Raw genomic sequence first — 48,093 nt, 5'->3', positions numbered from 1 at the left:
TCTCTATCACTGTAAGCAACATCTCCTGTGCATCCAGCAAAAGACCCTCCTCAAGCCCAAGCTGTTTGCCTCTGTGAAGCCCCTCCTCAAGCCCGAGTTGTTTGCCTTTGTGAAGTCCTTCCTCAAGCCCCAGACTGTAGAGAAGGTCTTTTCTGAGTTCACTCTCTGGCAGTTTTATGTCCTCTGGTCTGACCACTATGGGCATGTGCCTGACCTCCTCTGAGAGCTTTACCCTTAAGTTAGGTCTTAGCTCTGTCAGTGTCAAGACTTTCACCATAAAGTCCTTCCTCTCCTCATCCCTCATGCCTTCCATAGTCTCAAGGAGCTTCCTTATCAGATATTCCTCATCCTCCACTCTGCACAGGCATGCTATTATCCTGTCCCCAGGGTCTTGGCTCTCCAGAAGCTCCCTGCAGTCTATCTGCCTTATGTCAAGCATGTCATACCTGAAGGTGAGGTTCTCAAGCTCCAGAGTGTCCTTCATGCTTAGCCTTTCGTTGCCCACATAGACAAGTAGTTGTTTTATGTTCTTTGTTTTATACCTCTCTGCTATGGATGTGTAGTATCGTAGCATTCTCCATGGCATGTCTGGGTCATTAAAAGACTGAAACTCCATGTGGAAGATGGTCTGGTTTTGGAGTTTTGCGAGGAAGTCCAGTCTGAGTTCAGAGGAGGGCAGGGTGGTAGGGAGTAGCTCTGTGATGGGAGCAGGGGATAGTATGTGGCTCAGTCTGAGGGGGAGCTCGTCAAAGATGCTTCTTAGGGTTTTGTCTTTTGAGGACATGGGAGGATTATAGCACTGGATGGATTTGACGCTTACAACTCCCCGAGGGTCAGATAAAAATGCATACAGTTTAAAATATCAACCTATGCGGAATAGCTTTTTGAGCCTTCTACTTGCTCTCCTGTTCTTATTTTCCTGCGGTAAGAGCCAACCCTCTAAGCCTCCAGTGGAAAACACCACGCCCTGTAAGGTAGCTTATGTGGTGGATGGTGATACCTTTCACTGCACGCTGGGCTCTGGTGAGGAGGTTAAGGTGAGGCTCATAGGGGTGGACACGCCTGAAAGCAGGGAAAACCCAAAGGCAAGAAGGGATGCAGAAAGGACGGGTCAGAGCCTCGAGGAAATAGTCAAGATGGGTAAGCTGTCCGCAGAATTCACAAAGAAGATGCTCCCGAAGGGTGAAACCGTTTATCTCGAGTTTGATGTGCAGAAAACAGACCGCTACGGGAGGCTTTTAGCTTATGTGTGGCTGTCTGATGGCAGGATGCTCAATGAGGTTCTTGTAAAAGAGGGCTACGCCATGGTCTACACCATACCCCCCAACGTGAAGTATCAGGAGAGATTTCTGCAGGCGCAGAGGTATGCAAGGGAGAACAGGAAGGGTCTCTGGGGCATGTAAAACCCTACAGGGAAAGAAGAGACCTGACTATATCCTCTTCGAAGGCCCTAAAGCCTGAGTGCATCTGGATAAGTCTCTCAAGTAGCTCCGAGTTAAGCCTCACATCTTTACCTACCACTCTGAACAGGTCAAATTTCTGGGCGAAGGCATCAATCTCCTCGTAGTAGCCAGGATTTCTGTAGAGGTAAAACACCTCCGGAAAGTATTTGGAGAGCGCCAGGATAATATCTTCCACAGATACGACCCTTCCCTCTATCTGCACGTCTATGTAGCCTTTTTCCTCCTTTATTAGCACATTATTTCCTCTTTTTTCAACAAGCATGAGTGAGGCCATTATAATAGCCACAAGGGTTGTCAGGTCTATCTCCTGAAAGTTATCCCCCAGTAGGTCCTTCTTACCGCTATAACTGACAGTTCCATCTCTGTCAAGGAAATAAACATGGTTCAGCCCCTCGGCAAAGCTAATATAATGGGCATCCTCCACGTGGGCATACCTTTTGCCCGTCTTCCCGTAAACTCCAAAATTTCTGTCTGTAAGAAGGAGAGTGTGATAGGCTCCATGCTCAGCCTTTACAAACTCACCTTCAAAGCTTCCACTGGAGAGAACCTCAAGGTCCTCTGTAAAGTAGAGGAGCTCCCCCTTCCTTATGATCACACATCCATCGTAGTGGGGGAGGACCTTAAGACCATCTGTGAGCGTCCTCTGGAATAAGAGTTCTCCATCTATGCTTACTCTGCAGATGAAGTTTCCAGCAAGAATATAGAGGTTTTTCCCCGCAAGAGCAAGAGACCTGAGAGGTTTATCTAAAAGGTCTGACACAGGCATTCTCACAACTTCTGCATCCGCAAACCTCTCTGCAGACACCCTGTAGAGGCCTTCCGCCGTGAGGAAGAAGACATTTCTGAGGTTGCTGGCCACATCCTTTATCTCATTTCCTGCCTCCAGCTCCACGCTCTCCCCGCTTCTTCTGTCCATCCTGAACAGCTTTGAGCCACCTGCGCCTAAAAGATGGTATCTTGTGCTGGTGAGTATCTTAGGAGTTTCAGAAAGCTTATTTGACTGCCATACAACCTCATACCTGGAGCTTTCCAGCAGTTCCTTCTTTGAAAATCCTTCAACTCTGTAGTTTCTTGAAAGGTAGACCCTTTCTCCATCGCAGTAAAGCTCCATATTCCACCTCCCGCCTTTAAATTCTAACACACAGAATCATTGCTTTTCAAGCCATGGCCTTACCATATGGTCATAAACTATTGAACCCCCCAGGTTTCCCTGAAAGAAAAGAAGAGAAACCCCCAGAAGGAGCATAAGGGTAAAGAGGTTTCTCATTAAGGGCTTTTTTGAAAGGACCAGCCTCACAACAAAGAGAAAGATAAAGTAAACTGCCAGCAAAAGCCCCATATTCTTGTGGGTTGAGAAGATGTTTATCTCATAGAGCTTTTCCTCTATGGGCTCGTAGGCTATCATTCCACTCACCGCAGCAGAAAGCACGGAGAGGCTGGCTATAAAACTAAAGAGCATGTGAAGGCTGTCCGGTTCCTTTCTGTTTATCCGGTAATAGAGGTCAATAACCAGAAGGGCAAGGGGCATGGCTATGGCAAAATGCGTAAAGGGTGGATGCAGTTTAATGAGCTCCATCTTTCTTCCTCCCAGCCACCAGCTCATAGACCAGTGGCAGAACTATAAGGGTAAGCATAGTAGAAGTAAATATGCCCCCTATGACCACTACTGCAAGGGGCTTTTGAACCTCTGAGCCTATGTCTCTGCTCAGTAGCATGGGAAGGAGTCCAAGGGAAGCGGCGGTGGCGGTGATAAGTATGGGTCTTAGCCTTCTTGAACCTGCCTGAAGGAGGGCTTCTCGCACGGGCACACCCTCTTCTATGAGGCTCTTTGCATAGGATATAAGCACCACTCCGTTCAGGGTTGCAATGCCAAAGACTGCTATAAAGCCCACTGCCGAAGGCACAGAAAGACTGTAACCAGAAAAATAGAGAGCAAAGACACCCCCAACCACCGCAAAGGGCACGTTCAGCATCACCACGAGGGCATCTCTGATGGAAGCGTAGTTAACATAAAGAAGCAGGAATATGAGGCCTATTGCCAGAGGCACTGCCACCGCAAGCCTTTTCATTGCCCTTTCCTGGTTCTCAAACTGCCCTCCAAAGGCTATGTAGTAGCCCTCAGGGAGCTTTATGTTCTTTTCTATCTTTGTTCTTATATCCTGCACAAAGCCTCCGAGGTCTCTTCCAGACAGGTTGCTCTGCACAAGGGCATACCTCATGCCGTTCTCTCTTCTTATCTTGTTATAGCCCTCCGCAATGTAGACCTCTGTCACATCCGAGAGCTTAAGCAAACTCCCATCCTGCATAAGCACGGGCAGAGCCTTTACCTCCTCAAGGGTCTTTTCCTTCAGGCTAAGAACCACCGGGAAGAGTATAGTTTCCTCCTGGAGCTGTGCAACCTCTGCACCGCCAAGGTAGTAGGAAATTACCTTCATTATGTCCTGAGTTGTAAGGTCGTATTTCTGGAGCATATCCTTTCTGGGAACTATCCTGAGCTGTAGCTTTCCTGCCTGAGCCTCCGTTTCCACGTCCACCGCACCCATTGTATGCGCCACAAGCTCTTCTATCTTTCCAGCCAGCTCGTTTATCTTCTGGAGGTCCTCCCCAAATATCTTTATGGCAAGGGTTGCCTTTACTCCTGAAAGAAGCTCGTCAATTCTCATCTGTATGGGCTGGGTAAAGCTGAACTCCACGCCGGGCACATTCTTGAGTTCTTCACGGAGGAGCTCCTCAAACTCCTGCCTGCTTTTAAAGCTCTGCCACTGGCTGGCAGGCTTGAGGATTATAAAGGTCTCTATGTAGCTCACATCCTCTGGCTCTCCCACCTCAGCCCTTCCTATGTTGGAAAAGGTGTGAACTACCTCGGGGTATTTCAGGGCTGTGCTCTCCACAAGGCTTGCCACTCTCTTTGCCTCTTCAAGGGAAACGTTGGAGTCAAGGAAGGACTTTACCAGCAGCGCCCCCTCCTCAAGGGGTGGGGCAAATTCTTTGCCAGTTCTCCATAGGAGAAAAAGGGAAAAGATAAAGGAAGCCAGAGTAAGAAGTAGCACTGCAGGTCTCACTCTAAAAGCCAGGGAAAGAAGGGAAACATACTTTTTGCGTAAGAAAGCAAAGAGAGCATTTTCCTCTTTTCCCCCTCTCAGAAGCCAGTAAGAGAGCACGGGCATAAAGAGGAGAGCCACTGCAAGGGAGGAGAGCAAGGCAAGTATTATGGTAAGGGCTAAGGGCTTGTAGTATTTGCCTTCCACTGACTCAAAGGTAAAGATGGGTAGAAAGACCACAGCAATGATGAGAATGGCAAAGGTCAGGGGTTTTATTATCTCCTGCACAGACTCTATTACAAGAGTGGTCTTTGAAGCCTGCCTGTTTTCTGAAAGGTGCCTGTAAATGTTCTCCACCACCACCACGCTGGCATCTGCAAAGAGGCCAAGCCCTATGGCAAGCCCTCCCATAGTCATCAGGTTTGCGGAGATGCCAAGGTTTTTCAGGAGGGAAAAGGTTATAAGAAGGGTAAAGGGAATGGACAGGACCACAAGCAGTGCAACCCTGAGGTTCCACAGATAAAGGGCTATGGCTATGGTTATGAGCACCATACCTTCTATAAGCGCCCTCTCTACGGTTCCTACTGCCTTCTGCGTGAGATAGGCCTGGTCGTATATGACCCTTATGTCCACACCCTGCGGTAGCACCTTTTTTGCCTCTTCGATGGCTCCCTTGAGCCTTTCCACCAGTTCCATGGTGTTTGTGCTGACCCTTTTAAGCACTATGTTGCCCTGCACCTCCTGTCCGTTAAAGGTGAAAGCGCCCCTTCTGTTGGGAAGCTCTCCCGGCTCCACGTCTGCCACATCCCGCAGAAGCACATAAGTATTCTCTGTTTTCTTTACTGGCACCCTGAGGAGGTCCTCCACACTTCTGAACCTTCCAAGACCACGGACCACCAGGTCCCCCTCTGGAGACTGAAGGAAGCCACCACCAGCTATCTGCCCGTATTCCTCAAGGGCCTTAATTATGTCCTGCAGGCTTAGGTTGTGCTGAAGCAGTTTCTGTGTGTCCACCTTTACCAGATATACCTTATCCGGTCCCCACTGAGATATTTCTTCAACGCCGTCAACTGCTTTTATGATGGGTTTGACTCTCCATTCCTGAAGGGTTTTAAGGTCTTCTAAGCTGTATATGCCTGTGGTATCCTGCAGGATGTAGAACATGACGTTTCCAAGACCTGAGGTGTTGGGACCCATTCGTGGAGCCATACCCTGAGGCAAGAGCCCCTGAACCTCCGAGAGCTTTTGAGAAACCAGATTTCTGGCAAAGTATATATCTGTGCCATCTCTGAAAAAGACAGTCACGTAGGAAAGCCCTGGCAGGCTTATGCTACGCACCAGCTGTGCATCCTTTATGCCAGAAAGAGCGGACTCTATGGGTTTTGTGACCAGAACCTCTGTCTCCTCTGCAGACAGGCCCGGAGTTTCCGTGTATATTACCACCTGAGTGGGAGTTGGGTCTGGAAAGGTGTCTACGGGTATTTTTAGGAAGCTGTAAACTCCATACACTACCACCACAAGAGCAAGAAGAAGCACAAAAAGCCTGTATACCAGGAGCTGTCTAATCATTTTTCTGCCTGTGCTCTGAGGAATATGACTCCGCTCACCGCCACCTCCTCTCCGTCAGAAATACCCTCCACCAGCACCTTCTCACCGGAGGAGAGAATAACCCTCACCTTTCTGACCTCAAAGCCATCCTGAACCCTCACAAAGACCACATGCTCTCCTCTTACCTTCTGCAAGGCGCTGGCAGGAAGCCAGACACCTTTCTGCTCCTTTCCCCTCAGGATTATCTGTGCCTTGAGGCCTTCCTTTAGCTTCCCGTCTGTGTTTTCCACCACAAAGCGAAGAACCTGTTTTCCCGTAGCAGGGTCAAGCCTCGGAGAGACCCACTCAAGAACTGCAGGATAAAGCTTGCCCTCGTATTCTAAATAGCTCCTGCCCTCTACCCTGAGACCTGGCTCTGCGTAGGCGTAAGCCCAGAGCCTTGAAAAGTCCTGAACCTTAAACAGAGGGCTCCCGAGGCCTACAGAGGAGCCAAGCACTGCCTTCTGCTCCACCATCACGCCAGCCCCCGGACTTCTCACAAGCAGGTTATCCCCCCTTGTTTCTCCAAGTGAATCCCTGCTCTGCAAGAGAGCTCTGTATTCAGCAAGAGCTCTGTCGTATTCCACCTTTGCGGAGAAATACCTTGCGTATGGAATTACCTCCTCTTTGTAGAGAAGCTCCTCTCTCTTGAGGGCCTCTTCTGCGGTCTGAAGCCTTACCTGTGCCATACGAATCTGTGCACTAAGCTCTGCAATCCTCGGGGAGTAAACCTCTGCAAGAAGTTGACCCCTTCTGACCCTGTCTCCTTCCCTTACATAAAGCCTTTTAACCACACCCTCAAGGGGCGAGTATACCTCCACGCTCTTACCCATATCTGCCTTTAACTGTGCTGGTGCTCGTGTTTCCGGGCTGTGGCTTTCTACCCTTACCTTCTGCGTCCTTATTCCCAGCTTCTGCACCGTCGCCTGGTCTACCCTCATGACCTGAGCCAGCACCATAAAGGGAATCAATAACAACCACACCATTTTGACCCTCCGTAGGTAATTCCCTTTGCGTATTCTGTATGTGCCTGAAGCATGAGCTCAAGCCTTCTTTTGAGAAGCTCATAGTAGCTCCTTCTTGTCTGGGACAGCTCCAGAAGGGTAATAGTCCGGAGCTTGTAGCTTTTTATGGCAAGTTCCAGCTCCTTCTGAGCTTCTGGAAGCAGTTCTTTTTCTATCTTTTCTACCTCTCTTCTTATCTGCTCAAACTGGGTCTTTGCAGACCTGAGCTGAGCCAGGGCTTTCTGCTTTTGAGTTTCCGCCTCTGCAGAGAGAAGATTTTGCTGAGCCATAAGTTCAAGCATCTCACCCTGCCTTCTGTAAAGGAGGGGAAGGTTTACCACCAGACCTGCCCGAAGGCCGTATTCTCTGTCCGCCACTTTTTCTGCAGTAATGCTCACAGAATAAGAGGGTTTTGAAAGCACCCTCTCCACCTCCATCTGTTTTGACAGACTCTGAATACCTGCCCTGTAGTAGGCAAAAAGGGGCGTCTCTTCAAGGTCCATGTGCGCCCACTGGGGAAGGCTCAGTTCGCCTTCCACATCCATCACATCTCTGTCGGTTAGCGTAGAAAGCTCCCCGAGCAGGGCTCTGTATTTAGACTCTACAAGACGCCTATCGCCCTCAAGTAGCTCCAGTTCCCTCTGAGCACGAAGTAGTTCAAGCCTGGTGGTCTCTCCAAGCCTGAAGCTTCTCTCTACAAAATCCCTTATCTCCCTCTGAAGCCTTAGCTCCTCTTCTGCCACCTTTAAAAGCTCCTTTGTATACAGAGCCTGATAGAAGAGCAGGTATACATCCTGAGCGAGCCTGTTCTTCTCAGACTCTATGCGATGCTGTAGGGCTATGCTCTGAAGTCTGTAGACTTCACCAGCGCTTCTGAAGAGGGCTGGATAGGATAGAGGTTGCGTATAAGTTATGCCGTATATGGGTGCTTTTGAAAAGCCCTCCTTTGAGGTGCCAAAGTTACCAGCCTCCACGGAAAGACTGGGATTTAGCCCAGAGCGGTAGCTGAGCCTTTTTCCTTCGTAGATAAGCCCCTCTGAGGGAAGACCCTTTATGTAGGGGCTGTTTTCTATGGCGGAGTTTATGGCACTTTTCAGGTCAAGGGCAAGAGATACACCAGCGTAAAGCAACAAAAAGACAAGGAGCATCACAGCCAGATTATATCATGTCCTACCTTAACTGTAGATTAACCACATGTAAATGTTCCTTAAAAGGTGTTTTAATTCTTAAATAAAATCATGAACTTTTACTGCTACTGCAGAAGTTTATCATAAAAACTACTCTATAAAGGCTGCCTTCTTCCCTCTGTCTCAGGCTAATAGACCACCCCAGCACTTCACATAATCTTTTTGCAATGTATAGCCCCACACCACCGAGCCTTTTGCTCTCTGGCTTTTCAAGAAGGTTTTCGTCCACAGGCTTTGAGGATAGGTTTTCCACGCTCAGAGTGCATCCCTCAAGCCTTATAAAAACCTCCCCCTCTCCATGCCTTATGGCGTTGTCCACCAGCACATCAAAGACCTCCATGGCAAGCTCCGGGTCGCACTGCAGGATGACCTCCTGCATATCCATCCTTATCCTTTCTTGAGGGTAGAGGAGAAGAACCTTCTGCAAAAGCTCTCTCAGATTACACTGTTCAAAAGAAGGGCTGTAGAGCTGTGCCTCCAGCTTTGAAAGCCTCAGAAAAGCCTTAGAGCTCTTTTCTATCCTCTGGAGCTCTTTTCTAATATCGCTAAAGTCCACTTCCCTGTGTCTTCTCTGCAAAAGCTCCAGCCTCAGGTATAGCCTACCCAGCGGGGTTTTCAGAGAGTGGCTCAGAGCCATAAGAAGGTCTCTGTAGTGATGGGACTGCTCTTTTATCTCCCTGAGCCTTTCCCGGAGACTTTTTACGAGAGGTTCAATCTCCCTGTAAACCTTTACCTCTCTGCCCTCAAGGCTTTCTCTGACAGCACCCTCAAGCTCAACAAGGCTTCTTTTTACAAAAAGCCAGTAGAAAAACACAAGAAGCAACAGGAAAAAGAGCCATCCAGAGAGTAGTGCTGTCTTCAAAAGCCCGAAGAATTCCATCGCCTGACTTATATCAATGCCATACTGCAGGTAAAAGCCCCTTGAGCTTTTTGTGGTTATAAAGCGGTAGGTTTTTTCGCCAAAAGAGAGGTTCTCCGTGTAGGGCATTTCTCTGTTTTTGAGGGGAGGAATGAATTCAAGGTTGCTGGCGTCCACCACAAGTCCCTGGGGGTTTCTCAGCACGTAGGGCTCACTTCTCCCAAACTCTTCCCCCTCAGTGTAGAGCTTTTCAAGCTCAAGCACATCTTTCATGAGATGGCTGTCCAGCAGAAGATAATAGGACCTCTCTACGCTCCAGTAAATGCCCCCGAGAAATACACTGCTTGCAAGGGCAACCACCAGAAAAAAGAGAAAAAACTGCCTTCTGAGAGAGTTCATTCTATCCTGTAGCCAAGCCCTTTCTGTGTTCTTATTATATCCCTGCCCAGCTTTTTCCTGAGCCTGTGGATGAGCACCTCCACCGTGTTGCTTTCTGCCTCATAGCTCCCTAGAGCCTTTTCAAGCAGCTCCTCCCTGGAGACAGACCTGCCCCTGTTGAGGAGAAGATACTCAAGCAATGAAAACTCACCGACAGTGAGGCTCACATCTTTCCCCTCCACAGAGACCTTCTTCTGCTGCAGGTTTATATGCAGGGGTCCGAGCCTTATTTCAGAACTTTCAAGCCCTGCGTATCTCCTTCTCACTGCAACTATCCTTGCCATCAACTCTTCAAAGTGAAAGGGTTTGGTAATGTAGTCGTCTGCACCCATCTGGAAAAAGTCCACCTTACTCTTTACATCCGACACCACCGTGAGGGCTATAACTGGCACCTTTGAGCCTTCTTCTCTGAGCCTTTTTAAGAATTCCCTGCCGTCCAGACCCGGCAGAAAGTAATCCAGCAGTATAAGGTCAAAATCTTCAGAGAGGGCAAGGTCGAGCCCCCGCCTTCCGTCGAGGGCAAGCCTCACCCTGAAGCCCTCCTGCTCCAGGAGACCCTTGAGAGAGTTTGCAAGCTCCCTGTCATCTTCCACAAGAAGCAACCTCACTTGCCGGCACCCTCCATAAACCTCTGCCTGAGCTCAGACATCTCCTTCTTGGTCTGCACCTTTGCCTGAGCCCTGCACTCTTCAAAAGCCCAGAAGTCCTTTGCCTTCTGCAGGCAATCTCTTTCTCTGGCTATGCTCCTTTCTTTTATCTTCAGGGCTTCATCCCTGAATTGCCTGCACTTTTCCCAGTTCTGCTGACACCAGAGCTTATGCTCCTTCTTGCCCATGGAATGTCCCACAGGCTGTGCCAGGGCAACCGCCCCAAGCGTGCCAAGGGCAGTGAGAACTGCAAGCGCCTTTCTCATGATAGCACCTCCTTTAAGGTTTGATGAATATACGATAGACATTAACCAAGAATTAACGAGCATATATTTTCCAGATATGAGGTTTTTGCTTTTGGACCTCCTCAAAAAGAGGCTGAACCCATACAGCCTTGTTCTGAAGATACTTTCTAAGTTAATACTCTGGGCGCTTGCCTCAGAAAAAAGAAGAAGGAGAGCCTTATCTCTCCTAAAGCCCGCATTGAGGCTCTACGGAAAGCTCCTGCTTCGCACTACGAGAGGGCTGTATGGAGTAGTGCTTGTGCTCCTTGCATATCTGGTGTCTTATCTTCTGAAGAGTTCTATCGGGAGAGCTGGCGGGGTGAAGCATAAAAAGCAGCCCTCATAACATCCTTTTTCCTATATTAAAATATTAACCCATTTACCCTTTTGTGAGGTGAAGAGATGGAGCTTTTGGAATACGACTCCTGCGGTGTAGGCTTTGTATGCAGTGTAAGGGGTGAAAAAAGCCACCAGATCGTTCGCTGGGGCATAGAGGCGGTGAAAAACCTCACCCACAGAGGTGCCGTTGGCGGTGATGGAAAGACCGGAGATGGCGCTGGTGTTCTCATAGAAATTCCCAGAAGGTTCTTTATAGAATGGCTTTCCGAGGAAGGTTATGAGGTTTCTGACATAAACAACCTTGCGGTGGGTGCAGTCTTCCTGTATGAGGATGTAAGAGCTCAGATAGAGGAACATGTAAGAAAATCACCCTTCTCTCTCCTTGCCTGGAGAGAGGTTCCTGTCAGCAAGTCTGCAGTGGGAGAATCTGCCCTCAAGGTTATGCCAAAGATATTCCACCTTCTACTGGATGCAGGAAAAGTTCCGGAGGAAAGGCGAGAGCTGGAGCTCTACATTCTCAGAAGACGAATTGAAACGGACAGGAAACTCAGAGATAAGGTCTACTTTGCCTCACTGTCTTCAAGAACCCTGGTATACAAGGGTATGCTGGTGGCACCCCAGCTGGATGTGTTCTATCCTGAGCTAAACGACCAGCGGATAGAGTCAGCCTTCTGTCTATTTCATCAGAGATATTCCACAAACACCTTCCCCAACTGGAAGCTGGCTCAGCCCTTCAGGTATCTTGCTCACAACGGAGAAATAAACACCATTCTGGGAAACAGAAACTGGATGAGGGCAATAGAGCACGAGCTTGAGCATGAGCTCTTTGGTGAGAACATAAAGCTCATAAGACCACTGGTTTCTTACGAGGAGAGCGATTCTGCATCCCTTGACAGGGTCTTTGAACTTCTGCTTCTTGTAGGCTACAGCCCTGAGCATGCCATAAACATGCTCATTCCTCCTGCCTGGGAGGGCGTGCCATGGCTTCCGGAGGAGGTAAAGGAGTTTTTTGAATACCAGTCCCTTCTCATGAAGCCCTGGGATGGACCTGCGAGCATAGCCTTTACTGACGGAAGAAAAATAGGGGCTCATCTTGACAGAAATGGTCTGAGACCTGCCAGGTATGTGCTCACGGAGGATGGTGTTCTTGTGCTTGGCTCAGAGGTGGGTATGGTGGACCTTGAAGGTAGAAAGGTTCTCAAGAAGGGAAGGCTGGGACCGGGGGATACGCTTGTTGTTGACCTTTCAACGGGTGAGGTAAAAGAGACGGAGGAGATACTTAGAGACCTATCTTCTCAAAAGCCATACGGTGAGTGGCTTAGAAAGCACCTTGTGAGGTTGGGCAGTATAATAAAGGATTACAGGCTTCCTGAGCCTTCTGAAGACCCGGATAGAATAAGAAAACTGGTTGCCTTTGGTTATACACAGGAAGAGATAAAGCACGTTCTTGCACCCATGGCGGAAGAAGGCAAAGAAATAACCTTCTCCATGGGAGATGATACACCCATACCACCCCTTTCAGAAAAGCCAGTGCTGCTCTTCAGATACTTCAAACAACGCTTTGCTCAGGTAACAAACCCTCCCATAGACCCCATAAGGGAAAAAGCGGTCATGTCCCTCAGAATGAACCTGGGACACAAAAGAAACTTTCTGAGGGAAGAAGAGGAGCATGCAAGGAGGTTTCAGATAGACAGCCCCATACTCCTGCCCTACCAGTTCAGAGCTCTCATGGAGCAGGAGCACTTCAAGGTAGCATGGGTGCCTATAACCTATCCCAAGGAAAGAAGCTACTGCGTGGTAGAGCTTCAGGACCTGGCAGGCGAGAGAAGAATAACGGACATACTCTACGATGCCATGTATGAGGGCATTACCATATGCGACCTCAGGCTGGGCGTGGAAATAGTCTGCAGAAGAGTTGAAGAGGCTGTAAGAGAGGGTGCAAACATAGTGGTCTTATCGGACAGAAATATATCCAGATACAGGCTTGCTGTGCCAAGTCTTCTGGCAGTGTCTGCCGTCTTCAGGTGGCTCTCAGAGAGGGGGCTTGCCAACAGAGTGTCCATAGTGATAGAAACGGGTGAAGCAAGAGATACCCATCACATGGCATGCCTCATAGGCTATGGTGCCTCCGCTGTGTATCCATACCTGGTGTATGAGCTTATAGGTGAACTCTGTCAGAAGGGGGAGATAAAGGCTCCTTACGAGCAGGCAGTTTTTAACTATAAAAAAGCCCTTGAGGATGGGCTACTCAAAATCATGTCCAAGATGGGTATTTCTACCCTCAACTCCTATCAGGGTGCGAGAATCTTTGATACGGTTTGCCTCAGCAGAGATTTTGTGGAGGAATACTTCCCCGGCACTCCCGTGACTCTTGAATCGGACGGCATATTTGAGGTTCAGGACAGTTTGCTGGCAAGGCATGATGCGGCATATGATGTGGAAAATCCACAGCTTGACTACGGTGGGGACATGAAGTTCAGAAAGGGTGGGCAGTATCACGCATGGTCCCCCTTTGTGGTCCGGGCTCTCCACAAGTTTTTGGAGACAAAGGAATACGAGGATTATAAGGAGTTTTCACGCATAGCCAACGAAGAGCACCCCGCCTTCATAAGACATCTTTTAGACTACAAAAAAGCGGAAAAGCCCATCCCCGTAGAGGAGGTGGAGCCCGTAGAGAACATTCTCAGGAGGTTTGTCACGGGTGGTATGTCTCTGGGAGCACTTTCCCCCGAGGCCCATGAGGTGCTGGCAGAAGCCTGCAACAGGCTCGGCATGAAGAGCAACTCTGGGGAAGGAGGGGAAGACCCTGCCAGATACTGGACCATAAAGAACTCTGCCATAAAACAGGTTGCCTCCGGACGCTTCGGAGTCACACCCACCTATCTTGCCTCAGCAAAGGATATAGAGATAAAAATCGCTCAGGGCGCAAAGCCCGGAGAAGGAGGGCAGCTACCCGGTAAGAAGGTAAACGAGTACATAGCAAGGCTCAGGCACGCACAGCCGGGAGTCACCCTCATATCTCCACCACCCCACCATGACATATACTCCATAGAGGACCTTGCCCAGCTTATAAACGACCTTAAAGAGTCCAACCCACAGGCAAAGGTGTGTGTCAAGCTGGTGGCTGAAACAGGTGTGGGAACCATAGCGGCGGGGGTGGCAAAGGCTTATGCGGACATTGTCCAGATAAGCGGTGCAGAAGGCGGAACGGGCGCAAGCCCCTACTCTTCCATAAAAAATGCGGGCAACTACTGGGAAATAGGGCTTTCGGAGACGCAGAGGGTGCTTATGGAAAATGGCTTGCGGGACAAAGTCAGGCTCAGGGTGGATGGAGGTATGAGGACAGGCAGGGATGTGGTTCTTGCAGCCCTTCTGGGAGCGGAGGAGTTTGGCTTTGGCACTGCGGCCATGATAGCTGAGGGATGCGTGATGGCAAGGCTGTGCCATACAAACCAGTGCCCCACGGGCGTAGCCACGCAGGACCCCAAATACAGGGAGAAGTTCAAGGGAAGGGTGGAGAATGTGATGGCTTACTTCAGAGCAGTGGCTCAGGAGGTCAGAGAAATCCTTGCCCAGATGGGTGTCAGGTCTCTTGATGAGATAATAGGTAAGAGGGACCTGCTTGAAGTGAGGACCTATGACCATATCCCCGGCTCCAAGAGGGTAAAGCTGGAGGAATTCCTGAAGGAAGGATATCCTGAAGGTAGACCCCTAAGATGTCTGCAGGAGAGAAACGACAACCCCAGAAGGAGCGAGCTGGCAAAGAGGCTGGAAGAAGAGGTTCTACCCTATATAGAAAAGGGTCAGCCCTTCTACGGAGAATACTCCATCAGGAATGTGGACAGGAGCGTGCCCACAAGGCTTGCCTACCACATTGCGGTAAGATACAGGGATGAAGGACTTCCAGAGGATACCATACAACTTCTTTTTAGAGGCACTGCAGGGCAGAGCTTTGGAGCCTTTAATCACAGGGGCATGTTTCTTACTCTCATTGGCGATGCCAACGATTATGTGGGCAAGGGTATGTATGGAGGAAGGATTGTGATAAAGCCCGACGGGCTCAAAGACCCGCACAACCATGTGATAATGGGAAACACATGCCTCTATGGTGCAACGGGCGGTGAGCTCTACGCAGCGGGCAGGGCCGGAGAAAGGTTTGCTGTCAGGAACAGTGGAGCTCTGGCAGTGGTAGAGGGTGCAGGCATGCACTGCTGTGAATACATGACAGGAGGGCTTGTGGTGGTGCTTGGAAAGGTGGGTGTAAACCTGGGAGCTGGCATGACTGGAGGCTACGCCTACGTGCTGGATGAAGAGGTGCAGGATAAGATAAACACAGGCTACGTGATGGTAAGAGCACTCAAAGATGAAGAGAAAGATGAGCTAAGGACTTTGATTGAAAAACACTTCAGCTACACCGAAAGCCCACTGGCGGAGGAGATTCTCCAGAATTGGGAAATGTATGCGGAAAGGTTCAGAAAGGTGGTGCCCTTAGAGCAGTGCAGGAGAGACCCTTATGGTGTGTCAGACCAGTGCGAGGTAGAAGTAAAGAAATAGTGTGAAAAGAAAATTTAAACTTCTTTCCTTTGCCCTCTACGATTCTGGGGAGACTGTGCTGGGGGCCCTTTTATTTTCCACCTTATATCCTCTATACATTACCCAGCATGTGGATGTTAAGACCTACTCGGTGCTATATGGGATTGCCTTTTTTATCTCCTTCCTTGTTGCCCTTCAGCTTGGCAGGATCGCTGACCATAGGGGATTGAGAAAAGGCTTTTTCACACTTTTCAGCCTGTGCGTCCCTCTTTTATGCCTTACTCTCTTCATATCCTTCAACAGGGCAGAGCTCAACTTTGTCCTCTATCTTCTTTTGGCAATATTTCACCAGCAGGCACTGGTCTTCTATAACTCCCTTCTGAAATCTTTTGAGACAAAAGGGTTTGCCTCTGGCTTTGGTGTGGCTCTGGGCTATGCGGGGTCTGCCCTGTCCCTTATCTTTCTTGCGCCGGTGCTTACCCTCCCCTCTGCCTTTGTATGGGTTGGTCTTATATTTTTCCTGCTCTCCCTGCCTTCTGTAGTAAGTCTGTCTGAGCCGGAGGAAAGGCAGAAGGTTGTTCTCAGAGAACTTTTCAGAGACAGAGGCTTCCTCCTTACCATGGCCTCCATGCTTCTTCTCATGGAGCTTGCCCATACCATGATAGCCATGATGGGCGTCTATCTCAGGGAAGTTTACGGGCTTTCAGAGAGGGATATATACAGAACTATAGGCTTCTCAGCCCTTGGGGGCATCTCCGGAGGTCTCCTGTTTGGAAGGCTTACCGACAGGATTTCCGCCCAGAGGCTTTTCCCTCTGGGCTTTCTCCTGTGGAGTGCCTTTCTGCTTTTACTCTACATTACACCCAGAGATTTTTTGCTTCCACTTGGCTTTTTTGCAGGTCTATGTTTGGCGCATCTATGGACCACTTCAAGGATTTTGCTCCTTGAGAGGTTTACCCGTGGAGATGTGGCTGTGAGGTTTTCCTTCTATTCTCTCAGCGAGCGTATAGCCTCAAGCCTTGGGCTTATATTCTGGTCTTTTTTCCTGCTCATAACCGGGGAAAACTACAGGCTGTCTGCCCTTCTTATGCTTATCTTTCCATCTATGGGAGCATTGCTTTACCTTCTCTCAAACAGGAGGTTTGAGGTAAAGCGGCTCTAAAAGCATAGGGTTGTCGCCCTCGTAGCCTTCGGAAAGTTTCCTATAAGCCCACAGTCCACCATAAAGGGAAAAGGGAAAGTATTCAAGCTGGATGTCTCCAATCCCCTGGGATGCAAGACCTACCAGCGGGACTTCGGGCAGCCTGTCCTTCAACACCTCAATTTCACCCATCTGCTGACCTTTGCAGATTCTGTAGAAGATATTGCTGCTTACCCTGAGAGCAACAGCCCTTTCTTCCTTACTCTTTACAAAAAGACACATCATATGCAGGTTTTCATAGCCCACTATGGGCTTGCCTCTCAGGTAGGCCAGCGTTTTCATAAAGGTTATGCCAATCCTCAGCGATGTTAGATAACCAACGCCAAGGGAAACAGCAAAGGCATCCATATTCTCTGCTTCTATCTTTAGCTCCTCCAGCACCATCGGCAGATGCTGAAGGGTTTTCTTACCGTCGTCCACATAGTGATGGAGCACCACCCTGCCATCCTCTACAACCGTAAGGTTTATGGGAGAAAAGGATGTGTCCAGGGAAAGAAGCCTCATTTATACTATGATACATGCTCTTTGATATGGAAAGTCCTCAGGGGTTTGACCCCTACGAGGTGCTTACAAAGCTGGTTGTTCCAAGACCCATAGCATGGGTCTCCACACTGAGTCCGGAGGGCATTCCGAACCTTGCACCCTTCAGCTTTTATAACGCAGTATGCGACGAGCCACCAATTGTGCTCCTCTCCATAAGCAGAAAAGAGGATGGAAGCAGAAAGGATACAGCAAGAAACATACTGAGCACTGGTGAATTTGTGATAAACTTCCTCTCAGAGGAATTTCTGTCGGCGGTAAAGATTACCTCTGAAGAGTTCCCACCTGAAGTGAGCGAGTTTGAAATGGCAGGGCTCAAACCGGTGCAATCTTACAGGGTAAAGGCGCCGAGGGTGGAAGGTGTAAGAGCCTGGCTTGAATGCAGACTTTTCAGACATGAGGAACTCTTTAACTACGACCTGCTATTTGGAAAAGTTGCCCTCGCCGGTGCGGAGAGCCTTGACCCCAGCCACCTGAAACCTCTCGGGAGGCTCTCTGGAAAGTTCTGCAGAATCATTGAGATAAATCAAAGCCCATAGAATCTTTGTGGCTAAAATATTTCTCATGGCTAAGGTTAAGATAAACAAGAAGGTGCTTGAAATCCCCGCAGGTGAAAAGTTTGGTGACCACCATCATGAGATAGAAAAGGCGGGTGTGGAGTTTGGATGCACCGACGGTCAATGTGGTGTGTGCGTATGCACAGTGCTAAAAGGGCTTGAGTGCCTGGCGGAGCCCTCCGAGCAAGAAGAAGAAACCCTCTGGAGAATAGGAGAGTATGAGGAAAACAGGAGGCTCACCTGCCAGCTGGTGATAGAAAAGGAAGGCTGCGAGATAGAGTTAGAGACCGATTAGCATGTGCACTCTTTAACTCCCAGCCTTCTGTAAAGGCTTATCACAGGGCACCAGCCAGTAAAGGCAGACTGTATCTGGTTGAGAGCCATAAAGACTATGAAAGCCTTCCAGAACCAGTGTATTTCTGAAGGCAGTATGGCGATAAGAAATACCAGCAAAAGCACACCACCAGAGGTAAGCCTCAAAGCTCTATCCATAGTCATCTTCAACCTCCTTAAATAAGTTTATAAGAATATTCTAATAAACTTTATTCACTTGTCAAGCAGGAAGTGCCAGTTTATAACTACTCTGTGAGATAATCTTAAACATGCACAGGATTCTTGAGAAGAAGAGGCTTTCGGAGGATGCCTGTATTTTAAAGGTTCATGCACCCCATGTATCAGCGGCACAGCCCGGGCAGTTTGTAATGGTTCAGCATACAGAGCTTTCCGAGCTAATACCCCTTTCCATACTTGACACCTTTGAGGAGGGCTTTACCTGCCTTGTTAAGGCTGTGGGAAGGTCAAGCCTTGAGATTCTTGAGGAGGCTGAGAGCTTTCAGTATGTGGCAGGACCACTGGGCAAGCCCTTTCCGGTAAATCAATACGGAAAGATAGTCTTCTACGCCTATTCATGGGGTATTGCACCAATTCTCAATGTGGCAAGGGCGCTGAAGGCTGCAGGTAATAGACTCCTCTTACAGGTAGTTTCTGAGGATTTTTATCTCAGAGAAAGGGCTGAGGAGCTCTTTGAGGAAGTAAGGCACTCTGAGGACATTATCGTCTTTGATGCAGACCTTGTAGTCTCAGCGGGAGAAAACGGACTATCCTATAGACTTACAGAGATTTACAGGAATACCCCGATTGTTAGTATGGTAAGCGTTCACATGCTGGACGCAGTAGGTCTTTGTCTTGTTTGTAGAGTGATGGTGGATGGAAAGCAGCTACTGGCATGCACTGAAGGTCCATGGTTTGAAGCCCACAAGGTTAACTGGAAAAACCTTATCGATAGAGAAAGCCTCTACAAAGAACAGGAGAGCCTTGCCCTTGAAGAATACAGAAAAATCCTCAGGAGAAAGAGCCTCAGGAGCGAATGAACTTATAATTCTTACTGATGCAGGAGCAATACGATAAATTCAGAGAGTATGTAGAGGAACTGGAAAAGTGCAGAAAAGAGCTGGAAAACCTAAAGTTTGAAAATAACTCCATACATGAAAAGCTCTATAGGCTTGAAATGGAAAAAACATCCCTCAAGGAAAAAGTTGAGAAGCTGACAGAATACATACAGAACATAGAACAGGTTTCAAGAAGTAAGGATGAAATGATACTGTCCCTTTCAAGGGACATAAACAGCTACAGAAAACTTCTCATGACGCTTGTTATTCTTCTTTTTCTGCTTCTTATGGTAATAGTTTACCTGTCCATGCGATGAAAAGGCTGATCGTAATACCAGCGAGGCTCGGCTCCACAAGGCTAAATGAAAAGCCTCTTGTTTCTTTACTTGGCAAGCCCCTTATAAGGTGGGTGGTGGAGGGTTGTCTGAAAACTGGTGAAAGGGTAGTCCTTGCTACGGACAGCGAGAAGATTTACCACAGCGTAAAAGACCTCCCTGTAGAAGTAAGGTTTACCCCTTCAGAGCTTCCCTCGGGAAGCGACAGGGTTGCTCATGTGATAAGGGATGAGCATGTGGACTGCGTGATTAACTATCAGGGGGATGAGCCCTTTGTTTACAAAGAAGACATTTGCAGGCTCTTTGAAGCCCTACTTGAGCACCCAGTGGCAACCCTTGCCCTGAGAGACACTCAGGCTTACGAAGACCCAAACTCGGTAAAGGTTGTCCTTGCAAGGGACCACACAGCCCTCTACTTCTCAAGGTCCGCCATTCCCCACATGAAAAAAAGCTCAGACCTCTACCCTCTCAAGCATGTGGGTATATACGCCTTCAGGAAGGAGACCTTGCTGGAGTTTACCTCTATGGGAAGGGGCCTTCTTGAGGAGCTTGAAGGGCTGGAACAGCTCAGGCTCTTAGAAGCTGGCTACAGAATAAGGGTTATAATCTCAGAGAATTACTATCACGGAGTGGACACAGAAGAGGACATAAGACTCGTAGAGAGAGAGCTTTCAGCAAGGCTTTTCACGAAATCATAGTTGAGGCTATGACCCCCCAGGTAAGAAAAGACTTTCCCTCTAAGCCTCATACCAAGCAGGCTCAGGTCTCCAAGAAGGTCAAGAAGCTTGTGCCTTATGGGCTCGTCCTTTGACCTCATTCCCTCAGGGTTGTAAACAAAACCGTCTCCTATAACAACTGCGTTTTTGAGGTTCCCCCCCTTTGCAAGACCCTTCTGAAGCAAGAACTCCACCTCCTCCTCGTAGCAAAAGGTTCTTGCAAAGACCACTTCCCTTGCATTTCCACAATACTGGGCTGTGCCTTCTTCAAGAAGACCCCTCACATAGCCCCTGTATGCTGCGCAGAAGCCCTCATAAGGCTCCGCCCTAATGTAGCCTTTACAGTTTTTCACTTCAAAGTTTTCTGTTAGCTCAAAAACTCTCGCTTCCTCCTCAAGCTCAGTGGTCAGATTTTTCAGTAGCTTGTAGAAGTGATAACCACTTCCGTCAAGTATGGGAACCTCACACCCACTTAAAAACTCTACTGTAAGGTTATCCACTCCAAGCATGTAAAGAACCGCAAGCAGATGCTCCACAGTGCTTACTCTGACACCATCTTTTCCAAGAACTGTGGCATGGTCAGTGCCAAGCACATACCTGTAGCTGGCAGGGATGTATGTGCCCTTAATAAAAAACCTTACTCCAGTGTTTTCCCTCTCAGGGTGCAGAACGATCCTTGAAACCTCACCGCTGTGAATGCCCACGCCTTCAAACTCCACTTCCCTAAGGAGGGTTTTCTGCCTCATCTCACATCTCATTAATGCAAATTTTATAATGCAAATTTTATACCATGCTTTTCAAAAGCTCCGCCACCTTTTCAACTGAAGGTTTTTCAGGCACGAGGCACTCCAGGTTTACCTCACTTTCAAAAAATTCCTTTGTGGTTTTGCCAATACAGAGGACTTTAAGGGGCTTCAGAGACCTTTCTGCTTCTTCCTTTTGCAAGTTTGCAAGAAGACCCCTTACTGCAGAAGGGCTGGCAAAGAGGATAGCATCTGCCCGAGAGAGGACTTCAAGAATTTCCTCCTTTCTGTAAAGCCTTGTCTTTACACTGTAGACGTCAAGGGCATACACCTCAAAGCCAAGAGCCCTGAGCCCCTCCACCACTTCATCCCTGCCTATAGCAGATTTTGGAACCAGCACTTTCCCTTTCAGGCCATGAAAAAGTTTCAAAACCTCCTGTCCGTAGTAGTTTGCAGGCATTGCCCATACATTGTAGCCGTAGTCTTCAACCGCATTTCTGGTCTTTTCTCCCACCACCACAATCTTTTCCTTCTCAAGTCTGCACTTGGAAAAAAAGGCTCTTACTGCCCTCGGGCTCTGAAAGACCACAAAGTCAAAGCTTTCCTGCGGAGGCTCAAAGTCAATGGGCTCTTCCTCTATCAGGGGCATGGGTATGACTTCAAAGCCAGCTCTCTCAAAGATTATTCTGTCCCTCTCTATGTCCTCCTGACTTCTGGTTAGGATAACTTTCAGAGGCATCCAGGGAATATAATTTACTCCATGCCTTCCCCCAGAGAACTCCTTGGAAAGATTGACATAGTGGATGTTATATCCTCCTACATAGAGCTCAAAAGGGTTGGAAACAGCTATGTGGCAAGGTGCCCCTTCCATCCCGATGATACCCCTTCCTTCTATGTATCTCCCTCAAAGGGTATTTTTAAGTGCTTTGGTTGTGGAGTGGGGGGTGATGCGGTAAAGTTTGTGAGCCTGTATGAGAATGTGGACTACTGGGAGGCTCTTGAGAGGCTGGCAAAGAGATATGGTATAAGGGTAAGCGTAAGAAAAAGGGAAAAGGACAGTCAGCTTTTGCTTGCTCTTCAGAGGGTTACGGACTTCTACCATGAGGAGCTCAAAAAGAGCAGGACAGCGCTTGAATACCTGCAGAGCAGGGGAATAGGCTCAAAGACCATAAGCAGGTTTTCTCTCGGCTTTGGTGGAAACACAGAGGCGTTGGTAAAGAGGCTGATGGAAGAGGGGCTTCTGGGGGTATACGAAAAAAGCTCAAATCTCACAAGGTTAGACTCTGGAGTATACAGAGACCTTTTCAGAAACAGGCTTGTAATTCCCATAAGGGACATAAAGGGTAATGTGGTGGCCTTCGGTGGAAGAAGCCTTGATGGAAGCCATCCCAAGTATGTGAACTCCCCTGAGTCTGAGGTTTTCAGAAAGAGGGCTACACTCTTTGGTCTTTTTGAGTCAAAGGATTACATAAGAGAATCGGGGCAGGTGGTGGTGGTGGAAGGATACTTTGACCTTATGAGCCTGTGGCAAGAAGGCATAAGAAACTGCGTTGCACCACTTGGAACAGCACTCACGGAAGAGCATGCAGGTATACTTTCCAGAATGGCAAAGACAGCCATACTCCTCTACGACGGGGACAGTGCAGGCAGAAGGGCTGTCAGGTCTTCTGTGCCATACCTGATCGGCGCCGGGATGGAGGTGAAGGTTGTATACCTGCCTGAGGGGGAAGACCCCGACTCCTTCGTAAAGAAGGACCCAGAAGGTCTAAGGAAGATGATAAGTTCAGCTCCTACAGTGGAAGAAGAGCTCCTTAGGGATATAGAGAAGGGAAACAGGTCTGCCCTTGAGGACCTTCTTTACTTCTGCGGCTTTATACCGGATGGCCTCAGGAAGTTCGAACTTCTCAGGGAAATATCATCCGCCACTGGTCTTCCCATAACAAACCTTCAGGAGAGGCTTCCAAAGGTAGAAAGGAAAGCAAAGGGAGAAAGGGTGGACCTCAGCTACCACGAAGCCGTCTTGCTGGCAGGGCTTTACAGGTTTGGTCTTGAGGGTGTGGACCTCAACAGCCTCAGACTCTCTCCTCAGGCAATGGAGCTTATAGAAGCCCTGCAGAGGGAGGAATACCACCTCCTTCCCGATTACATAAAGAACCTAAGAATTTTCAACCTTGAAAGGGCTTTTCAGGAGAGCATTAGAGCACTTGGCCTTCCCGAGGAAAGACCGGCTCTTGACTTTGACCAGCTCAGAAAAGAAAGCAGAGAACAGCCCAGAAAGCTCAGACTCAGGAAGTGATATATTTTATATTATGGAAAAGGTTTTCATTTATGACACTACTCTGAGAGACGGCTCTCAGGCGGAAGGCGTGAACTTCTCCCTGGAGGATAAACTACGAATACTGCATAAACTTGATGAGTTTGGCATTGACTACATAGAGTGTGGATGGCCGGGGGCAAACCCCAAAGATACTATTCTCTTTGAGAGACTAAGAAAATACAGACCCCATCATGCAAAGCTTGTTGCCTTTGGCTCCACAAGAAGGCCCGGCAAGAGAGCAGAGGAAGACCCACAGTTAGAGAACCTTATAAAGTCTGGTGCAAGGGTGATAACCATCTTTGGCAAGAGCTGGGACTTTCATGTGACAGAGGCGCTCAAAACAAGCCTTGAAGAAAACCTTTCCATGGTCTACGAATCGGTGAGTTTCCTGAAAAAACATGTGGAGGAAGTGGTTTTTGACGCAGAGCACTTTTTTGATGGATACAAGAATAACCCCGAGTATGCCCTTGAGGTGCTACGGTCTGCTCTTTATGGGGGTGCAGACTGGCTTGTGCTCTGCGACACAAACGGTGGCTGTCTTCCCCACGAGGTTTACGAGATAACAAAGAAGGTAAAGGAGGCCTTTCCACAGGCAAAGATAGGCATACATGCCCACAATGACTCTGAAACTGGTGTTGCCAATTCCCTCATGGCAGTGCTTGCAGGCGCAAGGCAGGTGCATGGCACCATAAACGGCATAGGAGAGAGAACGGGAAATGCAAACCTCTGCTCCATAATCCCAAACCTGCAGCTCAAGATGGGCTTTCTGGCAATGCCAGAAGATAGCCTGAGAAAACTTACAGAGCTCAGCCACTTTATATCAGAGCTTTCCAACATGCCTCTGCCAAAGAACATGCCCTATGTGGGTGAAAGCGCCTTTGCTCACAAGGCCGGCGTGCATGCCTCTGCAGTCATGAAACATGCCAGCACATACGAACACATAGACCCTGCTCTTGTAGGCAACAGGAGAAAGGTAACAGTATCAGACCTTTCCGGCAGGAGCAACATACTTTATAAACTGAAAGAGATGGGCATTGAGGTAGAGGAGAGGTCTCCAGAGCTTCTGAAGCTGGTTGAAAAAATTAAGGAGCTTGAAAAGGAAGGATACCACTTTGAAGCGGCGGAGGCCTCCTTTGAGCTTCTGTGTAAAAGGCACTTCGGGCTTGTGAGAGACTACTTCAACCTTGACGCATACAGGGTTCTCATAGCCAAGAGAAGCACAGACCACCTGCCAGTTTCTGAAGCGACGGTGAGACTCTTTGTGGAGGATATAAAACAGCACACAGCTGCCCTCGGGAACGGACCAGTCAGTGCCCTTGACAGAGCTCTTAGAAAAGCCCTTGAGGAGTTCTACCCCAACCTCAAGGAGGTTCAGCTTATAGATTACAAAGTGAGGATAGTGAACGAACTGGAGGGAACCAGTGCAAAGGTGAGGGTTCTTATAGAATCTACCGATGGTAAAAGGAAGTGGGGAACGGTGGGAGTCTCCGAGAACATAATAGAGGCCTCCTGGATAGCCCTCACAGACAGTCTGGTTTACAAACTGCATAAGGATGAAGAAGAGGGTATAATTTAGGTCTATGAAGAGGTGGCTCATACTACTGCCCCTTATCCTCTCCATGGCTGAGCCTCCAAGGGACAACAGACTCAGGATTGAGCTGGAGGACAGGGAAGGTTTAAAGCACAGCCTCAGAGGGCTTTCATGCAACGGCAGGGGATACCTGAGAGTGAGAGAGGGAGGTCTTGAATATGCCATAAACTTCTCAGTCCTCAGGTCTCTGGAGGTTATAAGTCAGGATGGACAGCAACTCAAAGTCAGGCTTTCCCTTAAGGATGGAACCTCAAAGGAATACTACCTTCCTGCAAACACATACTGCAAAGGAGGCTCTCAGGTGGGTGAGGCAGGCTTTTACCTGAAAGACATAAAGAATATATTTATCAGAATGGAGGAGAAGTGAAAATGAGCAGGTTTAAACTTTTTGGCCTTTTCCTTATAACCTTTGCGGTGGGCTTTGTGCTTGGAAGTGCCGGCGCGTCTCAGGGCAACAGACAGGAGGATGAATACAGATACTTCAGGATGTTCACCGATGTCTTCCGCACCGTAAAGGAGAACTATGTGGGTGAAACCAACACAAAGGACCTTATATACGGTGCCCTCAATGGCATGCTTAAGTCCCTTGACCCCTTCTCAGCCTTTTTCACCCCTGAGCAATACAGAGAGTTCAGGCAGGAGACAGAGGGAGAATTCGGCGGTGTGGGAATAGAGATAGGCATGGATAAGGGAAGACCCATAGTCATATCACCCATAGAGGGGACGCCTGCCTTCAGGGCGGGTATCAGGTCCGGAGACATTATCCTTGAGATAGACGGCGAGGATACCTCCAACATGAACCTTATGGATGTGGTCAGAAGGATAAGAGGAAAGCCTGGAACAAAAGTAAACCTGACCATAATGAGAAGGGGAGCAGACAGACCCATTAAAGTTGAATTGGAAAGGGCAGTTATAAAAGTGGAAAGTGTAAAGTGGACAAAGCTTCAGGATGTGGGCTACATAAGGCTGTCCCAGTTTACGGATGGTGCAGGAAAAGAGGTGGAAAAGGCAATAAGAAATTTAACATCTCAGGGCGTAAAGGGGATAGTGCTTGACCTCAGAAACGACCCTGGCGGGCTTCTGACGGAGGCTATAAACGTATCTGAGCTTTTCCTGAAGGAGGGCAAGCTTGTAGTCTACACAAAAACGAAGAATGGAGAGGTAAACAGGTATTTCTCAAGGAAAAAGCCAGTTCTTCCGGAGAATGTTCCCCTCGTTGTTCTCATAAACAGGGGCTCTGCCAGCGCATCGGAGATAGTGGCGGGTGCATTGCAGGACCATAAAAGGGCAGTTCTAGTGGGAGAGAGGAGCTTTGGAAAGGCCTCTGTTCAGAACATAATACCCCTTGAGGATGGCTCGGCCATCAAGCTGACGGTTGCCCATTACTACACACCACTGGGGAGGCTTATTGACAAAAAGGGTATACAGCCAGACATCGAAGTAAAGGTCTCTGAGGAGCAAGAAGAAAAACTCCAGGAAACCATAAGACAGAGGAGACTTCAGGGTGCTTCTGGACTCATACTTGAACCTGAACTTGACCCCCAGCTAAAGAAGGCTGTTGAGGTCATAAGGTCAGGCACCAAGGGCTATGCACACACTGGCGGTTGAGACCTCCTGCGACGAGACTGCCCTGTGTATATACTCAGACAGTGAGGGGGTAATAGGGGATATAATTCTGTCTCAGGCAAAGGTGCACTTTCCCTATGGAGGGATTGTTCCCGAACTTTCCGCAAGAGAGCACACAAGAAATCTTCTTCCCTTGCTGGACAGACTTATCAATGAGACGGGCTTTGACATAAGGAAGGTTGACTTCATATCCTTTACACTTACTCCCGGGCTCATCCTCTCCCTTGTGGTGGGTGTTAGCTTCGCCAAGGCAATGGCTTACATGCTCAAAAAGCCCCTTGTCCCAGTCCACCACCTTGAGGGGCATATATACTCCGTCTTTCTGGAAAAGCCGGTTGCATATCCCTTTCTTGCTCTCATAGTCTCGGGTGGCCATACAGACCTGTATCTTGTAGAAGGCTTTGGGAGGTATGTATTCCTTGGGGGAACCCTTGACGATGCAGTGGGAGAGAGCTACGACAAGGTTGCCAAACTTATGAACCTTGGATATCCGGGAGGACCAGTAGTAGACAGGCTGGCAAAGGAAGGAAAGCCAGTATACAGCCTGCCAAGACCAATGATGGAGGATGAAAGCCTTAACATGTCCTTCAGCGGGCTCAAGACTGCAGTTAGAAAGCTCGTGGAATCCGGCAGTTATTCAAAAGAAGACCTTTCTGCCTCCTTCCAGAAAGCTGTGGTGGATGTTCTTGAAAGAAAGACGCTTCTTGCCATGGAAAAAACTGGAGTCAGGAGGCTTGCCATAGTGGGGGGCGTCTCTGCCAATTCTGAACTGAGAGAACGTTTTAGAGAGCTCTCAGAAAGGCTTGGCTTTGAGCTACACATTCCCCATCCCAGACTTTCAACGGACAATGCCCAGATGATAGCCTACGCAGGCATGGAAAGGTTCAAAAGAGGAATAATCGCACCAGAGGATATAAACCCAGAGCCAAACACTCCGCTGGAGGTTTTTGGAAAGAGGTGGAGTTGACCATGATATAATTGCTCTAATTATAAATGGCAAGAAAGGGGCAGAAGCAAGAGGAAATATACAAAGTTGCTCTACAGGTAATAAAAGAGAAACAAAACGGAATAAGGTATTCAGATTTACACGGGGAAATAAAGCATAGACTTCCAGAAGCAAACCCGAACACCATTCACGGCACCCTGCACAAACTGAGGCAAAGTATCTTAGAAGGCAAAGAGAAAAATGTATCCATGCCAGAGAGAGGTCTGTTTGTATGGAGCTCCCAGAGGATAGGTAAGCAGCCTGCCCAGCTTCCACCCAGAAACCTTAAAGAAGAGGATTTTTATAAGCCCTTCGCCAGCTTCCTAGTAGAGGAACTGAGTGAATGCACGAAGGCAGTTGTTCTTGGGGGAAACGTCTTTCAGGACAAGTGGGGCACGCCGGATGTGATAGGTGTATACAAATTTTCTGATATTGACCCCATAAAGCCACCTCCTGAGCTTATAACAGCCGAAGTTAAGATTGCAACGGAAGGCTCCGCTCTAATAACAGCCTTTGGTCAGGCTTGTAGCTACAAGCTCTTTAGCCACAAGGTTTATGTAGCAGTGCCAAAGCAGGCAGGCCAGGAAACTATAAGCAGGCTTGAATCGCTTTGCATGCTATTTGGAATAGGGCTTATTCTCTTTAACTGCGAAAAGCAGGAGGACCCGCAGTTTGAAATAAGAACAAGAGCCCAGAGAAGCGAGCCAGACTACTATTATCTGAACCAGTATTTGAGGAAACTGCCTGAAGAGAAAAAGAGAGAGCTCTTTGGCTAGTTTTAAATCAATCTTTTTAGCCTATAACCCCTCATAAACTCCTCTCCGCTCATGAGCTTTCCCTTGGGAGATATTAGCTCCAGCACCTCCACTGCCCCCTCGCCACAGGCTACCACGAGCCTTTTCCTATCAATAACCTCCCCTGGCGCTCCTTCACCCTCCACAACCCTTACCTTCAGAATCTTGAGCCTTTCGCCCCTTTCTGTAAGTGTGTAGCAATCGGGGTAAAGTCCTCTAATTCTGTCTTTCACGCTTTCCGCATCTGCTTTCCAGCAAATTCTTAGCTCTTCCTTCTGAATGGGTGGTGCGTAGGTTGCTCCTCTGTTGTCCTGAGGGATGGGCTTGACATTTCCTTCAATCCATTCTCTGAGAGTTCTAACAAGCAGGTCTGCTCCCTTTATTGCAAGTCTCTGGGAGAGGGCTTTGAGGTTGTCTTCCTCAAGTATGGGTTCTTCCTCCTGAGAGAGTATGTCCCCTGTGTCCATGCCTTCGTCCATGAGCATAACAGTGTTTCCCGTCTTCTTTTCTCCCGCCATGATGGCTCTCTGTATGGGTGCAGAGCCTCTGTAGGCGGGAAGAAGGCTTGCGTGAAGGTTTATACAGCCATAGGCAGGGTAGCGTATTACCTCTGGTGGGAGTATTTTGCCGTAGGCAACCACTACTATGCATTCAGGCTTCAGACTTTCAACGATGGGTATGAGCTCCTTTCTTTTTTCAGGCTGGAAAACATCAAGCCCAAGCTCCTGAGCCAGAACTTTGACAGGTGGTGGTGTGAGCTTCTGACCCCTTCCTGCGGGTCTGTCTGGTTGGCAGACAACTCCGGCAATTTCAAATTCTTCGTGCAGTCTTTTCAGTGAAGGTGTGGCAAACTCAGGAGTGCCAAAGAAAAGTATTTTCATGTTCTCACATACTCCAGAGCCACATCATCCCCGAAGGATTTTATCTCTCTTAGCCTCAATCTTTGAGCTTCCCTGAGAAGGGCTACACCTATATCTCCAAGCCTTTTACCCTCACCTATAAGGACGGGACCTAAAAAAACCCACAGGCGGTCAAAAAGCCCTTCTTTTAGGAAGGAAGTCAGCGTTATCGCTCCACCCTCTACAAGGAGATGCATAACCTCCAGAAAGTATAGCTCTCTCAGCACTTCCTTCAGGTCAAGCTTCTTGCCCTCCGCGGGCGCCATAAGGACCTTTACACCCCTGTCCTCAAGCCTCTTTATTTTCTCCCTGTCCTCGCTTACGGTAAAGATTATGGTCTGGCTTTCTCTTTCCTGCACAAGATGGCAGCTTTCTGGGATTCTCAGCTGAGGGTCAAGAACTACCCTTATGGGTTGCCTTTCCCATTCAAAGGCTCTGACGGTGAGCTTCGGGTTGTCCCTCAGCACTGTGTTGATGCCCACGAGCACGGCTGTGGCTTCAGACCTGAGCCTGTGGGCAAAGGCTCTTGACTCTTCCGAGGTTATCCACTGACTATCTCCAGTCCTCGTTGCAAGAGACCCATCCACGCTCTGCGCCCACTTGAGGGTTATGTAGGGTCTTTTCTGAGTTATGTAGGTAAAAAAGTCCTCGTTTAGCCTCTTTGCCTCTTCCTCAAGCACACCCACCTGCACCTCTATTCCTGCATTCCTTAGCCTTTCCACACCCCTGCCAGAAACCAGAGGGTTTGGGTCAAGGGTTGCGACAACCACCCTTTTTATGCCTGCCTTTATTATGGCATCGGTGCAAGGTGGGGTTCTCCCAAAGTGCGTGCAGGGCTCAAGGGTGACATAAAGGGTGGCGTCCTTTGCCCTTTCGCCTGCCCTCTCAAGGGCGACCACCTCCGCATGGGGCATACCAGCTCTTTCGTGGTATCCCTCCGCAACTATTTCCCCTTCCTTAACTATCACACAACCAACGGCGGGGTTGGGATGAGTAAGACCCTTTCGCAGGAGAGCAAGCTCAAGAGCCCTCTTCATAAACTTCAAGTCATCCATCAGTCAAAGATATCAAAAAGCTCACCAAAAATAGACTTTCTCTTTTTTTTATACTTGTATTCCTCGTATTTTCTGTAAACCTCCGGATATTCTCTCGTTATTCCTCTCAGCTCTTCATCAAGACTGCCCTCCGCCCTGCGTATAGCTTCAATTATCTTTGAAAGCTCGCCCTTGTCCAGCCACATACCACCACAGGATGGGCATACATCCACCACAACACCATACCTGTTTACTTCAAGGAGGTCCACATGGACACATCTGGGACATTTCATTTTCCTTCCTCACTTCTTTTTATAAACTCAAGCATCTCTATGTAGATTATACCAAAAGCATCCTCTATAGCACCTCTTCTCGGAAGATCTCCAAAACTGCCATCGGGCTGAGAGTAGGGAACAACCGTGGAAAAACTTTGCCCTTTGCCGTTGACGGTGAGGCTCACTCTGAGTTCAAGGTTGTAGGCGCTCACTCTTTGCTGTGGGGTGAAGGCTATGGGGGTTTCCTTCAGGAGCTCAACCTTTGGTATTATCTCCTGAGAACCCTCTTTGCAGACTATTGTGTTTCCAGTTTCAAGGATTGCCCTTTCCAGCCTTTTTCTGAAGGTAAAATCCAGATAAGGCTCTGGGTAGGGGTTTTCAACCCTTTTTATACAAAAGTCAGCACCAACAGCACTGGAAATAAAAAAGAAGAGCCCCACTAAAGCCAGCATAATCTATAATATAGGGCATGAAGCGGCCTATGTTTATTCTTGCCCTTTTCTACTCCCTCCTGTGGCTGCTTATCTCGGGTGTAGAAGCAAAATCTCTCTTCTTTGGCTCTATATCCCTTTTCACAGCTCTTCTGTTTCACAAACTCCTGAGGGTCTACCTTCCCAGACTCAACTTTTTTGCCCTTTTATCCTTTTTCATAACCTTTCTGGGACAGTCTTTTCTTAGCGGTATTGATGTAACCAGAAGAGTAATTGGTCCCAGGCTTCTTGTAAACCCTGGCTTTGTTACTTATAATCTCACCACACACAAACAGCCTGCGAGGTTTCTGCTCTGTATGGTGATAAACCTGACTCCCGGAACTCTTAGTGTGGAGCTCTCAGGAGACAGAATTCTTATACACACCCTTGATATAAAGGACTTTAGCGAGGAAAAGCTCAGAGAGCTTGAAAGGCTGGTAGACAGGGTGTTTTCATGAAAGAGCTCTATCATATACTCTTTGCGCTTCTTGGTTTAAACCTTTTGCTTGGTCTTGTGAGGGTGCTCAGGGGTCCAAGCCTTGTGGACAGTATGCTGGCTTCTTTACTTCTGGGCACTGGAGGAACCGCGCTCATTCTTGCTATACACAGTTATGCGGAGCAGGGTTCACTCCTCAATGTAGCTCTTGCCTTTGCACTTCTTGCTGGTATGGGTGGCATAGCCTTTGCTATAATACTCCTGCGAGATGACAATTCTTGAAGTTCTGTCCTTGAGCCTTATGTTCGTTGGAGCCTTTTTTCTTCTTGCGGGTAGTATGGGTCTTCTGAGACTGAGAGATACTTACAGCAGACTGCATGCCCTTACGAAGGCAGACCTTCTTGGGTTTGGCTTTGTGGTTCTGGGTGTTATGGTGTCTGCAAAGAGTCTTTCTGAGGTGCTAAAGCTTATCATAATATGGCTCTTTGTCATAGTTTACAGCTCGCTGGTTGGCTACGCCATAGCCCATCAGAAGAGGAAAAGAGGCGATGCTTGACCTCCTGCTCGGAACCCTTCTCCTACTCTCTGCACTTGCTTCTATGCACAGCAGAGATACTCTCAGAAGCGGTGTTTTCTTTCTGAGCTTTGGGCTGATAAGCGGTCTAGTGTGGGTCAGGCTCTCTGCGCCCGATGTGGCTATGGTGGAGATAATACTGGGGGCAGGTATAACGGGCGTTCTCATATTCAAGCTTATGAAGGGTGTAAACATAAAAAGTGTAAGAGTCCCCGCCTACAGGAAGCTCTGGGCCGGTGTGGTCAGCTTCCTCTTCTTTCTCTGGATGCTGCCCTACATAAGAAATATACCTGTTGAAGTAAGGGTTTCAGCCCTTGTCTCTGAAAATCTGCCCCTGAGTGGAGTTGAAAGTCCAGTAACTGCAGTACTTCTGAACTTCAGGGGCTACGACACCCTGCTTGAGGTTGGTGTAATAACCCTTGCTACCTTTGGAGTTCTGGCTATAGGGACAAGAAGAGAGGTCTACCTCTGGAAAGACCCCATACTTCAGAGCGTCTCCAGGCATTTCTTCCCACTTGTTGCCTTTTTTTCCCTTTACATAACCTATCTGGGTGCCTTTTCAGTGGGTGGTGCCTTTCAGGGTGGTGCTCTGCTGGCTGGTGGTCTGGTTCTGCTCGCTCTGTCCGGACAGGCAATCAACTTTGGCAGAATATCAGGTCTCCTTCTTCTCCTCAGCCTTGTTATCTTTCTGGGCATAGGGACGCTCTATGCTATCACAGGCAATGGCTTTCTTACATTCCCCATAGATCTGGCAACACCTTCCATAATTCTCATAGAACTTTCCATATGGCTCTCTACTGCTGTGCTCCTTTATACCGCCTACAGGGGGAGGCTATGACTGACTTTTATTACCTCCTTTCCCTGATTCTTATTCTGGTAAGCACCTACTATTTCCTCACGGCAGAGAACAATGCAAAACGTCTAATCACGGTTAACATACTTGGCTCTGGCGTATTTCTTTTCTTCATAAGCACGGCCAAAAGGGTGCCAGGGGGAAATCCTGACCCTGTCCCTCATGCCCTCGTGCTTACGGGCATAGTGGTTGCAGTAAGCGCCACAGCCCTTGCTGTCTCTCTGCTTCTGCGTATGAGCAGAGATGAGGAGGAGTGATGGTAGGCTTTGACCTTGCGTATCTGATAGTTGTTCCTCTTACAGGCTCCATGCTGTCCCTTCTGGGTCTGTTCAGGTCCTACATTGCGCTGGGCTTCAGTGTGCTGTCCCTGTTTTCATCCCTTTACGCCTTCCACCTTACCCTGAAAGGAGGGGAGCCAGTCTATCAGTGGATTGGCGGCTGGGTTGCTCCTCTGGGTATAGGTCTTCGGCTTGACGGTCTTACGGGTTTTTTCCTTCTTATGACTGCCCTTGTGAGTTTTTCTGTGAGCGTATATGCCATAAGTTTTTTCAAAGGTGGATATGAAAGAGAAGGAAGGTTTTTCTGGTTCTTCTTCTTTTTTCTCTGGGCAGGCCTGAATGCCTTTTTTCTTTCTGAGGACCTTTTTAACCTCTATGTAGCCCTTGAAGTTCTCTCCCTTACCGCGGTGGTGCTCGTTGCCCTCCCGGGTTATAGAAAGGCCATAAAGGCGGCGGTTAATTACCTGATTCTTTCCCTGCTTGCCTCTATGTTCTACCTCTTTGGCGTGGCAATGCTCTATGCAAGCTACGGGACTCTGAGTATGAACCTTCTGTCAGAAAGGCTTACGGGCACTGAGGAATTCATCTACACCCTCTTCCCTCTGAGCATAGCCCTTGCCATAAAGGCCGCCCTCTTTCCTTTTCACTTCTGGCTCCCCCCAGCCCATTCAAGCACGGTGGCACCCGCCAGTGCACTTCTTTCGGGGCTGGTAGTAAAGCCCCCAGCCTACCTCATACTCAGGCTGTGGCTTGAGGTATTCCCGGAGAATAAGAGCCTTGAATACCTTAGCTGGGTTCTGGGCACCCTCGGTGCTCTCGCCGTGGTCTTAGGTTCCTATTACGCCATAAGGCAGAAAACCATAAAGATGCTCCTGGCTTATTCCACCGTGGCACAGATGGGTTACCTTTTCCTGATGGTCCCCATATACTATCAGGCTCAAGTCCTCCATGTAAAGACCATGGTCCTGGAAGGTTTTGCTCTTCAAGCTCTATCTCATGCCCTTGCAAAGGCAAGCATGTTTCTCTCTTCAGGAAACGCCATATATGTGGCAAGGAGGGATGAACTCTCCTACATGCCTGGCTTTGCCCACAGCCACCCCTTTACCTTCTTTGCCCTCTTCTTTTCCGGAGCAACCCTCATAGGTCTGCCTCTGAGTGGAGGCTTCGTGGCCAAGTTTTTGCTTCTAAAAGCTTCAATACAGACAGGCTTTGTATTTCAGGGTGTTATATTCCTTATTGGAAGTTTGCTTGCAGCCATGTATGTTTACCCCATATGGAAGGAGAGCTTTTCCTCTCACCCAAAAAAGCTGTATGACCAGCCCATTCCCCGCCTCATGGAACTCTCAGCCTTTATCCTGGGATTTGTAGCCTTCTCCATAGGCCTGGTCTCGGGCTTTTTACTTCAGGGCATTGCAGGGAAGGACTGACATGGACCAGTTTATGGTGCTCAGCCTGCTTTTCAGCTCCTTTGTGGCAAGCCTCATAATAGCCTTCCTCAAGGAGGAATGGTATACGCTGAGAACTCTGGTAAACATAGGCGCTGCGTCATATAAGCTCCTTGTGATAGGATATCTTCTCTGGGCAGTCTACAATGGCAGGGTCTTTGAGATAAGCTACCCCATGGTTTCTTTTGCTGACTTTTATCTCAAAATTGACCCCCTCGGGCTTCTTTTTGTGAGCCTTTCCTCTTTCCTGTGGCTTCTGACAACCCTTTATGCGGTGGGCTATCTTGAGGGTTCGCCCAACCGCAGGAGGTTTTTCACTTTCTTCAATCTTGCAGTCACTTCCACCATGGGCATTGCCCTTGCGGGCAACATGTTTACCTTTTTCCTCTTTTATGAGCTTCTTACGCTCAGCACCTATCCCCTCGTGGTTCACAGAGGCACAGAAAAGGCTCTCAAAGCAGGAGGTTTCTACCTCCTGTATACAGTCTCTGGGGGAACACTTTTTCTCGTATGTCTTGTTTTCCTTTACATAGCTGTGGGCAATGGTGATTTTCATGTGGGCGGTAATCCCCACTTGAGAGCCTGGGCTAAAGAACACCCACAGCCTGCCGTGTTGCTCTTCTACGGGCTCTTCTTTGGGATGGCAGTAAAGGCTGCAGTCTTTCCCCTTCATGGATGGCTCACCAGGGCCATGGTTGCACCAGCCCCAGTGAGCGCCCTTCTGCATGCGGTGGCAGTTGTAAAGGCTGGCGCCTTCGGCGTTGTGAGGCTCGTCTATGACCTCTACGGCGTCCAGCTGGTGCAGTCTATGAATCTATGGCAGTTCCTTGCATACCTTGCAGGCTTCACCATAGCCTTCGGCTCTCTGATGGCGGTTTTCCAGAGTGAATTAAAGAAGAGGCTTGCCTATTCCACCATAAGCCATCTGTCTTACATAATCCTTGGCATACTCATACCCGGACCTGTGGCCACCATGGGAGCTCTTCTGCATCTTGTAAACCATGGCATCATGAAGATAACCCTCTTCATGTGCGTAGGAAATTATTCAGAGGCTTACGGGATTCACAGAGTTGAAGAAGTAAATGGTGTGGGTAGAAGGATGCCCCTTACCACCCTTGCTTTTACATTGGCCTCCCTGGGGCTTATAGGTGTCCCCCTTACAGCCGGCTATCTTACCAAGAAATACCTGGAAGAGGGAGCGAGGTTTGCAGGACAGGAATGGGCGGTGTATGTGCTGTATCTCAGCTCCTTTCTGAGCGTTCTTTACCTAATCCCCATAGCCTTCAGAGCATGGTTTGGTGAGGTAAAGTTGAAGGAAAAAAGACTCAGAAGGTTTGAAGTAGGTCTTATGATGCTCGTTCCTCCTCTAATAACTGGAATACTTACCCTCCTGATAGGCCTTTCTGCAGAATTTACCCTCAACCCCTTAGCCTGGGTCAGGTTTATAGCAAGGATAGAGTATGGGGAAATAGAGTAGGCTGTGCTATAATTCTTAGCCATGTCATCCATAGTGAGCGTCAAGGCAAGGGAAGTGCTTGATTCCAGGGGGAATCCAACCCTTGAGGTGGAAGTGGTGCTCTCTTCGGGTGCAAAGGGAAGGGCCATGGTGCCAAGCGGTGCCTCCACAGGGGAAAAGGAAGCAATAGAGCTCAGAGACCACGACCCAAGAAGATTTTTAGGCAAGGGCGTTCTGAAGGCTGTGGACAACGTGAACTCGGTAATAGCCAGAGAGATAGTGGGTCTTGATGCAGGCCAGCAGGCTCATATAGACAGAGTGCTCATTGAGCTTGATGGCACTCCAAACAAGAGCAGGCTTGGGGCAAACGCCATACTAGGCGTTAGCATGGCTGTGGCAAGGGCAATGGCCCATGAGTTCGGTGTGAGCTTATACAGGTATCTTGGCGGTCTGAGAGCAAAGAAGCTTCCGGTGCCTCTGATGAACGTGATAAACGGTGGTGTTCATGCGGACAACCCCCTTGACATACAGGAGTTTATGATAGTTCCCGTGTGTGGGGGCAGGTTTTCAGAGGCCCTGAGGGCAGGCGTGGAGGTTTTTCATCATCTTAAGGCCCTCCTCAAGGAGAAGGGATACTCCACCAATGTGGGGGATGAGGGTGGCTTTGCACCAAACCTGCAGAGCACAGAAGAGGCCCTTGACATGCTCATGCTTTCCATAGAAAAGGCTGGCTACAGGCCCGGAGAGGATGTCTTTCTCGCCCTTGACTGCGCATCCTCTGAGCTCTTCTATGAGGATGAACTATACCACCTTGAGGGAAAAAAGCTGAGCTCGGAGGAACTCTGCGGCTTTTACTCTAAACTTTTAGAAAAGTATCCGATAGTATCCATAGAAGACCCCATGGCGGAGGATGACCTGGAAGGATGGAAACTCATTACGAGAGAGCTTGGAAGCAAGGTTCAGCTTGTGGGTGATGACCTCTTTGTGACAAACCCCTCCATATTTCAGGAGGGCATAAAGGAGGGCCTTGCCAATGCCATACTCATAAAGCTGAACCAGGTGGGGACTCTCACCGAAACCCTCCAGACAATAGATATGGCTCAGGAAAATGGCTATGGGACAATAATATCCCACAGGTCTGGAGAAACGGAGGACACTTTCATTGCACACCTTGCTGTAGGAACCAGTGCAGGGCAGATAAAGACAGGTTCTGCCTCTCGCACGGACAGGGTTGCCAAGTATAACGAACTCTTGAGGATAGAGGAGGAGCTTGACCATGAGGCGGAGTTCGGAGGGAAGAGGGAATTTTCAGGCTTTAGCTTCTGACAGGCTTTTTAAGATTTTCTTCTTCCTTATGTTTTTTTACACCCTTTACAATCTCTTTCTGAGCCAGTATAGTATATTCAGGGTCTTTGAGCTAAAAAAGGCTGGCATTGAGCTGGATACCCAGATTGCCCGTCAGAGGGCTGAAAACAACAAAAGGGAACAGCTTCTTGAGCTTATAAGAGAGAACCCTGAACACTTCAAGGAGAGATTTGCCCGTGAATACATGCAGCTACAGAGGGATGGAGAATATATACTCCTTTTCAGGCGTTGATGGTATAATTTAAGAACCATGAGAAGCATCCCGAGTTTCCTGTCATTGTTCTCTTTAGTATTTCTTGCATCTTGCGGAGGCATAACTAAGGAAGAATTTGACAGAAGACTCTCTGGACTTGAGGGCAGGATATCACAGCTTGAGGAAAGGCAGAAGACGCTGGAGGAAAGGAACCTGAGAACTGAAGCCAGGGTTGATACACTTTCTGAGAACCTTGCAAGAACAAGGCTTGAACTGGAAAGACTCAGGATTGAAAGACAGAGCGCAGGTCAGGCAACAAGACTGCCAGAGCCGGTAAAGGAAGCGCCGCCCACTCAGAACCCATCCGAAAGAACACCTGAAGTTTCAAGAACTTCCCAGAACGTCCCTCAGCAGGCATCGGAGGAATATCAGAAGGATTACGAGGAGGCCATAAGGCTCTATAACCTGAGACAGCTAAATCAGGCAAGAGACAGGCTTATAGAGTTTATAAAGAAGTATCCCGGAACGCCACTTACCGACAACGCATATCTGTGGCTTGGGGTTGTTTATAGAGACCTGGGAGAATTAAACAAGGCTGAGGCTGTCTGGCTCACCCTGGTGGAAAGGTGTCAGAGAAAGGAGATGGTGGACTGCAACAAGGCACCCTCTGCCCTCCTTCAGCTGGCAAGGCTTTACGAGCAGAGGGGTGAAGGTCAGAAGGCAAGGGAATACTATGAGGCCATAATAAGAGATTATCCACTCTCTGAGGAAGCTGCAACGGCAAAGACAAAGCTTGGAAGGTAGCATGAGGATACCAAGGCATCTGGCGGTTATAATGGACGGAAACGGAAGATGGGCGAGGGAAAGGGGGCTGCCGAGAATAGCCGGCCACTACGAGGGTGTAAAGAGAGCAGAAGAGCTTGTGGACGCGTGTATGGAACTGGGTATAAGATGGCTCACCCTCTTTACCTTTTCCACAGAAAACTGGAAAAGGCCAGAGATTGAAGTAAAGGGTCTTATGAGACTTCTTGAAGGATATCTCAGAGAAAAAACCCAGTTGCTCTTTGAAAAAGGCATAAGGGTTTCCTTTATAGGAAGACGGGACAGGTTGCCACTCAGTCTTCTGAAGGAAATGGAAAGGGTTGAAAGGCTGAGGCCAGCAGAGGAGAAGCTTCATGTATTTCTTGCCCTTGACTATGGAGGCAGGGATGAGATACTCAGGACATTAAAAAAAGTCATGGATATGGGTTTAGAACCCACGGAAAAGAGCTTTAAATTACTTTCAGACCTGCCCCATGTTCCAGACCCAGACCTTCTAATAAGAACGGGTGGAGAGAAAAGAATATCCAACTTTCTCCTCTGGCATCTTGCATACACGGAGCTTTATTTTACAGATACTTACTGGCCAGACTTTCGGAAAGAGGAACTCATGAGAGCCCTTGGAGATTTTTCAAAGAGGGAGAGAAGATTTGGAGCACTTCTTTAAAAGTAGAGAGTTTATAGGTATACTGGTAGGTCTTCTGGCCATAGTGGTCAGCCTTTCTCCCTATCCTGTTTTCTACGCAGGTATCCTTGCCCTTTCCTTTCTCATAAGCAATGAAGTCTCAAGGGCTGTTGGGTTTAAGTTCTTCTACCTGGCACCTCTTACCTTCCTCGTAGGTTCCCTTTCTATTGAGCTTGGTTTCGTCTCTGCCCTGCTATTTTCCCTCTATGCAGGGTGGAAGCCATGGTCCATGGATAGCTTTCTAAAATCCCTTCTAATCTGCCTGTATGCCGGGCTACTTCCCTTTTTCCTGCTAAAACTGAAAACGGAGGATACCCATGCTCTCATAAAGCTTCTGATTTTTGTCTGGGCTGTAGACATATTTTCCTACTACGTGGGCAAGAGCCTTGGCAGAAGGCCTCTTTCTCCCAGACTATCTCCTAAGAAAACATGGGAAGGTTTTGCAGGTGGTGCGATTGCCGGGACTCTTACCATGCTTTTCTTTCATGGATTCAGGGGAGTTCTGTGGTCTCCTTTTCTTGTAGTGATAGCCCTTATGGGAGACCTCTTCAAGAGTTTTATAAAAAGACAGGTCGGTATAAAGGATTTTTCAAACCTTCTTGGAGAACATGGTGGATTTACCGACAGGTTTGATTCCCTTCTTTTCACAGCACCGGTTTACCTGTTTCTTTTAAAATTTTGAGCATGGAAAAGATTAAGAACTGGATAGAAGAGGTCATACCCTCAGGCTATGATTATGAAGTTTACATGGAGCGGAGAAAAAAGATAACCCTGGAAAGCGCTGAAGAAAAGCTTGAAAATCTACTGAGGGCTGAAGAGGCGGGAGTGGGTATAAGGGTTCTAAGGGGGAAAAGGATGGGCTTTTCATACACCACAGACCTTGAGGAAGCATCTGTAAAGGAGTGTGCAAAGGTGGCCATGCAGGTGTGTGATATAACCCCTGAGGACGAGGGCTTTGCTCTGGGTGCATGCGGGACTCACGGAGAGCTGAAAACCTTCTATGACGAGGAGGGCTTGAAACGGCCTATTGAGGAGAAGATAGAGCTTATAATAGACCTGGAAAGGAGGGCAAAGGAGCTTGATGGAAGGGTCAGGGGCGTAAGGAAGGTCAGCCTCAAAGAAAATGAGCTTGAGGTTCTTTGCTTGAGCTCCTGCGGTCTTTATTACCACTACAGGGGCACATGGTACACCCTCATGATGGCAGTGCTTGCGGAGGAAGATGGAGACTCCTCCATATCTTACGAGTTTTCCGGTGCAAGAGCTCTTGCTGACCTGCCTTTTGACAGTGTAGTGGAGGATGTGGTCTTCAAGGCGACGGCAACCCTCAAGCCCTCAGAAATAGGAACCACGAAAGTGCCAGCGGTTTTCTTCAGAGAGGCATCCGCCATGATACTTGAAGCCTTCAGCCCCATATTCCTTGGTGAAACGCTGGTAAAGGGTAAAACCTTCCTGAAGGGGAAGGAAGGGGAAGGGGTCTTCTCTCAAAAGCTTACCATCCTTGACGACGGCACTCTAAAAGGTGGTTTTATGAGCCTTCCTGTGGATGCAGAGGGTTATCCCATGCGTAAAAAGGCGGTGGTGGAAGAGGGCGTATTCAGAGGCTTTCTCCACAGCACATACACTGCCCTCAAGTCAAAGGCTGAACCCACTGGTAACTCGGTGAGAGAGGGCTTTAGAAGTCTGCCGCTTTCAGGAATAACAAATCTCTTTATAAAGCCGGGAGAAAAAAGCCTGCAGGAGCTCCTACAGGGGGATGTTTTCCTTATCACAGACCTCATGGGCCTGCATACTGTTGACCCCGTATCTGGAGACTTCTCCCTTGGTGCTTCTGGTATAATATACAGGGAAGGAAGGAGGCAAAAAAGCGTGAGGGGGGTTGTTATAGGAGGAAACATAAGGGACATATGGAGCTCAGTGGTGGATGTGGGCAGCGACCTGAAGTTCTACGGGAACGTGGGCTCACCTTCCCTCCTTATTGAAAACATAACTGTGGGAGGTTGACATGAACAGAGCCTTTGCCCCTATCCTTATGGTGCTTGGGGTCATACTTTTCCTCGCTGGGCAGTGGATAGCCTTTGAAATATACGCAAACACGAAGCTCTCAAGGGTAAGCCACAATATGGCTCAATTCATCCATCATCTTTATTCTGGAGATACGCTCATAAAGCTAAACAGAGCAGATGAAAATGTCTTTATCCTCAGGACGGCAACAGGCAGGGTTATTACAACAGACAACGCCATAGGACCGCTGAAGGCAGATGATTTTATAGCGGCAAGCTACAACAGGGACGGAAACCTGGCATACACCTACACAAAGAGGGTTTCTCTGTCTGAGTATCTGAACACTTTCACTGAAAAACCCTTTGCCCTTGGAATTTCCCTTTCAGGTGCTATTGTATTTCTTTCCGGGTTGACTCTGTTAATCAGAGAAGTTAGAGGAACAGAACAGAGGGAGAGAAAGACAAGGGGGGGGAGTATGCTGCAGGAGGAACTCACGAGGAGGCTGAAGGCTCTGAGAGTGGCCTTTGCCATGAGTGGAGTTATACCCGGAGAGAGTCTGTCTGAAGCCAAGAAGATACTGGACGATATAATTAAGAGAATGGAGGGCAAGTCATGAACGTGCTTATAGTCTCCTTTGATAAAAACCTGGTGAACAGACTTAGGGAGGTCCTTGGTGAACACAACGTGGTGGACGTAAAAAATGGTGAGGAGGCCATAAACACAGTCTCCTCTTACATGGACGTGGTGATATATGATGCGGTTTCTGGCTCCATATCAGAAGAAGACATAAACAACATGTTCAGGCAGAAGTTCAAAGACTCAAAATACATAGTCCTTGTGGATGACCTTTTCCCCGTTGACATGAACAACATAATGCCTCCAAGAAAGATAAAGGTGATGAGAGACGAGGCGGTGGAGAAGATTCCCACCGCCCTGTTTGAAGAGGCGGGGGAGGAAAAACCTGAAAGCCTTATATCAGAAGAAGAGGCAGCGCTGCTTCTTCCTGAGAGTGTGGTATCCTTTGAAGAAAAAGGGGCAACGCAAGAAGCGGGTATGGAAGAAGTTTTTGGCTTCAGGGAACTGGAACTGAGCACTTCCAGAAAAAAACTGCTTCTCGTTTCCTTTGATACATCCCTTATAAACAACATTAAAGAGGCTCTCTCGGATAGGGTGGATATAGTTGAGGCAAAGAACGTAAAGGAGGCCATTGAAAAGGCAAGGGAGGCGGACATAATCCTCTTTGACACCATATCCGGAATGCTTGCCTACAGAACTCTCTCAGACATGGCAAAGGATGATTTTCTGGCAAGAAAGCCTTATGTTCTCCTTATTGATGAACTCTTCACCATAGATGTGGGAAGCATTCCCCTTGAAAGGAAGTTCACCTTTGCAAGGGAAGCTGAACTGAGTAAGGCGCTGGAGAAGATTGCAGAGCTTCTGGAAGAAGCTCCTGCAGAGTACCCCGCGGAGGCAGTGCAGGAGACACCTCTTCTTGAGGAAAGGCTGCCCACAGACCTTCAGCCTGCAACCTTACAGGAAGAGGATAGAAGTATAATGAGTCTGCTTGAAGAGATAATAGGTGCGGGTTTTGAAGAAACAGGGGAGCAGGAGAAAATGTCCCTCTCTCCAGAAGAAGAAAAAACTCCAGAAGTGGCCATTACAGAAGAGGCTCCAGTCTCCCAGAGTATGCCTTACATGGAGAATGTGGCAGAAAGCCTTGCAATGGCTATAAGGGAAGTGATTAGAGAGGAGCTATCCCAGGAAAAGGTCTACTCTGCCCTTTCTCATATACTGAGCCCAGAGGAAATAGGCAGACAGCTGTCTACTGTTCTTGAAAGAAAGCTGGAGCAAATCCTCAGGGAAAAGGTCAGCGAGGTTCTTTCAGGGATTGATGTGAGCAAGATAGTAAGGGAGGAAGCTTACAGGGTTATGAAGGAGAGGCTTAGCGAGCTCATCACCTAAAAAATAGAGCCTCTTCTCTATACCATCCCCAGACGGTGGGGAAGAGGTTTTCAAACCCCTTCTTTGCTGCAAGCATGCTCTTGGGAGTTGTAAGGAATATCATGGGTTGCTCCATGGATATTATTCTGTAAGCTTCCCTGTAAAGGGCAACCCTTTTCTCTGGGTTTATCTCAGTTGCGCCCCTGTCAAAGAGTTCGTCAACCCTCTTCTCCCATTCTGTCTGCGGGCTTTTCTGCCTTGGGTTCCACATGTGAAGAGTTCCCGAGGAATGCCAGACGTTCCTTCCAAAGTGAGGGTCCATGGATCCCGTTAGCCCGATTATTACCGCATCCCAGTCGTAGGGTGGGGATGTAAGCCTGCTCACCAGGCTGTTAAAGTCTATTGGTCTGAAGACAACCTTTACTCCTATTTTCTCCAGGTCCTCCTTTATCATGTTCCCCATCGCTTCCCTTTCCTTATTGCCAGCATTGGTAAGAAGGACGAACTCAAGAGTGTTTCCTTCAGGGTCTTCCAGCCACCCATCCCCATTTCTGTCCTTAAAGCCAAGGCTCTGGAGTATATCTCTTGCCTTTTTGAGGTTGTATTCATACACAGGGAAGAGTCCCTCCGTATAGTAGGGTCTGTTTGCCGGCGTGACAGGACCATACAGTGGTTCAGCCAACCCATTGTAAACAAGATAGCACATGCCTTCCCTGTCTATGGCGTGGGATATTGCCCTCCTGAATTCTCTGTTCTGAAACCACTTGAGCTTATACTCTGGAATTCCAGAGCTAGGGTTCTGGTTGAAGACAAGAAAGGTGGTGGAAGGCGTCGGTCCAAGGTCAAAGAGTGTAGTTTCCTTTACCCTGCTCATAAAAAGCACATCCTGAGGCCTCACACCCATATAATCAATTTCTCCTAGAGAGTATTTCAAAAGGGCAGTATCCGGGTCCTGTATTATGTAGCCCACCTTTCTTTTTATGTAGGGAAGCTTCCTGCCAAGGCTGTCATGCTCGTAATAATAGGGGTTTGCTTCATACTCTACCATAACGCCCTTTATATACCTTTTGAGTCTGTATGGACCTGTCCCAACTATCTCCCTCGGGTCAGTGCTTACGTTCCATGCGGTCATAAAGTTTCCTTCCCTTACATACTTTTCCAATTTGTGTTTTGGCAGTATGGGTGCAGAGAGGGCATTTAGAAAGGGTGCAAAGGGCTGTGGAAGTCTAAACTCCAAAGTGTAATCGTCCAGCTTCCTTACAAAGCTTTTCACATCCTCCTGGCTTTTAAGAATACCCCTAAACATGTCTCCTGTAGAGTTGGGTATGTTGGGGTTGAGGTATATGTCCCTGTAAGTGAAGACCACATCATCTGCAGAAAATGGCTCTCCGTCGCTCCACAGCACACCTCTTCTCAGATGGAACAGGTAAACCTTCCCGCCTTCTCTTTCTTCCCAGCTCTGTGCCAGGTCTGGAACAACCTGCATTGTTTTCAGGTCTATCTTTGTAAGGCCTGTGAAAAGGTCAGAAAGCACCGCAGTGGAGGAGGTTTCCTGGGCTATGGCAGGATTCAGGGTTCTGGGGTCTGAACTCAGCACAAACCTGAGCTCACCACCTTCTTTACCCTCCTTTACATGAAAGTCTTCTGGGTCTATCCTTACGAAGGACACGTTCCCACCTCTTGGAGAGGAGGTGAGGTAAAAGGGAAGAAATATCAGGAATATAAAGCCAAGGGCAAAAACAAAAGACCTCATCCTGTCACCCCCAGAAGCTCCATGCCCCTTCTGTATGCCCAGTCTATGGCTAGAAGCACATCTTCCAGGCTCTGCGGGTCCCTCAGACTTACAGAGCTCAGCACCTCCTCCACGAGGTTGACTATGTCCAGAAAACCTATCTTACCCTGAAGGAATAGCTCAACGGCCACCTGGTCTGCACCCACCAGCACCGCCGGATATACACCACCCATGATAGCAGCCCACCTGCAGAGAGATATACTTCTGAACTTTTCCGTATCAACCCTTTCAAAGGTTATGGGAGAAAGCTCCAGGAGACTTTTCCTTTCAAAGGGAAAGGTCTTTCTTTCCGGATAGTAGAGGCTATGCAGTATGGGAATCCTCATGTCTGTCTGTGAGGTATGAAAAAGAAAACTGCCATCCATGAGTTCCACAACCCCATGCACCACGCTCTGAGGATGGACAACCACATCAAGCCTCTCCACATCAAGGTCAAAGAGGTTTATGGCTTCTATAAGTTCCATACCCTTGTTCATCAGGGTGGCAGAGTCAACGGTAATCTTTGCTCCCATCCTCCATGTGGGATGCCTCAGGGCATCCTCAACACCCACATGCCTCAGTTCTTCAAGGCTTTTTTCCCTGAAGGGTCCACCAGAAGCGGTAAGATAAACCTTCCTTATCTCTTCAGGCTTGAGACCCTGAAGTATCTGAAAAAGGGCATTGTGTTCGCTGTCCACGGGCACAATCCTGCCCCTGTTTTCTCTTACCAGTTCCCTGAGACATATGAGGGACTCTTTGTTGGAAGCCAGGAGCTTTTTGCCCTCTTGAAGCACGAGATAAGTAGGCAGGATACCATCCACGCCCGATATGGCGTTCATTACCATATCCGAGCCTTCCACTATGGCATAGAGACCTTCCTCACCCTTGAGAAAGTCTGTTCCCTCTGGCAATCTGGAGAGCCACTCCCTTGAAGGCTCCTCATAGCAGGCTACGTATTTGGGCCTTAATTCTATAGCCTGAAGTAATAACCTCTCTGATGCCCTTTTTGCCAGAAGTCCGATTAGCTCAAAATCCTCCCTGTATGCCCTCACCACATCAAGCGTCTGACTTCCCACAGAGCCGGTAGAACCGAGAACTCCGAGCCTTTTCATAGTATGCCTGCCCTGAGTATGTCGTGCATGTGTATTATGCCAACAGGTCTTTTTTCCTCATCAACAACAGGAAGAACGGTTATCTTATAGTCCTCCATCCTCTTCAGGGCCTCGGCAGCAAGCTCTTCCATGGCTGCAGTCTTGGGGTCTGGGGTCATAACGTCCCTGGCAAGGCTTGTGTCAAAGTTTCCTCCCCTGTTTACGAATCTCCTGAGGTCCCCGTCTGTTATTATACCCACCAGCCTTCCCTCTGCGTTTACTACAGCAGTAGCACCAAAGCCCTTGCTGGTCATTTCAATTATGGCTTCTTTCATGGGAGTATTTTCCCTTACCACTGGAACCTCTTCTCCCCTGTGGCAGAGGTCTCCAACCTGCCTTAACCTTCTGCCGAGAGAACCCGCAGGATGTCTGAGAGCAAAGTCTTCTCTGCTAAAGCCCTTTAGCTCCAGCAGAACCATGGCAAGGGCATCTCCAAGCACAAGAGAAGCGGTAGAAGAGCTTGTAGGTGCAAGCTGCAGAGGGCAGGCTTCTCTTTCCACAGAAAGGAATATATGCACATCAGAGTGCTTTGCCAGAGTGGATTGGGGGTTGTTTGTTATAGATATCAGTGGAACACCCAGGAGTTTTATGTAGGGTATGAGGGAGTTTACCTCGGGAGATTCACCGCTGCTGGAAAAGGCAAGCACTATGTCTTCCTTGTCTATCACTCCAAGGTCTCCGTGAAGGGCCTCCGCCGGGTGGAGAAAGTGTGCCGGCGTGCCAGTGCTGGAAAGGGTTGAGGCAACCTTGCGTGCTATATGTCCCGATTTACCCACACCCGTGGTCAGGACCTTCCCTTCACATTTGAGAATGAGATTTACAGCCTCCAGAAACTCACTACCAAGGCTGTCCCTGAGCCTCTCCAGCGTATGAATCTCTATATCAAAGACCCTTCTCGCCTTCTGTAGGATTTCATCCATCACTTTCTGTAATTCTCAATCCCCCTCCTTATCTCCTCATAGGCAAAATCCACCCCCTTGAGGCCTTCCACCTTTACCCACTTACCCGGTTCAAGCTCCTTGTAATGCTCAAAGAAGTGTTTTATCCTGCTGAGGGTTATCTCAGGCAGGTCCTCAGGGGACTTTATAGAATCATAGGTGGGGTCCAGCTTGGAATGGGGGACAGCAAGAAGCTTTGTATCTACACCTTCCTCGTCCCTCATCTGCAGTGCGCCTATTGGCCTGCACCTGAGAACGCTTCCTGGTGCAACAGGATAGCGAGATATGACCAGCACATCCACAGGGTCTCCATCGTCGGCCAGTGTCTGGGGGACAAAGCCGTAGTTAAAGGGATAGTGCATTGCTGTAAACAGAAACCTGTCCACAAAGACCGCTCCGCTATCCTTGTGTAGCTCATACTTTATGGGGCTGTCCTGGGGTATTTCCACCACCACATAAATGTCTTCTGGCGGGTTCTTTCCTGGGGGTATGTTTTTCAGGTCCATGTTTGCACCTCCTCTTTTATTTTAAACCTGAGCGTTGCAGAAGTTCATGCTCTCCTCTGTGCCAAATTCAACACATCTATGTAAACATTCACCAGCCCTCTTTAGCACCTTTGCAAGCAACACTTCCTCCTCCTCGCTGAAAGGAGAGAGCACGTAGTCCACAACCCTGTTCCTGTCCCTTGGTCTGCCTATACCAACTCTTAGCCTTGGAAACTTTTCTGTCTTTATCTCTCTTATTATTGACTCCATACCATGATGACCTCCACTGCTTCCTTCTGTTCTCAGCCTTAGCCTGCCCAGGGGAAGGTCAAGGTCATCGTAGACAACAAGCATTTCCTCAGGGTTTATGTGATATTCTTCAAGGAGGTTCACCACCGCAAGACCAGAGTTGTTCATGTAGGTCTGTGGTTTTGCCACGAGAACCTCTCTGCCGTCAACTCTGACCCTGTAGAGGTGAGATAGGCACTCTTCCGAGTAATCCTGAACCCTCAACCTTCTCAGAAACTCCTCCACAACCATAAAGCCCACATTGTGGCGTGTTTTTTCATACCTCTTACCCGGATTTCCAAGACCCACAAGAAGCCTTATCATTCAGCAGGTGCGGTCTCCTCCACTTCAGGCTCCAGCACAACAGCCACCGTCTCTTCTGGAGAGTCCATGATTATACAGCCCTCCGGTGGGACAATGTCCCTAACATGAAGTGCATCCCCAAGCCCTAAACCGCTCACATCAACGCTTATTTTGTCAGGAAGTCTGTCCACCCTCGCCTTCACAGTAAGGCTGTGCATGAGAGGTTCAAAGGTTCCACCAAAACCCACACCTGCAGGG

53 protein-coding genes (1 of these 53 running past the window's edge) are annotated in these 48,093 nt (G+C 48.5%); 30 read left to right on the top strand and 23 right to left on the bottom strand.

Features of this window, described 5'->3' with window-relative positions; genetic code table 11:
• The coding region (locus tag WHS43_08015; protein ID MEJ5339583.1) for a hypothetical protein at positions 1-784 on the bottom strand (784 nt) is incomplete at its 3' end.
• Between the two features lie 85 nt (positions 785-869).
• Here WHS43_08015 and WHS43_08010 point away from each other — a divergent pair.
• Positions 870-1,403, top strand: a complete 534-nt coding sequence (locus WHS43_08010) for a thermonuclease family protein (protein MEJ5339582.1) — start codon at positions 870-872, stop codon at positions 1,401-1,403.
• Positions 1,404-1,407: 4 nt separating this feature from the next.
• On the opposite strand, the gene WHS43_08005 is transcribed toward WHS43_08010, so the two are convergent.
• The 8 genes from WHS43_08005 to WHS43_07970 form a co-directional block, all read right to left on the bottom strand.
• Complete coding sequence (locus WHS43_08005) at positions 1,408-2,574, bottom strand: hypothetical protein (GenBank protein ID MEJ5339581.1); 1,167 nt, start codon at positions 2,572-2,574, stop codon at positions 1,408-1,410.
• Positions 2,575-2,610: 36 nt separating this feature from the next.
• Entirely contained in the window at positions 2,611-3,039 is a 429-nt protein-coding gene (locus WHS43_08000) for a DUF2231 domain-containing protein (GenBank protein MEJ5339580.1), read from the bottom strand.
• The gene (locus WHS43_07995) at positions 3,026-6,073 is read right to left on the bottom strand and encodes a CusA/CzcA family heavy metal efflux RND transporter (GenBank protein ID MEJ5339579.1); all 3,048 of its coding nucleotides are present in this window, start codon (positions 6,071-6,073) and stop codon (positions 3,026-3,028) included. The genes WHS43_08000 and WHS43_07995 overlap by 14 nt, the downstream gene beginning before the upstream one ends.
• On the bottom strand, positions 6,070-7,077 hold the full coding sequence (locus WHS43_07990; protein ID MEJ5339578.1) for an efflux RND transporter periplasmic adaptor subunit: 1,008 nt from the start codon (positions 7,075-7,077) through the stop codon (positions 6,070-6,072). The genes WHS43_07995 and WHS43_07990 overlap by 4 nt, the downstream gene beginning before the upstream one ends.
• Entirely contained in the window at positions 7,059-8,243 is a 1,185-nt protein-coding gene (locus WHS43_07985; protein ID MEJ5339577.1) for a TolC family protein, read from the bottom strand. The genes WHS43_07990 and WHS43_07985 overlap by 19 nt, the downstream gene beginning before the upstream one ends.
• An 88-nt stretch (positions 8,244-8,331) precedes the next feature.
• Positions 8,332-9,540, bottom strand: a complete 1,209-nt coding sequence (locus tag WHS43_07980; GenBank protein MEJ5339576.1) for a HAMP domain-containing sensor histidine kinase — start codon at positions 9,538-9,540, stop codon at positions 8,332-8,334.
• The gene (locus WHS43_07975) at positions 9,537-10,187 is read right to left on the bottom strand and encodes a response regulator transcription factor (GenBank protein ID MEJ5339575.1); all 651 of its coding nucleotides are present in this window, start codon (positions 10,185-10,187) and stop codon (positions 9,537-9,539) included. The genes WHS43_07980 and WHS43_07975 overlap by 4 nt, the downstream gene beginning before the upstream one ends.
• Complete coding sequence (locus WHS43_07970) at positions 10,184-10,492, bottom strand: hypothetical protein (protein MEJ5339574.1); 309 nt, start codon at positions 10,490-10,492, stop codon at positions 10,184-10,186. Before WHS43_07970 ends, WHS43_07975 begins: the two co-directional genes overlap by 4 nt.
• 76 nt (positions 10,493-10,568) lie before the next feature.
• Between WHS43_07970 and WHS43_07965 the strand changes: the two genes are divergently transcribed.
• The 3 genes from WHS43_07965 to WHS43_07955 are packed head-to-tail and all read left to right on the top strand — an operon-like array spanning position 10,569 to position 16,544.
• Positions 10,569-10,856, top strand: coding sequence for a hypothetical protein (locus WHS43_07965; GenBank protein MEJ5339573.1), 288 nt, complete (start codon positions 10,569-10,571; stop codon positions 10,854-10,856).
• Between the two features lie 56 nt (positions 10,857-10,912).
• Complete coding sequence (gene gltB / locus WHS43_07960; protein ID MEJ5339572.1) at positions 10,913-15,403, top strand: glutamate synthase large subunit; 4,491 nt, start codon at positions 10,913-10,915, stop codon at positions 15,401-15,403.
• Position 15,404: 1 nt separating this feature from the next.
• Positions 15,405-16,544: an MFS transporter gene (locus WHS43_07955; GenBank protein ID MEJ5339571.1), complete on the top strand. Its 1,140-nt coding sequence runs from the start codon at positions 15,405-15,407 to the stop codon at positions 16,542-16,544.
• Here the strand turns inward: WHS43_07955 and WHS43_07950 are convergent.
• A complete protein-coding gene (locus tag WHS43_07950; protein MEJ5339570.1) occupies positions 16,512-17,087 on the bottom strand; it encodes a tRNA threonylcarbamoyladenosine biosynthesis protein TsaB in 576 nt (191 codons plus the stop codon). The two genes, WHS43_07955 and WHS43_07950, sit on opposite strands and share 33 nt — an antisense overlap.
• 14 nt (positions 17,088-17,101) lie before the next feature.
• Between WHS43_07950 and WHS43_07945 the strand changes: the two genes are divergently transcribed.
• Both WHS43_07945 and WHS43_07940 read left to right on the top strand, forming a co-directional pair.
• Positions 17,102-17,662 carry a flavin reductase family protein gene (locus tag WHS43_07945; GenBank protein ID MEJ5339569.1) on the top strand — a complete coding sequence of 187 codons (561 nt, stop codon included), beginning with the start codon at positions 17,102-17,104 and terminating at the stop codon, positions 17,660-17,662.
• 25 nt (positions 17,663-17,687) lie between these two features.
• Entirely contained in the window at positions 17,688-17,975 is a 288-nt protein-coding gene (locus WHS43_07940; protein ID MEJ5339568.1) for a 2Fe-2S iron-sulfur cluster-binding protein, read from the top strand.
• Here WHS43_07940 and WHS43_07935 read toward each other — a convergent pair.
• Positions 17,972-18,172 carry a DUF2892 domain-containing protein gene (locus WHS43_07935; protein MEJ5339567.1) on the bottom strand — a complete coding sequence of 67 codons (201 nt, stop codon included), beginning with the start codon at positions 18,170-18,172 and terminating at the stop codon, positions 17,972-17,974. The genes WHS43_07940 and WHS43_07935 overlap by 4 nt on opposite strands.
• Before the next feature lie 110 nt (positions 18,173-18,282).
• Here WHS43_07935 and WHS43_07930 point away from each other — a divergent pair, with 110 nt between their 5' ends.
• The 3 genes from WHS43_07930 to kdsB are packed head-to-tail and all read left to right on the top strand — an operon-like array spanning position 18,283 to position 20,101.
• The gene (locus WHS43_07930; GenBank protein MEJ5339566.1) at positions 18,283-19,050 is read left to right on the top strand and encodes an oxidoreductase; all 768 of its coding nucleotides are present in this window, start codon (positions 18,283-18,285) and stop codon (positions 19,048-19,050) included.
• Between the two features lie 17 nt (positions 19,051-19,067).
• Positions 19,068-19,385 (top strand): hypothetical protein, encoded by a 318-nt coding sequence (locus tag WHS43_07925; GenBank protein MEJ5339565.1) that lies wholly within the window; start codon positions 19,068-19,070, stop codon positions 19,383-19,385.
• Positions 19,382-20,101 (top strand): 3-deoxy-manno-octulosonate cytidylyltransferase, encoded by a 720-nt coding sequence (gene kdsB, locus WHS43_07920; protein MEJ5339564.1) that lies wholly within the window; start codon positions 19,382-19,384, stop codon positions 20,099-20,101. Before WHS43_07925 ends, kdsB begins: the two co-directional genes overlap by 4 nt.
• On the opposite strand, the gene lpxC is transcribed toward kdsB, so the two are convergent.
• Positions 20,026-20,865 carry a UDP-3-O-acyl-N-acetylglucosamine deacetylase gene (gene lpxC / locus WHS43_07915; GenBank protein MEJ5339563.1) on the bottom strand — a complete coding sequence of 280 codons (840 nt, stop codon included), beginning with the start codon at positions 20,863-20,865 and terminating at the stop codon, positions 20,026-20,028. The genes kdsB and lpxC overlap by 76 nt on opposite strands.
• Positions 20,866-20,902: 37 nt before the next feature.
• The gene (locus WHS43_07910) at positions 20,903-21,601 is read right to left on the bottom strand and encodes a uroporphyrinogen-III synthase (GenBank protein ID MEJ5339562.1); all 699 of its coding nucleotides are present in this window, start codon (positions 21,599-21,601) and stop codon (positions 20,903-20,905) included.
• A gap of 21 nt (positions 21,602-21,622) precedes the next feature.
• Here WHS43_07910 and dnaG point away from each other — a divergent pair, with 21 nt between their 5' ends.
• Genes dnaG through WHS43_07880 form a run of 6 tightly spaced genes read left to right on the top strand, consistent with a single transcriptional unit; the run spans position 21,623 to position 28,157 of the window.
• The gene (gene dnaG, locus WHS43_07905) at positions 21,623-23,158 is read left to right on the top strand and encodes a DNA primase (GenBank protein MEJ5339561.1); all 1,536 of its coding nucleotides are present in this window, start codon (positions 21,623-21,625) and stop codon (positions 23,156-23,158) included.
• 13 nt (positions 23,159-23,171) lie between these two features.
• Positions 23,172-24,755: a citramalate synthase gene (gene cimA, locus WHS43_07900; protein MEJ5339560.1), complete on the top strand. Its 1,584-nt coding sequence runs from the start codon at positions 23,172-23,174 to the stop codon at positions 24,753-24,755.
• A gap of 4 nt (positions 24,756-24,759) precedes the next feature.
• The gene (locus WHS43_07895) at positions 24,760-25,137 is read left to right on the top strand and encodes a hypothetical protein (GenBank protein ID MEJ5339559.1); all 378 of its coding nucleotides are present in this window, start codon (positions 24,760-24,762) and stop codon (positions 25,135-25,137) included.
• Between the two features lie 2 nt (positions 25,138-25,139).
• Positions 25,140-26,378, top strand: a complete 1,239-nt coding sequence (locus tag WHS43_07890; protein ID MEJ5339558.1) for a S41 family peptidase — start codon at positions 25,140-25,142, stop codon at positions 26,376-26,378.
• Positions 26,359-27,363 (top strand): tRNA (adenosine(37)-N6)-threonylcarbamoyltransferase complex transferase subunit TsaD, encoded by a 1,005-nt coding sequence (gene tsaD, locus WHS43_07885; GenBank protein ID MEJ5339557.1) that lies wholly within the window; start codon positions 26,359-26,361, stop codon positions 27,361-27,363. The genes WHS43_07890 and tsaD overlap by 20 nt, the downstream gene beginning before the upstream one ends.
• 26 nt (positions 27,364-27,389) lie before the next feature.
• Positions 27,390-28,157, top strand: a complete 768-nt coding sequence (locus tag WHS43_07880; GenBank protein ID MEJ5339556.1) for a hypothetical protein — start codon at positions 27,390-27,392, stop codon at positions 28,155-28,157.
• Between the two features lie 2 nt (positions 28,158-28,159).
• On the opposite strand, the gene fmt is transcribed toward WHS43_07880, so the two are convergent.
• Genes fmt through WHS43_07860 form a run of 4 tightly spaced genes read right to left on the bottom strand, consistent with a single transcriptional unit; the run spans position 28,160 to position 30,835 of the window.
• On the bottom strand, positions 28,160-29,056 hold the full coding sequence (gene fmt, locus WHS43_07875) for a methionyl-tRNA formyltransferase (protein ID MEJ5339555.1): 897 nt from the start codon (positions 29,054-29,056) through the stop codon (positions 28,160-28,162).
• Entirely contained in the window at positions 29,053-30,129 is a 1,077-nt protein-coding gene (gene ribD, locus WHS43_07870) for a bifunctional diaminohydroxyphosphoribosylaminopyrimidine deaminase/5-amino-6-(5-phosphoribosylamino)uracil reductase RibD (protein MEJ5339554.1), read from the bottom strand. The genes fmt and ribD overlap by 4 nt, the downstream gene beginning before the upstream one ends.
• Complete coding sequence (locus WHS43_07865; protein ID MEJ5339553.1) at positions 30,129-30,401, bottom strand: zf-TFIIB domain-containing protein; 273 nt, start codon at positions 30,399-30,401, stop codon at positions 30,129-30,131. Before WHS43_07865 ends, ribD begins: the two co-directional genes overlap by 1 nt.
• The gene (locus WHS43_07860) at positions 30,398-30,835 is read right to left on the bottom strand and encodes a hypothetical protein (protein ID MEJ5339552.1); all 438 of its coding nucleotides are present in this window, start codon (positions 30,833-30,835) and stop codon (positions 30,398-30,400) included. Before WHS43_07860 ends, WHS43_07865 begins: the two co-directional genes overlap by 4 nt.
• 29 nt (positions 30,836-30,864) lie before the next feature.
• On the opposite strand from WHS43_07860, the gene WHS43_07855 reads away from it, so the two are divergent.
• From WHS43_07855 to WHS43_07785, 15 genes are read left to right on the top strand one after another with little or no spacing between them, the layout of a single operon-like run.
• On the top strand, positions 30,865-31,311 hold the full coding sequence (locus WHS43_07855) for a Na+/H+ antiporter subunit E (GenBank protein ID MEJ5339551.1): 447 nt from the start codon (positions 30,865-30,867) through the stop codon (positions 31,309-31,311).
• Complete coding sequence (locus tag WHS43_07850) at positions 31,308-31,571, top strand: hypothetical protein (GenBank protein MEJ5339550.1); 264 nt, start codon at positions 31,308-31,310, stop codon at positions 31,569-31,571. The genes WHS43_07855 and WHS43_07850 overlap by 4 nt, the downstream gene beginning before the upstream one ends.
• Entirely contained in the window at positions 31,558-31,845 is a 288-nt protein-coding gene (locus WHS43_07845; protein ID MEJ5339549.1) for a monovalent cation/H(+) antiporter subunit G, read from the top strand. The genes WHS43_07850 and WHS43_07845 overlap by 14 nt, the downstream gene beginning before the upstream one ends.
• Positions 31,838-32,701 (top strand): hydrogenase subunit MbhD domain-containing protein, encoded by an 864-nt coding sequence (locus tag WHS43_07840; protein MEJ5339548.1) that lies wholly within the window; start codon positions 31,838-31,840, stop codon positions 32,699-32,701. Before WHS43_07845 ends, WHS43_07840 begins: the two co-directional genes overlap by 8 nt.
• Complete coding sequence (locus tag WHS43_07835) at positions 32,698-32,973, top strand: cation:proton antiporter subunit C (protein MEJ5339547.1); 276 nt, start codon at positions 32,698-32,700, stop codon at positions 32,971-32,973. The genes WHS43_07840 and WHS43_07835 overlap by 4 nt, the downstream gene beginning before the upstream one ends.
• Positions 32,973-34,421 carry a proton-conducting transporter membrane subunit gene (locus tag WHS43_07830; GenBank protein MEJ5339546.1) on the top strand — a complete coding sequence of 483 codons (1,449 nt, stop codon included), beginning with the start codon at positions 32,973-32,975 and terminating at the stop codon, positions 34,419-34,421. The genes WHS43_07835 and WHS43_07830 overlap by 1 nt, the downstream gene beginning before the upstream one ends.
• 1 nt (position 34,422) lies before the next feature.
• Positions 34,423-35,916 carry a proton-conducting transporter membrane subunit gene (locus tag WHS43_07825; GenBank protein MEJ5339545.1) on the top strand — a complete coding sequence of 498 codons (1,494 nt, stop codon included), beginning with the start codon at positions 34,423-34,425 and terminating at the stop codon, positions 35,914-35,916.
• Between the two features lie 21 nt (positions 35,917-35,937).
• Complete coding sequence (gene eno, locus WHS43_07820; protein MEJ5339544.1) at positions 35,938-37,221, top strand: phosphopyruvate hydratase; 1,284 nt, start codon at positions 35,938-35,940, stop codon at positions 37,219-37,221.
• The gene (locus WHS43_07815) at positions 37,172-37,492 is read left to right on the top strand and encodes a hypothetical protein (GenBank protein MEJ5339543.1); all 321 of its coding nucleotides are present in this window, start codon (positions 37,172-37,174) and stop codon (positions 37,490-37,492) included. Before eno ends, WHS43_07815 begins: the two co-directional genes overlap by 50 nt.
• Before the next feature lie 18 nt (positions 37,493-37,510).
• Positions 37,511-38,257, top strand: a complete 747-nt coding sequence (locus WHS43_07810) for a tetratricopeptide repeat protein (GenBank protein ID MEJ5339542.1) — start codon at positions 37,511-37,513, stop codon at positions 38,255-38,257.
• Between the two features lies 1 nt (position 38,258).
• The gene (gene uppS, locus WHS43_07805; protein MEJ5339541.1) at positions 38,259-38,939 is read left to right on the top strand and encodes a polyprenyl diphosphate synthase; all 681 of its coding nucleotides are present in this window, start codon (positions 38,259-38,261) and stop codon (positions 38,937-38,939) included.
• The gene (locus WHS43_07800) at positions 38,923-39,639 is read left to right on the top strand and encodes a phosphatidate cytidylyltransferase (protein ID MEJ5339540.1); all 717 of its coding nucleotides are present in this window, start codon (positions 38,923-38,925) and stop codon (positions 39,637-39,639) included. The genes uppS and WHS43_07800 overlap by 17 nt, the downstream gene beginning before the upstream one ends.
• 2 nt (positions 39,640-39,641) lie before the next feature.
• Entirely contained in the window at positions 39,642-40,958 is a 1,317-nt protein-coding gene (locus WHS43_07795; GenBank protein ID MEJ5339539.1) for a TldD/PmbA family protein, read from the top strand.
• A 1-nt stretch (position 40,959) separates the two neighbouring features.
• Positions 40,960-41,574 carry a hypothetical protein gene (locus tag WHS43_07790; GenBank protein MEJ5339538.1) on the top strand — a complete coding sequence of 205 codons (615 nt, stop codon included), beginning with the start codon at positions 40,960-40,962 and terminating at the stop codon, positions 41,572-41,574.
• Positions 41,571-42,920 (top strand): hypothetical protein, encoded by a 1,350-nt coding sequence (locus tag WHS43_07785; protein MEJ5339537.1) that lies wholly within the window; start codon positions 41,571-41,573, stop codon positions 42,918-42,920. Before WHS43_07790 ends, WHS43_07785 begins: the two co-directional genes overlap by 4 nt.
• Here WHS43_07785 and WHS43_07780 read toward each other — a convergent pair.
• The 6 genes in view from WHS43_07780 to WHS43_07755 are tightly spaced (at most 21 nt apart) and all read right to left on the bottom strand, a layout consistent with a single transcriptional unit that may run on beyond the window.
• Positions 42,913-44,652, bottom strand: a complete 1,740-nt coding sequence (locus tag WHS43_07780) for an ABC transporter substrate-binding protein (protein MEJ5339536.1) — start codon at positions 44,650-44,652, stop codon at positions 42,913-42,915. The two genes, WHS43_07785 and WHS43_07780, sit on opposite strands and share 8 nt — an antisense overlap.
• The gene (dxr, locus tag WHS43_07775) at positions 44,649-45,782 is read right to left on the bottom strand and encodes a 1-deoxy-D-xylulose-5-phosphate reductoisomerase (GenBank protein MEJ5339535.1); all 1,134 of its coding nucleotides are present in this window, start codon (positions 45,780-45,782) and stop codon (positions 44,649-44,651) included. The genes WHS43_07780 and dxr overlap by 4 nt, the downstream gene beginning before the upstream one ends.
• On the bottom strand, positions 45,779-46,741 hold the full coding sequence (locus tag WHS43_07770; GenBank protein MEJ5339534.1) for a KpsF/GutQ family sugar-phosphate isomerase: 963 nt from the start codon (positions 46,739-46,741) through the stop codon (positions 45,779-45,781). The genes dxr and WHS43_07770 overlap by 4 nt, the downstream gene beginning before the upstream one ends.
• The gene (gene ppa, locus WHS43_07765) at positions 46,741-47,265 is read right to left on the bottom strand and encodes an inorganic diphosphatase (GenBank protein MEJ5339533.1); all 525 of its coding nucleotides are present in this window, start codon (positions 47,263-47,265) and stop codon (positions 46,741-46,743) included. Before ppa ends, WHS43_07770 begins: the two co-directional genes overlap by 1 nt.
• 21 nt (positions 47,266-47,286) lie before the next feature.
• On the bottom strand, positions 47,287-47,856 hold the full coding sequence (gene pth, locus WHS43_07760) for an aminoacyl-tRNA hydrolase (protein ID MEJ5339532.1): 570 nt from the start codon (positions 47,854-47,856) through the stop codon (positions 47,287-47,289).
• Positions 47,853-48,093 carry the 3' portion of a 50S ribosomal protein L25/general stress protein Ctc gene (locus tag WHS43_07755; GenBank protein ID MEJ5339531.1) on the bottom strand. The gene runs 329 nt beyond the window's last position, so the window shows 241 of its 570 coding nt (coding positions 330-570); its start codon lies off the right edge, out of view; it ends in the stop codon at positions 47,853-47,855. Before WHS43_07755 ends, pth begins: the two co-directional genes overlap by 4 nt.

The sequence above is a fragment of the Aquificaceae bacterium genome (assembly GCA_037481935.1).
Lineage (GTDB): Bacteria > Aquificota > Aquificia > Aquificales > Aquificaceae > Pampinifervens.
Note: the sequence above shows the minus strand (reverse complement) of the source record. Positions and strands in the feature narration are given on the sequence as shown.

What these genes read in the sequence shown, in the direction of transcription:
- WHS43_07855 (MEJ5339551.1), top strand. Translation starts at nt 30,865, where the DNA reads ATGTTTATTCTTGCCCTTTTCTACTCCCTCCTGTGGCTGCTTATCTCG.
- eno (MEJ5339544.1), top strand. Translation starts at nt 35,938, where the DNA reads ATGTCATCCATAGTGAGCGTCAAGGCAAGGGAAGTGCTTGATTCCAGG.
- WHS43_07790 (MEJ5339538.1), top strand. Translation starts at nt 40,960, where the DNA reads ATGAACAGAGCCTTTGCCCCTATCCTTATGGTGCTTGGGGTCATACTT.
- WHS43_07845 (MEJ5339549.1), top strand. Translation starts at nt 31,558, where the DNA reads ATGACAATTCTTGAAGTTCTGTCCTTGAGCCTTATGTTCGTTGGAGCC.
- kdsB (MEJ5339564.1), top strand. Translation starts at nt 19,382, where the DNA reads ATGAAAAGGCTGATCGTAATACCAGCGAGGCTCGGCTCCACAAGGCTA.
- WHS43_07925 (MEJ5339565.1), top strand. Translation starts at nt 19,068, where the DNA reads ATGCAGGAGCAATACGATAAATTCAGAGAGTATGTAGAGGAACTGGAA.
- WHS43_07890 (MEJ5339558.1), top strand. Translation starts at nt 25,140, where the DNA reads ATGAGCAGGTTTAAACTTTTTGGCCTTTTCCTTATAACCTTTGCGGTG.
- ppa (MEJ5339533.1), bottom strand. Translation starts at nt 47,265, where the DNA reads ATGGACCTGAAAAACATACCCCCAGGAAAGAACCCGCCAGAAGACATT.
- WHS43_07970 (MEJ5339574.1), bottom strand. Translation starts at nt 10,492, where the DNA reads ATGAGAAAGGCGCTTGCAGTTCTCACTGCCCTTGGCACGCTTGGGGCG.
- WHS43_07830 (MEJ5339546.1), top strand. Translation starts at nt 32,973, where the DNA reads ATGGTAGGCTTTGACCTTGCGTATCTGATAGTTGTTCCTCTTACAGGC.
- WHS43_07815 (MEJ5339543.1), top strand. Translation starts at nt 37,172, where the DNA reads ATGAGGCGGAGTTCGGAGGGAAGAGGGAATTTTCAGGCTTTAGCTTCT.
- WHS43_07940 (MEJ5339568.1), top strand. Translation starts at nt 17,688, where the DNA reads ATGGCTAAGGTTAAGATAAACAAGAAGGTGCTTGAAATCCCCGCAGGT.
- lpxC (MEJ5339563.1), bottom strand. Translation starts at nt 20,865, where the DNA reads ATGAGGCAGAAAACCCTCCTTAGGGAAGTGGAGTTTGAAGGCGTGGGC.
- WHS43_08000 (MEJ5339580.1), bottom strand. Translation starts at nt 3,039, where the DNA reads ATGGAGCTCATTAAACTGCATCCACCCTTTACGCATTTTGCCATAGCC.
- WHS43_07785 (MEJ5339537.1), top strand. Translation starts at nt 41,571, where the DNA reads ATGAACGTGCTTATAGTCTCCTTTGATAAAAACCTGGTGAACAGACTT.
- WHS43_07990 (MEJ5339578.1), bottom strand. Translation starts at nt 7,077, where the DNA reads ATGGTGTGGTTGTTATTGATTCCCTTTATGGTGCTGGCTCAGGTCATG.
- gltB (MEJ5339572.1), top strand. Translation starts at nt 10,913, where the DNA reads ATGGAGCTTTTGGAATACGACTCCTGCGGTGTAGGCTTTGTATGCAGT.
- uppS (MEJ5339541.1), top strand. Translation starts at nt 38,259, where the DNA reads ATGAGGATACCAAGGCATCTGGCGGTTATAATGGACGGAAACGGAAGA.
- WHS43_07980 (MEJ5339576.1), bottom strand. Translation starts at nt 9,540, where the DNA reads ATGAACTCTCTCAGAAGGCAGTTTTTTCTCTTTTTTCTGGTGGTTGCC.
- ribD (MEJ5339554.1), bottom strand. Translation starts at nt 30,129, where the DNA reads ATGGATGACTTGAAGTTTATGAAGAGGGCTCTTGAGCTTGCTCTCCTG.
- WHS43_07835 (MEJ5339547.1), top strand. Translation starts at nt 32,698, where the DNA reads ATGACTGACTTTTATTACCTCCTTTCCCTGATTCTTATTCTGGTAAGC.
- WHS43_07995 (MEJ5339579.1), bottom strand. Translation starts at nt 6,073, where the DNA reads ATGATTAGACAGCTCCTGGTATACAGGCTTTTTGTGCTTCTTCTTGCT.
- WHS43_07780 (MEJ5339536.1), bottom strand. Translation starts at nt 44,652, where the DNA reads ATGAGGTCTTTTGTTTTTGCCCTTGGCTTTATATTCCTGATATTTCTT.
- WHS43_07840 (MEJ5339548.1), top strand. Translation starts at nt 31,838, where the DNA reads ATGCTTGACCTCCTGCTCGGAACCCTTCTCCTACTCTCTGCACTTGCT.
- WHS43_07850 (MEJ5339550.1), top strand. Translation starts at nt 31,308, where the DNA reads ATGAAAGAGCTCTATCATATACTCTTTGCGCTTCTTGGTTTAAACCTT.
- WHS43_07880 (MEJ5339556.1), top strand. Translation starts at nt 27,390, where the DNA reads ATGGCAAGAAAGGGGCAGAAGCAAGAGGAAATATACAAAGTTGCTCTA.
- WHS43_07930 (MEJ5339566.1), top strand. Translation starts at nt 18,283, where the DNA reads ATGCACAGGATTCTTGAGAAGAAGAGGCTTTCGGAGGATGCCTGTATT.
- WHS43_07770 (MEJ5339534.1), bottom strand. Translation starts at nt 46,741, where the DNA reads ATGGATGAAATCCTACAGAAGGCGAGAAGGGTCTTTGATATAGAGATT.
- WHS43_08005 (MEJ5339581.1), bottom strand. Translation starts at nt 2,574, where the DNA reads ATGGAGCTTTACTGCGATGGAGAAAGGGTCTACCTTTCAAGAAACTAC.
- fmt (MEJ5339555.1), bottom strand. Translation starts at nt 29,056, where the DNA reads ATGAAAATACTTTTCTTTGGCACTCCTGAGTTTGCCACACCTTCACTG.
- WHS43_08010 (MEJ5339582.1), top strand. Translation starts at nt 870, where the DNA reads ATGCGGAATAGCTTTTTGAGCCTTCTACTTGCTCTCCTGTTCTTATTT.
- WHS43_07950 (MEJ5339570.1), bottom strand. Translation starts at nt 17,087, where the DNA reads ATGAGGCTTCTTTCCCTGGACACATCCTTTTCTCCCATAAACCTTACG.
- tsaD (MEJ5339557.1), top strand. Translation starts at nt 26,359, where the DNA reads ATGCACACACTGGCGGTTGAGACCTCCTGCGACGAGACTGCCCTGTGT.
- dnaG (MEJ5339561.1), top strand. Translation starts at nt 21,623, where the DNA reads ATGCCTTCCCCCAGAGAACTCCTTGGAAAGATTGACATAGTGGATGTT.
- pth (MEJ5339532.1), bottom strand. Translation starts at nt 47,856, where the DNA reads ATGATAAGGCTTCTTGTGGGTCTTGGAAATCCGGGTAAGAGGTATGAA.
- WHS43_07945 (MEJ5339569.1), top strand. Translation starts at nt 17,102, where the DNA reads ATGCTCTTTGATATGGAAAGTCCTCAGGGGTTTGACCCCTACGAGGTG.
- dxr (MEJ5339535.1), bottom strand. Translation starts at nt 45,782, where the DNA reads ATGAAAAGGCTCGGAGTTCTCGGTTCTACCGGCTCTGTGGGAAGTCAG.
- WHS43_07825 (MEJ5339545.1), top strand. Translation starts at nt 34,423, where the DNA reads ATGGACCAGTTTATGGTGCTCAGCCTGCTTTTCAGCTCCTTTGTGGCA.
- WHS43_07935 (MEJ5339567.1), bottom strand. Translation starts at nt 18,172, where the DNA reads ATGGATAGAGCTTTGAGGCTTACCTCTGGTGGTGTGCTTTTGCTGGTA.
- WHS43_07985 (MEJ5339577.1), bottom strand. Translation starts at nt 8,243, where the DNA reads ATGCTCCTTGTCTTTTTGTTGCTTTACGCTGGTGTATCTCTTGCCCTT.
- WHS43_07795 (MEJ5339539.1), top strand. Translation starts at nt 39,642, where the DNA reads ATGGAAAAGATTAAGAACTGGATAGAAGAGGTCATACCCTCAGGCTAT.
- WHS43_07860 (MEJ5339552.1), bottom strand. Translation starts at nt 30,835, where the DNA reads ATGCTGGCTTTAGTGGGGCTCTTCTTTTTTATTTCCAGTGCTGTTGGT.
- WHS43_07965 (MEJ5339573.1), top strand. Translation starts at nt 10,569, where the DNA reads ATGAGGTTTTTGCTTTTGGACCTCCTCAAAAAGAGGCTGAACCCATAC.
- cimA (MEJ5339560.1), top strand. Translation starts at nt 23,172, where the DNA reads ATGGAAAAGGTTTTCATTTATGACACTACTCTGAGAGACGGCTCTCAG.
- WHS43_07910 (MEJ5339562.1), bottom strand. Translation starts at nt 21,601, where the DNA reads ATGCCTCTGAAAGTTATCCTAACCAGAAGTCAGGAGGACATAGAGAGG.
- WHS43_07895 (MEJ5339559.1), top strand. Translation starts at nt 24,760, where the DNA reads ATGAAGAGGTGGCTCATACTACTGCCCCTTATCCTCTCCATGGCTGAG.
- WHS43_07810 (MEJ5339542.1), top strand. Translation starts at nt 37,511, where the DNA reads ATGAGAAGCATCCCGAGTTTCCTGTCATTGTTCTCTTTAGTATTTCTT.
- WHS43_07865 (MEJ5339553.1), bottom strand. Translation starts at nt 30,401, where the DNA reads ATGAAATGTCCCAGATGTGTCCATGTGGACCTCCTTGAAGTAAACAGG.